55 protein-coding genes (2 of these 55 only partly in view) are annotated in these 56,339 nt (G+C 58.7%); 33 read left to right on the top strand and 22 right to left on the bottom strand.

What is annotated here, in order from left to right; all coding sequences use genetic code 11:
* Positions 1-1,266, bottom strand: partial view of a dihydrolipoyl dehydrogenase gene (locus ACN0XM_RS12565; protein WP_417567284.1) — the 5' portion only. Its footprint begins 177 nt before the window's first position; 1,266 of the gene's 1,443 nt are visible here — the first part of the coding sequence; it begins with the start codon at positions 1,264-1,266; its stop codon lies off the left edge, out of view.
* Positions 1,267-1,438: 172 nt separating this feature from the next.
* Here ACN0XM_RS12565 and ACN0XM_RS12560 point away from each other — a divergent pair, with 172 nt between their 5' ends.
* Positions 1,439-2,110, top strand: a complete 672-nt coding sequence (locus tag ACN0XM_RS12560; RefSeq protein ID WP_417567283.1) for a LysE family translocator — start codon at positions 1,439-1,441, stop codon at positions 2,108-2,110.
* On the opposite strand, the gene ACN0XM_RS12555 is transcribed toward ACN0XM_RS12560, so the two are convergent.
* Positions 2,055-3,107 (bottom strand): 3-deoxy-7-phosphoheptulonate synthase, encoded by a 1,053-nt coding sequence (locus tag ACN0XM_RS12555; RefSeq protein WP_417567282.1) that lies wholly within the window; start codon positions 3,105-3,107, stop codon positions 2,055-2,057. The genes ACN0XM_RS12560 and ACN0XM_RS12555 overlap by 56 nt on opposite strands.
* 357 nt (positions 3,108-3,464) lie before the next feature.
* On the opposite strand from ACN0XM_RS12555, the gene ACN0XM_RS12550 reads away from it, so the two are divergent.
* Entirely contained in the window at positions 3,465-4,253 is a 789-nt protein-coding gene (locus ACN0XM_RS12550; protein WP_417567281.1) for a secretin N-terminal domain-containing protein, read from the top strand.
* Between the two features lie 2 nt (positions 4,254-4,255).
* Here the strand turns inward: ACN0XM_RS12550 and ACN0XM_RS12545 are convergent, their stop codons facing one another.
* The gene (locus ACN0XM_RS12545) at positions 4,256-4,762 is read right to left on the bottom strand and encodes a DnaJ domain-containing protein (protein WP_417567280.1); all 507 of its coding nucleotides are present in this window, start codon (positions 4,760-4,762) and stop codon (positions 4,256-4,258) included.
* Positions 4,763-5,095: 333 nt separating this feature from the next.
* Here ACN0XM_RS12545 and ACN0XM_RS12540 point away from each other — a divergent pair, with 333 nt between their 5' ends.
* Both ACN0XM_RS12540 and ACN0XM_RS12535 read left to right on the top strand, forming a co-directional pair.
* Positions 5,096-6,196, top strand: coding sequence for an efflux RND transporter periplasmic adaptor subunit (locus ACN0XM_RS12540; RefSeq protein ID WP_417567279.1), 1,101 nt, complete (start codon positions 5,096-5,098; stop codon positions 6,194-6,196).
* A complete protein-coding gene (locus ACN0XM_RS12535; protein WP_417567278.1) occupies positions 6,196-9,279 on the top strand; it encodes an efflux RND transporter permease subunit in 3,084 nt (1,027 codons plus the stop codon). Before ACN0XM_RS12540 ends, ACN0XM_RS12535 begins: the two co-directional genes overlap by 1 nt.
* Positions 9,280-9,343: 64 nt before the next feature.
* Here the strand turns inward: ACN0XM_RS12535 and ACN0XM_RS12530 are convergent, their stop codons facing one another.
* Positions 9,344-10,309, bottom strand: coding sequence for a helix-turn-helix domain-containing protein (locus ACN0XM_RS12530; protein ID WP_417567277.1), 966 nt, complete (start codon positions 10,307-10,309; stop codon positions 9,344-9,346).
* A gap of 92 nt (positions 10,310-10,401) precedes the next feature.
* Complete coding sequence (locus tag ACN0XM_RS12525; protein WP_417567276.1) at positions 10,402-12,090, bottom strand: putative bifunctional diguanylate cyclase/phosphodiesterase; 1,689 nt, start codon at positions 12,088-12,090, stop codon at positions 10,402-10,404.
* 237 nt (positions 12,091-12,327) lie between these two features.
* Here ACN0XM_RS12525 and ACN0XM_RS12520 point away from each other — a divergent pair, with 237 nt between their 5' ends.
* The 5 genes from ACN0XM_RS12520 to ACN0XM_RS12500 all read left to right on the top strand — a co-directional run bounded on the left by ACN0XM_RS12520 (position 12,328) and on the right by ACN0XM_RS12500 (position 17,959).
* Positions 12,328-13,959, top strand: coding sequence for a PAS domain-containing methyl-accepting chemotaxis protein (locus ACN0XM_RS12520; RefSeq protein WP_417567275.1), 1,632 nt, complete (start codon positions 12,328-12,330; stop codon positions 13,957-13,959).
* 51 nt (positions 13,960-14,010) lie between these two features.
* Complete coding sequence (locus tag ACN0XM_RS12515; RefSeq protein WP_417567274.1) at positions 14,011-14,325, top strand: DUF3301 domain-containing protein; 315 nt, start codon at positions 14,011-14,013, stop codon at positions 14,323-14,325.
* Positions 14,326-14,454: 129 nt separating this feature from the next.
* Positions 14,455-15,381: an esterase/lipase family protein gene (locus ACN0XM_RS12510; protein ID WP_417567273.1), complete on the top strand. Its 927-nt coding sequence runs from the start codon at positions 14,455-14,457 to the stop codon at positions 15,379-15,381.
* A 7-nt stretch (positions 15,382-15,388) separates the two neighbouring features.
* The gene (locus ACN0XM_RS12505) at positions 15,389-16,486 is read left to right on the top strand and encodes a lipase secretion chaperone (RefSeq protein WP_417567272.1); all 1,098 of its coding nucleotides are present in this window, start codon (positions 15,389-15,391) and stop codon (positions 16,484-16,486) included.
* 78 nt (positions 16,487-16,564) lie between these two features.
* The gene (locus ACN0XM_RS12500) at positions 16,565-17,959 is read left to right on the top strand and encodes a sensor histidine kinase (protein ID WP_417567271.1); all 1,395 of its coding nucleotides are present in this window, start codon (positions 16,565-16,567) and stop codon (positions 17,957-17,959) included.
* Here the strand turns inward: ACN0XM_RS12500 and ACN0XM_RS12495 are convergent.
* Complete coding sequence (locus ACN0XM_RS12495) at positions 17,892-18,551, bottom strand: response regulator transcription factor (RefSeq protein WP_417567270.1); 660 nt, start codon at positions 18,549-18,551, stop codon at positions 17,892-17,894. The two genes, ACN0XM_RS12500 and ACN0XM_RS12495, sit on opposite strands and share 68 nt — an antisense overlap.
* A 211-nt stretch (positions 18,552-18,762) precedes the next feature.
* On the opposite strand from ACN0XM_RS12495, the gene ACN0XM_RS12490 reads away from it, so the two are divergent.
* The 3 genes from ACN0XM_RS12490 to ACN0XM_RS12480 all read left to right on the top strand — a co-directional run bounded on the left by ACN0XM_RS12490 (position 18,763) and on the right by ACN0XM_RS12480 (position 22,414).
* The gene (locus ACN0XM_RS12490) at positions 18,763-20,085 is read left to right on the top strand and encodes a substrate-binding domain-containing protein (RefSeq protein ID WP_417567269.1); all 1,323 of its coding nucleotides are present in this window, start codon (positions 18,763-18,765) and stop codon (positions 20,083-20,085) included.
* A 152-nt stretch (positions 20,086-20,237) separates the two neighbouring features.
* Positions 20,238-21,533, top strand: coding sequence for a pyridoxal phosphate-dependent aminotransferase (locus ACN0XM_RS12485; protein WP_417567268.1), 1,296 nt, complete (start codon positions 20,238-20,240; stop codon positions 21,531-21,533).
* Positions 21,534-21,589: 56 nt separating this feature from the next.
* On the top strand, positions 21,590-22,414 hold the full coding sequence (locus tag ACN0XM_RS12480) for an inositol monophosphatase family protein (protein WP_417567267.1): 825 nt from the start codon (positions 21,590-21,592) through the stop codon (positions 22,412-22,414).
* Positions 22,415-22,429: 15 nt separating this feature from the next.
* Here the strand turns inward: ACN0XM_RS12480 and slmA are convergent, their stop codons facing one another.
* The 9 genes from slmA to ACN0XM_RS12435 all read right to left on the bottom strand — a co-directional run bounded on the left by slmA (position 22,430) and on the right by ACN0XM_RS12435 (position 30,995).
* Entirely contained in the window at positions 22,430-23,029 is a 600-nt protein-coding gene (slmA, locus tag ACN0XM_RS12475; protein WP_417567266.1) for a nucleoid occlusion factor SlmA, read from the bottom strand.
* Positions 23,030-23,119: 90 nt separating this feature from the next.
* Entirely contained in the window at positions 23,120-23,929 is an 810-nt protein-coding gene (locus ACN0XM_RS12470) for a thiazole synthase (RefSeq protein WP_417567265.1), read from the bottom strand.
* Between the two features lie 80 nt (positions 23,930-24,009).
* Positions 24,010-24,210, bottom strand: a complete 201-nt coding sequence (gene thiS, locus ACN0XM_RS12465) for a sulfur carrier protein ThiS (protein ID WP_417567264.1) — start codon at positions 24,208-24,210, stop codon at positions 24,010-24,012.
* A 27-nt stretch (positions 24,211-24,237) separates the two neighbouring features.
* On the bottom strand, positions 24,238-24,564 hold the full coding sequence (locus ACN0XM_RS12460; protein WP_417567416.1) for a DUF423 domain-containing protein: 327 nt from the start codon (positions 24,562-24,564) through the stop codon (positions 24,238-24,240).
* A 76-nt stretch (positions 24,565-24,640) separates the two neighbouring features.
* Positions 24,641-25,441, bottom strand: coding sequence for a symmetrical bis(5'-nucleosyl)-tetraphosphatase (locus tag ACN0XM_RS12455; protein WP_417567263.1), 801 nt, complete (start codon positions 25,439-25,441; stop codon positions 24,641-24,643).
* Positions 25,434-26,264, bottom strand: coding sequence for a 16S rRNA (adenine(1518)-N(6)/adenine(1519)-N(6))-dimethyltransferase RsmA (gene rsmA, locus ACN0XM_RS12450; protein ID WP_417567262.1), 831 nt, complete (start codon positions 26,262-26,264; stop codon positions 25,434-25,436). The genes ACN0XM_RS12455 and rsmA overlap by 8 nt, the downstream gene beginning before the upstream one ends.
* Positions 26,261-27,271, bottom strand: a complete 1,011-nt coding sequence (pdxA, locus tag ACN0XM_RS12445; RefSeq protein ID WP_417567261.1) for a 4-hydroxythreonine-4-phosphate dehydrogenase PdxA — start codon at positions 27,269-27,271, stop codon at positions 26,261-26,263. Before pdxA ends, rsmA begins: the two co-directional genes overlap by 4 nt.
* On the bottom strand, positions 27,271-28,611 hold the full coding sequence (locus ACN0XM_RS12440; RefSeq protein WP_417567260.1) for a peptidylprolyl isomerase: 1,341 nt from the start codon (positions 28,609-28,611) through the stop codon (positions 27,271-27,273). Before ACN0XM_RS12440 ends, pdxA begins: the two co-directional genes overlap by 1 nt.
* A 62-nt stretch (positions 28,612-28,673) precedes the next feature.
* Entirely contained in the window at positions 28,674-30,995 is a 2,322-nt protein-coding gene (locus ACN0XM_RS12435; RefSeq protein WP_417567415.1) for an LPS-assembly protein LptD, read from the bottom strand.
* A 246-nt stretch (positions 30,996-31,241) separates the two neighbouring features.
* Between ACN0XM_RS12435 and ACN0XM_RS12430 the strand changes: the two genes are divergently transcribed.
* Genes ACN0XM_RS12430 through ACN0XM_RS12420 form a run of 3 tightly spaced genes read left to right on the top strand, consistent with a single transcriptional unit; the run spans position 31,242 to position 33,740 of the window.
* Complete coding sequence (locus ACN0XM_RS12430) at positions 31,242-32,300, top strand: aminoglycoside phosphotransferase family protein (protein WP_417567259.1); 1,059 nt, start codon at positions 31,242-31,244, stop codon at positions 32,298-32,300.
* Complete coding sequence (gene murU, locus ACN0XM_RS12425; RefSeq protein WP_417567258.1) at positions 32,297-32,995, top strand: N-acetylmuramate alpha-1-phosphate uridylyltransferase MurU; 699 nt, start codon at positions 32,297-32,299, stop codon at positions 32,993-32,995. The genes ACN0XM_RS12430 and murU overlap by 4 nt, the downstream gene beginning before the upstream one ends.
* Positions 32,982-33,740: a DnaJ domain-containing protein gene (locus tag ACN0XM_RS12420; RefSeq protein ID WP_417567257.1), complete on the top strand. Its 759-nt coding sequence runs from the start codon at positions 32,982-32,984 to the stop codon at positions 33,738-33,740. The genes murU and ACN0XM_RS12420 overlap by 14 nt, the downstream gene beginning before the upstream one ends.
* 8 nt (positions 33,741-33,748) lie before the next feature.
* On the opposite strand, the gene ACN0XM_RS12415 is transcribed toward ACN0XM_RS12420, so the two are convergent.
* Positions 33,749-34,645, bottom strand: a complete 897-nt coding sequence (locus ACN0XM_RS12415) for a DUF3530 family protein (RefSeq protein WP_417567256.1) — start codon at positions 34,643-34,645, stop codon at positions 33,749-33,751.
* Positions 34,646-34,809: 164 nt separating this feature from the next.
* On the opposite strand from ACN0XM_RS12415, the gene rpe reads away from it, so the two are divergent.
* The 6 genes from rpe to trpC all read left to right on the top strand — a co-directional run bounded on the left by rpe (position 34,810) and on the right by trpC (position 40,524).
* Entirely contained in the window at positions 34,810-35,496 is a 687-nt protein-coding gene (gene rpe, locus ACN0XM_RS12410) for a ribulose-phosphate 3-epimerase (protein WP_417567255.1), read from the top strand.
* Positions 35,493-36,182, top strand: coding sequence for a phosphoglycolate phosphatase (locus ACN0XM_RS12405; protein ID WP_417567254.1), 690 nt, complete (start codon positions 35,493-35,495; stop codon positions 36,180-36,182). Before rpe ends, ACN0XM_RS12405 begins: the two co-directional genes overlap by 4 nt.
* Positions 36,183-36,414: 232 nt before the next feature.
* Positions 36,415-37,902, top strand: a complete 1,488-nt coding sequence (gene trpE, locus ACN0XM_RS12400) for an anthranilate synthase component I (protein WP_417567253.1) — start codon at positions 36,415-36,417, stop codon at positions 37,900-37,902.
* Between the two features lie 16 nt (positions 37,903-37,918).
* Positions 37,919-38,500 (top strand): aminodeoxychorismate/anthranilate synthase component II, encoded by a 582-nt coding sequence (locus ACN0XM_RS12395; protein WP_417567252.1) that lies wholly within the window; start codon positions 37,919-37,921, stop codon positions 38,498-38,500.
* An 11-nt stretch (positions 38,501-38,511) separates the two neighbouring features.
* Positions 38,512-39,540 (top strand): anthranilate phosphoribosyltransferase, encoded by a 1,029-nt coding sequence (gene trpD / locus ACN0XM_RS12390; protein WP_417567251.1) that lies wholly within the window; start codon positions 38,512-38,514, stop codon positions 39,538-39,540.
* A gap of 162 nt (positions 39,541-39,702) precedes the next feature.
* Entirely contained in the window at positions 39,703-40,524 is an 822-nt protein-coding gene (gene trpC, locus ACN0XM_RS12385; RefSeq protein ID WP_417567250.1) for an indole-3-glycerol phosphate synthase TrpC, read from the top strand.
* Between the two features lie 229 nt (positions 40,525-40,753).
* Here the strand turns inward: trpC and ACN0XM_RS12380 are convergent, their stop codons facing one another.
* The 4 genes from ACN0XM_RS12380 to ACN0XM_RS12365 all read right to left on the bottom strand — a co-directional run bounded on the left by ACN0XM_RS12380 (position 40,754) and on the right by ACN0XM_RS12365 (position 43,951).
* On the bottom strand, positions 40,754-41,368 hold the full coding sequence (locus ACN0XM_RS12380; protein WP_417567249.1) for a DUF4202 domain-containing protein: 615 nt from the start codon (positions 41,366-41,368) through the stop codon (positions 40,754-40,756).
* A gap of 35 nt (positions 41,369-41,403) precedes the next feature.
* A complete protein-coding gene (locus ACN0XM_RS12375) occupies positions 41,404-42,021 on the bottom strand; it encodes a glutathione S-transferase family protein (RefSeq protein WP_417567248.1) in 618 nt (205 codons plus the stop codon).
* A gap of 93 nt (positions 42,022-42,114) precedes the next feature.
* Positions 42,115-42,849: an alpha/beta fold hydrolase gene (locus ACN0XM_RS12370; protein WP_417567247.1), complete on the bottom strand. Its 735-nt coding sequence runs from the start codon at positions 42,847-42,849 to the stop codon at positions 42,115-42,117.
* Between the two features lies 1 nt (position 42,850).
* The gene (locus tag ACN0XM_RS12365; protein WP_417567246.1) at positions 42,851-43,951 is read right to left on the bottom strand and encodes a M14 family zinc carboxypeptidase; all 1,101 of its coding nucleotides are present in this window, start codon (positions 43,949-43,951) and stop codon (positions 42,851-42,853) included.
* A gap of 288 nt (positions 43,952-44,239) precedes the next feature.
* On the opposite strand from ACN0XM_RS12365, the gene ACN0XM_RS12360 reads away from it, so the two are divergent.
* The 4 genes from ACN0XM_RS12360 (at position 44,240) to ACN0XM_RS12345 (ending at position 48,333) form a co-directional block, all read left to right on the top strand.
* Positions 44,240-45,208 carry an ABC transporter substrate-binding protein gene (locus ACN0XM_RS12360; RefSeq protein ID WP_417567245.1) on the top strand — a complete coding sequence of 323 codons (969 nt, stop codon included), beginning with the start codon at positions 44,240-44,242 and terminating at the stop codon, positions 45,206-45,208.
* Positions 45,209-45,306: 98 nt separating this feature from the next.
* On the top strand, positions 45,307-46,341 hold the full coding sequence (locus ACN0XM_RS12355) for an ABC transporter permease (RefSeq protein ID WP_417567244.1): 1,035 nt from the start codon (positions 45,307-45,309) through the stop codon (positions 46,339-46,341).
* Between the two features lie 10 nt (positions 46,342-46,351).
* Positions 46,352-47,410 (top strand): quaternary amine ABC transporter ATP-binding protein, encoded by a 1,059-nt coding sequence (locus ACN0XM_RS12350; protein ID WP_417567243.1) that lies wholly within the window; start codon positions 46,352-46,354, stop codon positions 47,408-47,410.
* An 83-nt stretch (positions 47,411-47,493) separates the two neighbouring features.
* Complete coding sequence (locus tag ACN0XM_RS12345; protein WP_417567242.1) at positions 47,494-48,333, top strand: substrate-binding periplasmic protein; 840 nt, start codon at positions 47,494-47,496, stop codon at positions 48,331-48,333.
* On the opposite strand, the gene ACN0XM_RS12340 is transcribed toward ACN0XM_RS12345, so the two are convergent.
* The gene (locus ACN0XM_RS12340; RefSeq protein ID WP_417567241.1) at positions 48,309-49,283 is read right to left on the bottom strand and encodes an META domain-containing protein; all 975 of its coding nucleotides are present in this window, start codon (positions 49,281-49,283) and stop codon (positions 48,309-48,311) included. The two genes, ACN0XM_RS12345 and ACN0XM_RS12340, sit on opposite strands and share 25 nt — an antisense overlap.
* 144 nt (positions 49,284-49,427) lie before the next feature.
* On the opposite strand from ACN0XM_RS12340, the gene ACN0XM_RS12335 reads away from it, so the two are divergent.
* The 6 genes from ACN0XM_RS12335 (at position 49,428) to modC (ending at position 54,693) form a co-directional block, all read left to right on the top strand.
* Positions 49,428-50,174: a glutathione S-transferase family protein gene (locus ACN0XM_RS12335; RefSeq protein ID WP_417567240.1), complete on the top strand. Its 747-nt coding sequence runs from the start codon at positions 49,428-49,430 to the stop codon at positions 50,172-50,174.
* Positions 50,175-50,285: 111 nt separating this feature from the next.
* Positions 50,286-51,272, top strand: coding sequence for a sterol desaturase family protein (locus tag ACN0XM_RS12330; RefSeq protein WP_417567239.1), 987 nt, complete (start codon positions 50,286-50,288; stop codon positions 51,270-51,272).
* On the top strand, positions 51,238-52,170 hold the full coding sequence (locus tag ACN0XM_RS12325) for a lysophospholipase (RefSeq protein ID WP_417567238.1): 933 nt from the start codon (positions 51,238-51,240) through the stop codon (positions 52,168-52,170). Before ACN0XM_RS12330 ends, ACN0XM_RS12325 begins: the two co-directional genes overlap by 35 nt.
* Complete coding sequence (gene modA, locus ACN0XM_RS12320; protein WP_417567237.1) at positions 52,104-52,913, top strand: molybdate ABC transporter substrate-binding protein; 810 nt, start codon at positions 52,104-52,106, stop codon at positions 52,911-52,913. The genes ACN0XM_RS12325 and modA overlap by 67 nt, the downstream gene beginning before the upstream one ends.
* 32 nt (positions 52,914-52,945) lie before the next feature.
* Entirely contained in the window at positions 52,946-53,623 is a 678-nt protein-coding gene (modB, locus tag ACN0XM_RS12315; RefSeq protein ID WP_417567236.1) for a molybdate ABC transporter permease subunit, read from the top strand.
* Positions 53,620-54,693: a molybdenum ABC transporter ATP-binding protein gene (gene modC / locus ACN0XM_RS12310; protein WP_417567235.1), complete on the top strand. Its 1,074-nt coding sequence runs from the start codon at positions 53,620-53,622 to the stop codon at positions 54,691-54,693. Before modB ends, modC begins: the two co-directional genes overlap by 4 nt.
* Positions 54,694-54,723: 30 nt before the next feature.
* On the opposite strand, the gene crp is transcribed toward modC, so the two are convergent.
* The gene (gene crp / locus ACN0XM_RS12305; protein WP_007153756.1) at positions 54,724-55,365 is read right to left on the bottom strand and encodes a cAMP-activated global transcriptional regulator CRP; all 642 of its coding nucleotides are present in this window, start codon (positions 55,363-55,365) and stop codon (positions 54,724-54,726) included.
* A gap of 264 nt (positions 55,366-55,629) precedes the next feature.
* On the opposite strand from crp, the gene ACN0XM_RS12300 reads away from it, so the two are divergent.
* Positions 55,630-56,052, top strand: a complete 423-nt coding sequence (locus tag ACN0XM_RS12300) for an OsmC family protein (RefSeq protein ID WP_417567234.1) — start codon at positions 55,630-55,632, stop codon at positions 56,050-56,052.
* 272 nt (positions 56,053-56,324) lie between these two features.
* A protein-coding gene (speD, locus tag ACN0XM_RS12295) for an adenosylmethionine decarboxylase (protein WP_417567233.1) crosses the window boundary here: on the top strand, positions 56,325-56,339 show its 5' portion. 780 nt of this gene lie beyond the right edge of the window; the window shows 15 of its 795 coding nt (coding positions 1-15); it begins with the start codon at positions 56,325-56,327; its stop codon lies off the right edge, out of view.

Raw genomic sequence — 56,339 nt, 5'->3', positions numbered from 1 at the left:
AGCGATGTGCTCCGCCGCCGGCCCGAACATTTCCGCACCCATAAACAGGCCACTACCGTGCTCGCCATACACTCTCAGCAGACCGCGGTTCTTACCGATAACGCGGCTCCGACCCTGGTCCTCGAAAGACACCTCACCGACTGCAAAGCAACCGTGGCAACGCTCGTCCACCTGGTTAATGGTTAGCCCAACCGTGGCAATCTGAGGATCGGTAAAAACCACTGCCAGCGGCGTCCGGCGCAAACCCGTCCGCACCTCCGGCCAGGACGCCGCGTTTTCACCGGCAATCCTTCCTTCATCGGCCGCCTCGTGCAGCAATGGCAGGCTGTTGTTGGCATCACCGGCAATGAATATGTGGCTCTGGCCACAGCGCAGGGTATGGGGATCAAAAAGTGGCATACCCTTCTCGTCCAGCTCGATGTCGGCATTCTGGATATCCAGCCCGTCAACATTGGGCCGGCGTCCGGTCGCCGCCAGCAGGTAATCGAAGACCTCGGTCTTTTCGGCGCCCTTATCATCCACAAAGGTAATGGCAACACCGTCACCAACCCGCGCCACTTTTCTCACGTCCGCGTCCGGGTCCAGCGGGAACTCCTCATTAAAGGTTTTCAGGGCATAGTCTCGGATAGAGTCGTCCTGGATCGGACCAACAGCGCCACCCACCCCGAACATGCGCACCCGGACTCCGAGTCTGCTCAGGGCCTGCCCCAGCTCCAAACCGATAACGCCGGGGCCGAATACCACGACCGAGTCAGGAAGATCCTGCCACTCGAAAATATCGTCATTCACCACCAGCCGATCCTTGGCTTCTTTCAGGAACCCGGGGATGTTGGGCCGGGAGCCGGTCGCGACGATGATCCGCTGGGCGTCAACCTCCACGTCGTTGCCTACCACCAGGCGGTTCGGACCAATAAACCGGGCCTGGCCCATCAGGCGTTGCGCTTCGGGGAATTTCTCCACCGTACGAATCACGGAATCCACGAACCGATCCCGCTCAGCCCGCACGCGTTGCATCACCCGTTTACCGTCAATCGTGAGGGCTCCTGCCGAGACCCCGAAAAGCTCGCCAAGCCGCATCTGATCGGCATTGTCGGCGGCCGCGATCAGCAACTTGCTGGGCATGCACCCGACGCGGGCGCAGGTGGTTCCGTAGTGGTCGGCTTCAATCAGTACTACCTTGTCAGTAACCTTGCGGACACGCTGGTAGGCCACCATGCCAGCAGTTCCAGCACCGATAATGGCAACGTCTACTTCTCGTTTGTTCATAAAACGGTCTCCTGACGGGCATTCCCGAGGCCCGGGAACCAAGGAAGGTTCGGTCGGATGTGACCTCAGTATAGAAGCTGCGGCAAGTTTCATCCGCACCGTGAAACAAACACGGATTGAGCCTATGCTGTCAGACTTTTCAAACCGCGGCGAACGGATCGGAGATGGAAACATGCAGACTTACTGGCCGGAATTTCTGACGGTAGCGCTGGTTCACCTATTGGCTGTCGCAAGCCCCGGACCCGATTTTGCCGTGATGCTCAGACAGGCCCTTTGCCAGAACCGAAGAAATGCCCTCCTCACCGCCACCGGAATCGGCGCAGGCATTCTCGTGCATGTCTGCTACTCGCTACTGGGCATCGGCCTGCTGATTCAGCAATCCGTCCTTCTGTTCAGTATTCTTAAGGTGATGGGTGCGTTGTATCTAACCTGGATTGCGATCCAGTGCCTGCGGGCCCGGGCTGGCGGCATTCATGTGAAGGCTACGCCGCAGCGGAGACAATCCGGTCTCGCTGCCCTTCGACTGGGGTTCCTGACCAACGCCCTCAATCCCAAGGCAACCCTGTTCTTTGTTTCTCTGTTTTCCGTGGTTATCAGCCCCGCTACACCCATCGCCCTGCAAGCCGGCTATGGTGTGTACATGGCCCTGGCAACAGGGCTCTGGTTCGCCATGGTTGCCGTTTTCTTCACTCTTCCGCAGGTGCGCAAAGGCTTCAACCGCTTCGGCCACTGGCTAGACCGGTTAATGGGCGGCGTACTGCTTGTGCTTGCAGGCCAGCTGCTGTTGTCTACAGTGAGCGGATCAGAGCCTCTGTCTGTGTCCATCCCAGGCACGGATCGGTAATCGAGCAGCCGTAACGCAGGTCCTCGCCATCGTCCTGACGGCCCGGTTCCAGAAAACTCTCCAGCATTAGCCCGCGAATATGCCGGTTGCCCGCGTGGCGCTGGACCATCACTTCCCGGGCAATATCCAGCTGGCGCTCTGCCTGCTTGCAAGCATTGTCATGGCTGCAATCCACCATCACCGCGGTGGACAGGCCTGCCTCTGCCAGCGTATTGACCGCCCGGTCAATACTGTCGGCGTCGTAATTGGTCACGCCCCGTCCACCCCGCAGAACCAGATGGGTATCGGGATTGCCACGGGTGGTGATCATCACCGGCAAACCAGTTTCAGAAACCCCCAGGTGGTGGTGAGAGTGGCTGGCCGACTTCATGGCATTGGTCGCAACGGCAATACCACCATCGGTTCCGTTCTTGAAGCCGGTCGGCATCGGCAGCCCGCTGACCAGCTCCCGATGGACCTGTGACTCAGTGGTGCGAGCCCCAATGGCAGTCCAGCTGACCAGATCGCCCAAGTAGTCCATGGTGAACGGGCTCAGCGCTTCCGTGGCCAGGGGTAGCCCCATGGCAGCGAGATTGAGAAGCAGGCGACGGGAACGGCACAGCCCCTCATTCAGATCTCCGGCTCCGGTACGCTCGGGATCGTACAGCAGCCCCTTCCAGCCAACGGTTGTCCGGGGCTTCTCCAGGTATGCCCGCATGACAATCAGGAACCGGTCGGTGACAGCATCGGCCAAAGTTTTCAGCTTCTCTCCGTATTCCAGGGCCGCGACCTCATCATGGATGGAACAGGGGCCCATCACAATCAGGGTTCTGTCGTCGGTGCCCTTCAGAATCCGACGGATCGCCTGCCTCTGCTCTCTCACCTGTCGGATGACAAAGTCACTCGCCGGCAGCTCCTGTTTCAGCTCCGCCGGCGTCGGCAGAATAACTTCCTGGCGATGCAGAGCCACAGACTCCGCTGTCTGGTCGGTCAGTTCGGTGTTCAAGGGCATGTTCATGTCAGTGTTCCCGTTTCCCTGCGTCAGAATCAAAAAAGCCCCGGCTGGGCTACCAGTCGGGGCTTTTCGAGTCCGGTGGCAGCCTGGGTTTTCTGCCGGGCTGCCTTCCTCGTTATTCGTTCGATGAAGATCCTATGGGCGGCCCCGGCTCTGGCTAAAATAAAAGCCATAACCAAACCACCAAAAAAACACAGCCGCAACTGCCGCCGCCGGCTTGGCGCCGAAAGCTTGCAGAACATTCAATTGACAGGTCGCGTGTGTCGTCTTCATGATTTCCAATATATACCGCCGGTTTTCAACTTGGCAACCCGTGCGCCGGAGTTTTTTCCGTTCCGACAGCAAGGCTGGGAGCAATCAATGACCGTAACTTCTCGACGATACCCGCTTTTACTTGTGCTGGCAGTGCTCATCGGCCTGCTCTCAAGCCAGGCTGTTGCACAGTCGGAGAGCCGAGCCTATCAGCTCAACAACCGGCCCGGCGAGGATGTGGCCGCACAGATTCGCCAGCTCTACCAGGATTCACCCGTCACTGTCACCACTCAGGGGTCCCAACTTGTGGTTCGCGGTGAGCCAGGGTTACTGGATGAAATCGGAATGCTCGTTGAGACTCTTGACGTCGCCCCGGTGCAGCTCCGGATAACGGTTCGTTCCAGAACAGACATAGGGGGCAAGCGGTCGGGCACCGGCATTTCTGCCTCCGGGAACCAGGTAGAACTTTCAGCACAGCGGCGCGTGACCAGTACCGGCAGCACCCAGGAGAGAACGCTGGTTATGCAGGATGGCCAGTCCGCCCACATCACCTCAGGCCAGATCCGCACGATTCCGGTTGCCGTTCGGGGTGGCCGAAATCCGGCCGCCTTCCTTGAGCAGGTTGAAACCCGAAGCGGGTTTCTGGTCAGCCCGCAGGTCATTTCTGATCAGGCGGTTGAGCTGAGCATCGTGTCTTTCGAGGAGGATCCGGCAAGCCTGGACGGTTTCGAAACCGAAGCGGTAGTCACCATTCGACGGGTAGAGCCAGGTCAGTGGGTGTCACTGGGCAGCACAGCCACCAGCTCGACGCAGGAGCGCAGCGGAATTGTCTATGAGGTTAACAGCAGCCGATCGGATAACCGGAGTTTTGAAGTCAGGGTCGACCTTCTGCCCTGACCTCAGCCGTTGCGTTTGCCCAGCAGAACCTGCTTCGCTTCGTTGAGCTTGGCCGCCAGATAATCGTTGCCGCCCCGGTCAGGGTGAAGCTTTTGCATCAGTCGGCGATGGGCCATCACAATTTCCTCGTCAGGACAGCCGGCCTTCACGCCGAGGACGTCGCAGGCTTCGCGCATCGACATCTGACCACTCAGGCCGCTGCCCGGATCAGACTGCCGGTTTGCCTGCCCATTGCCTGCTTCCTGCTCCTTGCCTGCAAACATCCGGTTCATGGCCGGGGCGTATTTCAGTAACCCCGGCAGCTTTCGTAACAGCGGAAGAACGGCAGCCACTGCGGCTGTCAGCACATGGATACGCCCTGTCAGAACCATAAAGACCAGAAGAGCGCCACCAACCACCAGGACAACTTTCCAGGTCGTCGCCTTTTTCTTTTCGGCAGACAAGGCGCCCCACTGTTTCAGGAGTACAAACACGGCCGCTGCCAATGCGATTCCCAGAATCCACTGCATGACTGATCCTTACCTTAAGTACGGTCGTAATTCTGTCACCGTCTAGTGCCACTTTACCAGTGTCTCTGCGTCGAAAACCCGCGGGGGCGGAAACTGCTATGACTTTCGTCAAAACCGGCCAGTCTGGAAACTAGCTAGAAATACTTACAACCCGGTGACAATGGCGACCTCAATTTTGTAGGATGCTATGCTTTGCCAAACATGAATGATTCCCGTATTCAATCAGTCTGTCGCCGCGCAATGGATCGGCAAGGGAACGCAGATCGCCAGCTTCCCTTTTTTTAACGATAATTGTATCGCCCAGACCGGACACAGATTTCCAGGACCTGAACTATGCGCATTGCTTCCCGCTTTCTGATCGTCATCATTTTCCTCGGCGTGGTGCTTGGAGGCATCTTCGGCTACAAGTTCTACCAGTTCGGCCAGATGCAAGAGCAGATGTCCCAGCCCCAACCACCTGCAAAAATTTCTGCAACCGAGGCTCAGACTGAAAGCTGGACGCCGGCCATCAAGGCTGTTGGCAGTGTGGAGGCCGTGAATGGCATTGAGGTTGCAAACGAAGTACCGGGCGTCATTGAGGAGATCAATTTCGAATCTGGAGACACCGTTGAACAGGGCAACGTACTCGTTCGTCTGAACGCAGAAATCGATGAAGCAGCCCTGCGCACTCGTCGGGCCGAAGCCCAGCTGGCGGAACAGGAATTCAAGCGGATAGCCGACCTGCTTCCGAAGCGCGCGGTATCCCAGTCCCAGTACGACGAAGCCAAGGCCAACTTTGATGCGGCCCGGGCACGAGTAAACGAGGCCGAAGCACAGCTGAGCAAGAAAGTAATCCGCGCGCCGTTCGATGGCACCCTGGGTATCCGGATGGTGGACCAGGGTGAGTACATTGCCACCGGCACTCCGATTGTTGAAATCAATATGCTTGATCCAATCTACGTGGATTACACGCTGTCTGAGAAAAACCTGCCGAACGTGAAACCGGGTTACCCGGTAGTCGCCACAGTAGCCGCCGTGCCCGAGCAGAATTTTGAGGGTATGGTCAGCGCCATTAATACCTCGGTCAATCCAGAGACCCGGACGGTTCGCATTCGCGCGACTCTTGCAAATCCCGAGAACCTGCTGCGCCCAGGCATGTTTGCAACGCTTCTGACACGACAGCCAGAAGATAATGAAGTCGTTACTGTTCCACGGACCGCGATTTCCTATAACACTTACGGCGACTTTGTGTTTGTTGTCGAGGAAAACGATGAAGGTGACCTGGTGGTGAATCGCCGCACTGTCACTACTGGTGAAACCCGCAATACCCGTGTAGCCGTGCTGTCTGGCCTGGAAGCCGGCGAGACCGTGGTCGCCAAGGGTCTTCTACGCCTGCGCGCCGGACAAAAGGTTGCCATTCAGGGCGAAGACCAGAAGCAGGAGGCGTCTGAGTAATGCGCTTCACTGATATCTTTATTCACCGCCCAGTACTGGCGACGGTGGTCAGCCTGCTGATCCTGCTTCTTGGCGCACGGGCAGCCATGGAAATGGAAATCCGGCAGTATCCGGAACTCGAGAGCACCACTGTAACGGTGACTACCGCGTATCCGGGTGCCAGTTCAGACCTGATCAAGGGTTTTATCACCACGCCCCTTCAACAGGCGATTGCTGAAGCCAGTGGTATCGACTACCTGACCTCCACCAGCTCCCAGGGCTCCTCCACCATTGAAGCCAAGATGGTGCTGAACTACGACGCCAACGCGGCCCTCGCAGAAATTCAGGCCAAAGTAGCCAGTCAGCGCAACGTGCTGCCGGCCGAGGCCCAAGACCCGGTGATCACCTCCACCACCGGCGATTCAACGGCGCTGATGTACATTGCATTCTACAGCACGGAGCTGGCGGTTCCCCAGATCACCGATTACCTGACCCGGGTTGTCCAGCCCCGACTCCAGGCACTCTCCGGGGTGGGCAAGGCACAGCTGCTGGGCCGGAAGTTTGCCCTGCGAGTCTGGCTGGATCCGGAACGCCTGGCCGCAGTAGACATGACACCGCAGGAGGTCGTGGCAAAGCTGCGCGCCAACAACTACCAGGCCGCCGTGGGTAACACCAAGGGCACCTACACCGAAATCAGCATGACCAGCGACACCGATGTGGCGGATCCAGATCAGTTCCGGAGTCTGGTCGTCAAGCAGGCGAATGGCACCCAGATCCGCCTGCAGGACATCGCCCGTGTTGAGCTCGGCTCCGAAACCTATAATCAACTGGCTCTCTACAAGGGTCAGCCGGCCACCTATGTCGCCATTGAACTGGCCCCTGGAGCCAACCCGCTGACAGTGGCGGGCCTGGTAAAAGACGAGCTGCCGGATATCGAAAGCCAGTTACCGTCCGGTCTTGATGTTCGCCTGGCTTACGATGCGTCGGACTTCATTGAAGATTCGATCAACGAGGTTATCCAGACCCTGCTGGAAGCCATGATTATCGTTCTCGTGGTGGTGTTCTTGTGCCTCGGTTCGGTGCGCGCGTCCATCGTTCCGTCCGTTGCCGTGCCCCTGTCACTGATTGGTGGCGCCTTTATCATGCTGCTGTTCGGTTTCTCGCTGAATCTGCTGACCCTGCTGTCCATGGTGCTTGCCATCGGCCTGGTGGTGGATGACGCCATCATCATGGTTGAAAACGTGCACCGGCACATCGAGCAGGGCGAGTCTCGCTTCGATGCGGCTATAAACGGTGCGCGGGAAATGGCGGTACCAATCATCGCCATGACAACGACGCTGGTCGCAGTCTACGCGCCCATCGGCTTTATGGGAGGGCTGGTTGGCTCACTCTTCACCGAATTCGCCTTCACCCTGGCCGGCACAGTTGTTATTTCGGGCATTGTCGCCCTGACACTTTCTCCGATGCTGTCCGGCATGGTGCTGAAACCCCATGGCAACCCAGGGAAGTTCGAAAACCTGGTAGAGCGCACCTTCAACGGGATTGCGTCCGGCTATAAATCGGCCCTTAGTTCACTGATGCAGACCAAGTCTGTGGTGATCTTCTTTGCCCTGGTGGTGCTCGGTTCCATTTACTTCATGGTGATGATGAGCCAAAGCGAATTGGCGCCTACCGAAGATCAAGGAATTCTGTTCTACCAGGGTTTGGGGCCTCAGACGTCCACCCTTGATTACCTGACGGAGCACGGTGATGAGATTCAGGAACGTATGTCCACGGTTCCAGGGTATAACGAAGATTTCATGATCATTGGCATTACCGGCCCCAACGCGGTCTTTGGTGGCTTCAAGATGGCCCCCTGGAGCGAGCGCGAAATCAGCCAGTTTGAAGCACAGCCCCTGCTGGATGCTGAACTCAAGAATGTTACAGGCCTACAGACAGCCGTATTCCCTCGCCCGTCCCTACCCGGGTCCGGGGGCGGGCTGCCATTCCAGTTCGTGATTACTACCGGAAGCAGCTATGAGCAACTCGACCAGGTGTCCGATGAACTCTTGGGCAAGGCCATGGGCAGCGGTAACTTCATGTTCCTCCAGAAATCCATCAACTTCGACCGCCCGATTACCCGCATCAAGGTCGATCGGGACCGGGTTGCGGATCTGGGCCTGTCAATGCAGGACGTGGGCCAGAGCCTGTCGAGCATGCTGGGTGGCGGTTACATCAACCGATTCAGCATGGAAGGACGCTCGTATCAGGTAATCCCCCAGGTTGACCAGCAGTTCCGTCTGGACGCCCAGGCCCTCAATGAGTACTACATCCGGACCGACAGCGGAGAACTCGTGCCACTGGGGAGCGTCGTGACCTTCAGCCAGGACGTGGAGCCGTCGAACCGGACCCAGTTTAACCAGCAAAATTCCCTGACACTCCAGGGTGTGGTGATGCCTGGCGTTGCCGCGGGCACCGCCATGGACTTCATGGAAAAGACGGCGGAAGAGGTGTTCCCGCAAGGCTTCAGCTACGACTACACTGGGCAAAGCCGCCAGCTGGCGACTCAGGGCAGCGCCCTGATGGTGACGTTTTTCCTGTCACTGCTGGTCATTTATCTGGTGTTGGCGGCGCAATTCGAAAGCTGGCGGGATCCGTTCATCATTCTGGTCTCAGTACCCATGTCGGTGGCGGGTGCCATGGCGTTCATTGTGCTCGGCTTCACCACCATGAACATCTACACCCAGGTAGGACTGATCACGCTGATCGGGGTGGTTTCCAAGAACGGCATACTGATTGTGGAGTTCGCCAACCAGCTACAGAAGGCGCGTGGACTTAACAAGGTGGATGCCGTGATCGAAGCAGCGGCGATCCGGCTGCGCCCGATCATCATGACCTCCCTGGCGCTGATCTTTGCCATGGTGCCACTGCTGATTGCTGTTGGCCCCGGAGCGGAAAGCCGCTTTGCTATCGGTCTGACCATCAGCGCGGGACTGGGCATCGGCACCCTGTTCACGATCTTTGTGTTGCCGGCGTTCTATATCCTCCTGGGCCGCGATCATCACGGTTCAGCTGCCGACGCCTACTCGGACAAGGATGTTGGCAAGTCGGCAACGGCTCACTGAACCTGGTAACCGAAAAAGCCCGGCCACCGTTCAGTGAGCCGGGCTTTTTATTGCGCTGCCGGATTCAGGTAAGGAACAAATCCTCAACAAGAGCGGGTTCCCGGTGTTGCAGCTTTCTACGCCACTGCACCGTTTCACTGGGCAGCTCCCCGAAGTGGTCCCGGTAAAGGGCCGCAAACCGGCCAAGGTGGGAAAATCCCGCATCGGCGGCATACCGGGATATGTGTGGCACATCGCACTGGCAATCCACCAGCTGATGACGAACCCTCATCAGCCGGTTGCGCTGGTAAAGCCGATAGGGGGTCATGCCGGTTTCCCGCTTCATCAAGTAGTAAAGATTTCGCTCACTGACACCGGAATGACTTGCCAGCGCCTGCAGATCAAAGTCCCAGTCTGGCTCTTGCCGGATTTTCTCGATCGCCCGGAGCAGTCGTCGGTCAAGCTCCGGACACTGGCACAGTGACCGCCCCTCGTTTCCGACGACCTTCGCCAGTTGACCGAAAAGTTGATGGGTCATATCCCTGGCGTGGGCATCGTTCCGAAAAAAGAACGAGCGATGCAGATAACAGGTGATCAGATTCTCACAGGCAGCGAGATTCCCCGGCCTGTCATCGCTGGCAAGCTTGCCCAGCATGCCAGCAGCCGGCCTGAGAATCATGACCTGGCTGTTTTCGGACAATCGCAGACGGAACCGGCCTGAAGGGCGGGCAAGCAGCAGGCGTGGCAGGGGCTTCCAGGCACCGTTTTGGAGGGAGATCTCTGGGTTTCCGGCTCGTGATAACAGAAGAACCGGGTCGGTGGACCGGTTGCCCGTGATATCCATGCCCTGACTGGCATAGACACAAACCACGTTGCCGCCATCGGATCCAAGGGCCGACAAGGCGCCGACCGGACCGCCGCTCTGGTGTAACCGGCATTCCAACTCGTCACAACCGGAAATCTCGCGTATAGCGGCGAGCCACTCAACCAGGGACGCCCGGTTGACCCGAAGATAAGCGTCGAGCTCGAGATCTGGCACTGTGTTTCGCATAAGGTCCGCGGGCTGGTGACTGGACCCACACCTTTAAGACAACGACGCCATTTCCCATAGCCAAATGTTGCAAATTGCCCTGAAACCGGTTTTTATCTTCCCGATTCTTGATGTTGGTCAATTAGCGCACCATTTAACGCCTGCCAGGGCGCCGGTCGGGCCATCAGGTACCCCTGGCCCCGGTGACACCTCAGCTCACACAGTTTTCTGTACTGGTCTTCGTTTTCGATGCCCTCTGCCACTACCTCCAGATCCAGCGCTTCGGCAATCCCCAGAATCGCCGAGACGATCCGCGAATCCCGCGCCTTACCACCCAGGCGCCGGATAAACTGCCGGTCAATCTTGAGCACCTGTACTGGCAATGTGTGCAGGTACGCCAGCGACGAATAGCCGGTCCCGAAGTCATCAATCGCGACAATCACCCCCTGGTCACCAAACTCCCGCAACCGGTTCAGGCACTGCTGGGACAGGTTCATAAGGTGGGTTTCGGTGATCTCGATTTCAGGCAGCCAGCCAATCCGGCGAATCCGTTCAAAAAGCGAACCCAGCAAGCTTTCAAGACGGGAGTCGGTAATCTGGCGCGCCGAGATATTGATGGCCAGGCAAAGTCCGGCGGGTAATGCCCCGGGTGAATCCGGCAGGTCCGCGAGAACACAGCGCACCAGATGCTCCGTCAGCCCGTGGATATGGCCCCGCTGTTCGGCGATGGCAACGAAATCAGCAGGCGAAACGGATCCGAACTCCGGGTGGTTCCAGCGCATCAGCGCCTCCAGCCCGGCAATCCGACCAGTGGCAAGCTGATACTGCGGCTGGTAAACCACGCTGAACTCTTCCGGCGCGGTCTTCAGTGAGACAATCAGGGCTTCCGACAAGCGCTGCTCGTGCCGGCCCTGTTCCGTGTCCACCGCACTGTAAATGCGATAACAGGCCCGGCCCGCCAGCTTTGCGGCGTACATGGCCCGGTCTGCATTCTGCAGCAGTTCCCCGCCGGTTTTGCCATGGTCCGGATACACGACGGCACCTACCGAAGCCGATAGAAAATACTCACGATGATCAACCACCACGGGGGCCTGAAAGATCTGGGCCATGCGCTGGCAGACACCGTCCAGATCGTCGTCGCACTGCAACTCGATGATAGCCGCAAATTCATCTCCCGAGAGCCTTGCCACCACATCTCCCCGCCGCAACACGCTCTGGATACACCTGGCCGCCTGCTGCAGCACCCCGTCGCCACAGTCGTGGCCATGCAGGTCATTGACCGACTTGAAGAAATCAAGATCCACGTAGAGCACTGCGAAACGCCGCCCTTCCTTCTCCCGCTGGGATACGCGGGCCTTGAGGAACTCCTGGAACAGCGAACGGTTGGGCAGCTCGGTGAGTGGATCATAATAGGCCAGTGAAGCCAGTTGCTCGTCGCTGGAGGCAACATCGCCAACATCCATGAAAACTCCGGCGTATAAGCGTCGGTTGTCATGCTCTACGGGGTATATCGATAGCCACTGCGGATAGGTCTCACCGTTTTTGCGCCGGTTCCATATCAGCCCCTCCCAGCGGCCGTGACGCTCAAGACTCTCCCACATGGCCTGATAGAACTCCGGAGAATGCAAACCGGAACTCAGTACCGAAGGTGCCTGCCCGAGAACTTCATCCGCCCGGTAGCCAGTCACGGTACCAAACATCCGGTTAACGTAGGCAATCTTCGGCTCTGTCGTCGCCAGCATAATCGCCCTGGGATGACTCTCAACCAGGGCTCTGAAATCCTGTTGTTGTAATGCCTGCATGCCCTGCTCACTCCTTTTCAGCAGTCTCGAAACTGGTACGGCCAACTCCAACCATCAGCATAGGGAGTATCTGTCGCCAACCTAGCCATATACTGCAAAAACGGCAAAGCTACGACGAAAGCCCAAGAAATGGTGAGAAAATGTTCAATTATTGCAATAACCGGATATCGGATGGGCGGGATGCCGTCGATAGTAAGCTGACAATCAGAAAAACAGCTGTCATGGCAAGGAAACATCATGCGCGTCAACGAACCCGTCACCAAAAAAGAACGGCTTTACCCGGAAAACTATCACCTGATCACGACCACCGATCTACGTGGAAAGATCACGGCTGCTAACGAAGAGTTTGCCGAGGTGGCAGGTTATTCGATCGATGAACTGGTGGGGCAGCCGCACAACTTTATACGTCACCCGGACATGCCACCGGGTGCCTTCGAGAACCTCTGGCAGACCATCAAAGGCGGCGAATCCTGGCGCGGCATCGTCAAGAACAGGTGTAAGAACGGTGACCACTACTGGGTTGATGCCTTTGTAACTCCGATCCGCAAGGACGGCCAAATCGTCGAATTCCAATCAGTCCGCACGCGCCCTCAGCCTGATCAGATTGCCCGGGCTGAAAAACTCTACAAAACCTGGAACCAGGGCAAGGTGCCCCGGCGGTATCTCGCAGTCAGCCCGTCCCTGACGCTGAAACTTGGCTGCCTTTATGGATTTCTGGCTTCCGCCATTCTCGTATTCGGCCTGACAGAGCTGAGCCTTTCCCACATGCTGGTTCTTCAGGGTCTCGTATTCTCGGTCTTCGCGGTACTTTTCTGGCTTACCCTACCCATGATGCGAAGCGCCAGGGCCGCCTGCTGCGAGGCCCACCCGGCCATGCCATGGATCTACACTGGTCGGCGTGACGAAGGCGCCTGGATAGAGTTCGACCGGCAGAAGCGGGATGCGGTCCTGCGCGCTGTCTCGGCCCGTATGCACGCCAATATCGGAACGCTCCATGGCCGGAAACAGCGCACGGTTGAATGGGTTTCCAACTCGGTGGCCAGCATCCGCAGCCAACAGAATGACATCAAGGACATTACCCGGGCCTTCGAGGAGTTGGCCGAGAGCGTCCGGCGGGTCAGTGAACTGACCGCCCGCACCCACGAGGCAACGGACGCCGCCCGCCAGTCCGCGGGCCAGTGCCGTGACCAGATGACCACCATGAACCAGTCGCTCTCAGAAATGAGGAGCCAGCTGTCTGTTGCCAACGAGCGGATGCAGAAGCTTTCCGAAAAAAGCGATGCCATCGGCATGGTCCTTGACGTGATATCGGACATTGCGGAACAGACCAACCTGCTGGCACTGAATGCCGCGATTGAAGCGGCGCGGGCCGGCGAATCCGGCCGTGGGTTTGCGGTGGTCGCAGACGAAGTCCGGGGCCTTGCGTTGCGAACCCACGAATCAACCCGAAAGATCGACGAGATGATCGGCGCCCTTCAGACCGAAACCCGGGAGGTGGTCGATGTGATCACCGGCGGTGCCCGGAGCTGCGAACAAACAGCCGCCATTGCCGGTGAAGTCAGCTCGACACTGGAAGCGACCTTGCGCGATGTTGATGTCATAACCTCCTGCACTCACGAGGTTGCCGGAGCGACCGAGCAGCAGGCCGCCCTGAGCGTTCAGGTCGAACGCCAGGCGGAAAGTCTTCTAGAACTGGGCAACCGGTCGGTGCAAAGCAGTGAAAGCGCCCGGGAAGAGTCAGAACACCTGGGCACCAACGTCGACCAGGCCCAACTGCTGACCAGCCACTTCCTGCAGATGCTGTGCGAGCGACTGCTGCCGGCTCAGACACCAAAGGACAGGCAACGATTCCCCGAGCCGTTGCAATAAGGTAGGCTGGCGATTAACCCTCCGAATGACTATGGGAAGATCGCCGAAACCGTGACTCTTGGAACCCTGTTCTGGCTGTTTGTTGCCGGATTCGCTGTCTGGTACTGGTGGCGCGCCAAAGCCATCAAGGACTCTGTGCTTCAGGCCGCCCACCGCTATTGCAAAACCATGGATGTCATGCTGCTGGATGACGCCGTTTTCCTTCGCGGCCTCTGGTTCAAGCGCGATGATCAGGGTCGGATCCGGGTATGGCGCCGATTCCTGTTTGATTTTACCTCTACCGGCGAAGAGCGTTATACCGGCCGGATCATCATGCTGGGCCAGCGCATCCAGCACATGGATCTGGAACCCCACCGGTTTTCCTGAATACGTATTCGTCCCGGCCTCACCCAAATGGGCGATTCCTGCCTGAGCTGTTCGAACGAATAATCGACAACGCATCGACGACCGTCGGCTGCATAACGCAGCCGTCAACAAAAACAACAGGAGTCAACCATGCGTATCCGATTCACCACAGCTATCCTGCTGGGGCTGGCCATGCTGTCCGCCTCGTTTCTCAGCCACGCCAGCTACACCCAGACCCGCCACCCCATTGTGCTGGTCCATGGGGTTACCGGTTTTAACACCATCGGCGGGCTGGTCAACTACTTCCACACCATTCCATGGAATCTCGAACGCAGCGGTGCCAGGGTTTATACCGCCAGCGTTTCATTCGTCAACAGCAGTGAGCAAAGGGGCCAGCAGCTGGCCAACTATGTAAACAGCCTGGGCCATGCCAAGGTCAACCTGATGGCCCACAGCCAGGGCGCCCCCACGTCCCGGGTAGCCGCCGCACTCATTCCCCAAAAAATTGCTTCCATCACCTCCATTGATGGCGTCAACAAAGGCTCAAGAGTAGCTGATGTGGTTCGCGGCATTCTTCCTCCCGGCAGCTATGTGGAAGGCGGGGCAGATGCTATCGCCAACGCCCTCGGTGACCTGATCAACGCCCTGTCTGGCGCCAACAATCCGCAGGACGGACTCGCCGCTCTGGAAACCCTGACAACACCTGGAACCATCAGCCTGAACGATGCTCTGGGCTGGAAAGGGGTTAACCGCAATGCCTGTGCAGGTACCAGTGAAGACGTGTGGATTAATGGTAATCGCATCAAGTTTTTCTCCTGGACCGGCCGCGGCGTCTGGACCAATGTCTTTGACATCACCGACCCTTTCCTGGGCATTACCGCCCTGGCTTTCGGCAGTGAGCCGAACGACGGGCTGGTCGGCGTCTGCTCGACCATGATGGGAAATGTGATCGGCACCCACTACGACATGAACCATGTGGATGCCATCAACCACCTGTTGGGCGCACGCTCCCTGTGGACCAACCCGGTTACGCTCTACCGCACCCAGGCTAACCGTCTGAAAAACCGCGGGCTGTGAGGTCATCATGAAACAGACACCCATCGGTCACCGTCGATGGCTGTTTCCCGTCGCCCTGTCGGCCATTCTGGCTGGCAGCGGCCTCTGGTTTGGCGTGGCTGATGGGCCACTGCCAACAGCCGACGCTCCCGCTTCAGTCGCAGGGACAAAAAGCCCTCTGCCATCTCCGCCAAAGAATCCGTCCAGCGCCGGAACGCCACCGGTGGAAGCCGACGCCCGGCCAGATATAGGCACAACCCCGGCGTCACTTGGGCCGAACCCTTTTGCACAATCTCTGGAGGGGACCGACATTGATGGCGCTCTGAAGGCAAACGAAGACGGCCAGCTGGTCATCAATCTGCAGGTCCGCGATTTCTTCGACTATTTCCTCAGTACCGTCGGTGAGGTTTCGCCGGAAACAGCGATCCGCCAGATTGAGCAGATGGCCCGGTCGCATTTGCCAGAGCCCGCTTCCGGGCAGGCACTGGCGCTGCTTGACCAGTACCTGGCTTACAAACAGGCCTCCCTGGCCGTGATGCAAACGAGCCTGGACCCTGCGCGGCGGGGAGATCCCGACTATCAGGTGGCAGCGCTGGGCGATGCCCTTGCGCAATTAAAGGCACTCCGGCAATCCACCTTTGACTCCAACGTTCACCAGGCCTTTTTCGGGCTTGAAGAGGCGTACAGCGAATACACCCTTGCCACGCTGGCCATTCAGCAGCGGAACGACCTGAGCGAGCAAGGCAAGCAGGCGCTGGTTGAGTGGCACCGGAACCAGCTACCGAAGGCTCTGAAAACAACAGAGCAACGCCTTCATGCCAGCACCCGTCAACAGCAGGCACGAGTTAGCGCCATCAACTCCGCCAGTTCACCAGACATTGCCGGGCAACAGCTGAGAGAATTGGGTCTGGACCCGGACGGCGCGGAGAGTGTGGTGAACTACCTCAAGCACCGTGAACGCTTTGATGAACGCTTCAAAACGTTTCAGGAGACGCTCAGCCGGGAGAGCTCATCCGGACTCGCCACGCAGGATCTCGCGACCCAGAGGGAAGAGCTGCTGCAGCAGTACTTTCCCGATCAGCAGGACCGAACCTGGGCAAGATTGAAGCTGCTCGATAAAACCTGACCAGAATGTGCTCAGGCTCGCGAAAGCACGATCCTGAGCCCGCTACAATCCGGGGACTGGCCGCCATTGGACACGGTGATGAATACCGAGCAGATCAAGCACCAACAAACAACCGGCTTCCCAAGACTTCGCTTTGCACCCGACCTTGAACAGAGCTATCAGAAAACCCGTGCATCGCTGACCCGACAGCGGGCGCGGGTCGCGTCCATCGCGGGCCTGATCCTGTTTCTGATCTACGCCGCCATCGATCTGCTGACCTTGCCCGCTGAGCTGGCCCAGGTCACCGTGGCCATCCGGCTGACCATCACCAGCCCCGTTATCACCGTAGTGGCCTGGCTGGCTTTTCGCTCTGCGCCTTCAGACAGAGTCTTTGAGCAGCTCTATACTCTGGCTTATTTTCTCGGTGGCCTCAGCGTAGTTGCGATCATCGGCGTCGCCCGGCATATGGCGTTTCCGCTGCCCTACGAGGGCATGATCCTGATGCTGATGTTCGGCTACTTTGCCATGGGTCTGCCGTTCCTTAGCGCCTCGACGGTCTCACTGGTTCTGGTTTTCAGCTATTTCATGACTGAGTTGTGGAGTGGCATGCCAAGCCCCTTGATCATGAGCAACCTGTTTTTCCTGATGACAGCCAACGTCATCGGCATGGTGGGTGCCTGGACCAGTGAGTACCGCCACCGGGCCCATTTTCTTGACCGACAATTGCTGAACCTGATGCATCAGGCGGCCCGGGACGAGAGCCGGCGCAAAACCGAACTCATTACCGCCGCCAGTCATGATCTGCGCCAACCTCTGAACGTGATCGATATAACGCTGGAAAGTCTGTCGCCGGGTAACGGTGGGGCCAGTCTACAGCCGGTAACCAACCGGTTGAAGGACATGACCCGGCATCTTCGCCGTCTGCTCGGTACCGTGTTCGACAGCGCCAGGCTGAATGAAGGCATGGTTCAGGCAGACATTCAGGCGACTCTGCTGGCCCCGGTTTTCCGGGACCTGAGAGACCTCATGGCCGACTCACTGGGCAGCCAGAACGTGGAACTTCTGATCGACCAGGGTTCCGGCAAGCTGCAGGTTCTGGCGGATCCCAGCCTGCTGTTCCGGGTGCTGCAGAATCTGGTGTTCAATGCCGTGGAACACAGCGGTGGCACGACCGTTCGGGTTTCCGCCGAACACCAGGGCCGGCAGGTCTGTGTGCGGGTCCTGGATAACGGCGCAGGCCTGCCATCGGAGCTCAGGGAGACCCTGTTTTCGCCTTATGTAAGGGGCCGGGGCCAGACCGACTGCCCCGGCCTGGGGCTCGGCCTGACCATCGTCCAGGAATTCACGGCGCTGATGCAGGGCACTTGCGGCGTCGACACGGAAACCGGCCGGGGCTCCGCCTTCTGGATACGACTACCTGCAGCCGCTACAGCCAGCCCCGAGCCCGGGCAAGGTTTACGCATTCCGTCCGGTTATGAACACCAAGCTGGGTGAAAATCGCCTTGAGATGGGTTTTTACCGTGTGCTCGGTCAGATTCAGACTCTGGCAGATTCGCTTGTTGGGAAAGCCCTGGGCCAGCAACAGCAGAACATCCAGCTGTCTGGGCGTAAATGGCAGGTCCTGCGTCAGTGGCACGAGGCCACCGGGGAAATAGCCATCCCCCCGGGTAACCGCCCGGACCATACTCACCAGTGCGGAACGGCCCGCCGACTTTGCCAGGAACCCGCTTGCCCCGGCCGCCCGAGCGGCCCGCACCGTATTGTCATCTTCACTGCTGGAAATAATCACCACGGGCGGAGCCTCCCGGTAACGCGCCAGCCTTGGCAAAAGCGCAAGGCCGGTTTCGCCGTGAAGCGCGATGTCCAGCAGAACCAGCCCAAAGTCATCCTGATGGGCCAGCAGGTCGGCGGCGGACTCCACGGTCCGGACTGTGGTGACCGAAGCGGCCAGCCCCTCCTGCTGCATCAGCCCCGCGAGGCCCTGAGCGAACAGAGCGTGGTCATCGACCAAGAGCACCTTCGCCAGGGGCAACGGACGTTCGGAACGAACCGGGGGCAGCCCCGGCTCTGATGTGACGGCATTCATGGTTATGCCTCTCCCCGCTCTGTTTATTTTTGTTACCGCGGACACGCCACTATAGGACACAAGGTCCCGTTACTCCGCGGTCTACTTAACATTTTTTAACGCGGTTGCCGATATTCGCAGTCTCATATGCAACGACTGAAACACAAACGTCATATTTCTGAAGCATTCTTCTAACCTTTCAACCATTTGACTTGAAAAGGTTTTTCATAAAATGCTCCGACCCATATGGAAGATTGCCACAGTATCCGTATTTTTCATCGCTGCCATCCTTACGCTCCATGCACAGGCATATGAACTCGAGATCCATGGTTCCAATACCGTGGGTGCGACTCTCGCCCCCATGCTGGTTACCGGTTACCTGAAAGAACAAAGCGGAGGCACAGTAACCGCGAAAGGCACCGGGCGGGAAAACGAACAGGCCCTTTCAACCCGGGTGAACAATCGGCAAACTAAGGTGCTGGTTGCCGCCCATGGTTCGAGTACCGGTTTCAAAGCGCTGGCGGCGGGCCAGGCAGATATCTGGGCTTCATCCCGCCCGGTCAAACCGGCCGAAGCGGAGCTGTTTCGCGCCCGGGCAGACCTGACAGCCCTGGAAAGCGAACACGTCATCGCCATCGATGGCCTGGCAATTCTGGTTCATCCGTCCAACCCGGTCAGCCAGATGAGCATTGACACCCTGGGCCAGATCTTCGCCGGGCAGATCCGGAACTGGTCTGAGCTCGGCGGCCGGAACCTGCCCATCCGACTCTACGCCAGAGACGACCGATCCGGCACCTGGGACACCTTTAAGTCTCTGGTTCTGGGCAAGCGATACGTGCTGGACGGGAACGCCAAGCGCTACGAATCCAACGACCAACTGTCTGATGACGTAAGCGGGGACCCCTCAGGTATTGGTTTTTCCGGCCTGGCTTCAGTTCGCAGCAGCAAAGCACTGGCGATTTCCGAAGGCAACGCACCGGCACTCAGGCCTAACCAGCTAACTGTGGCGAGCGAAGACTACCCACTGTCCAGGCGCCTGTTCATGTACACATCAGGCGATGAGATACCGCCCCTGGCAACCGGGCTTATTGAGTTCTCGATTGGCCAGAAAGGCCAGGCCCTGGTCGCGGAGTCAGGATTTATCTCCCAGAACCCTATCGCTGTAAAACCGGAACTGGAAGGTTCGGCGCCGGATAGCTTTCATCGCTTGACCGAAAACTATCTGCGCCTGACCGTCAATTTTCGGTTTTCAGAAGGCCGGACCAAACTCGACAACAAGGCCCGCAGGGATCTGCAGCGAGTGCAGCGGTATCTGGAGGAACAGAACCGGTCCCCCCAGGACCTTTTGCTGATTGGTTTTGCCGACACCCAAAGCCACGAGCTCCGGGCTCAGATGATCTCCGAACTCCGCGCCCTGTCGGTCCGAAAGGCCTTGCAGGAGGCGGGCGTCCAGGACGTTGCATACACAGGCTACGGGCAATATATGCCGGTTGGGGGCAGCGGCAGCCCCCGCAACGGACGGGTAGAGGTCTGGATCAAATCGCGTCCGCAATGATTGGCGCAGCTGGCGAACGGGCATGCGACCAAAGTTTACCCCTGAACTGCGGCAATCACCTATCCGCTACCCCATCACAGATATGTTTGGTTTTCCTATACTGAGGGCGTCATTCTCAACCAACAGCCACTTCCAACCAACAGACAGGGACAATGGACATCCAAAACGACCACCGTTTCGCGATCAACCTGAATGTACGAGGCATCCAGCCCTCCGCTACCCTTCGCATCAACGAGCTGAGCAACCAGCTCAAATCCGAAGGCAAGGACATCATCAAACTCGGGCTGGGCCAGTCACCTTTCCCGGTTCCCGATCGCGTGGTGGAGGCGCTCAGGGAGCATGCCCACGAAAAAGACTACCTGCCGGTCAAGGGCCTGAAGGGCCTGCGGGAAGCTATTGCCGGTTACATCAACCGCAATGAGCGCATGCGCTGCACCTGGGAAGACGTGCTGATCGGCCCGGGTTCGAAGGAACTGCTGTTTATATTGCAACTGGCTTATTACGGCGACCTGCTGATCCCGCGCCCAAGCTGGGTCTCCTATGCTCCGCAGGCGCGGATTATCGGCCGCTCGGTACACTGGTTGCCCACCCACGCCGAGAATAACTGGCAGCTCACTGCTGAGGAGCTGGACATCGTCTGCCGCGATGACCCGTCACGGCCGCGGATTCTGATCCTGAACTACCCGTCTAACCCGACCGGTTGCACCTACACCGATGACCAACTGCTGGCCATTGCCAACGTGGCCCGCAAGTACCGGCTCATTCTGCTGTCGGACGAAATTTATGGGGAAGTGAATTTCGAGGGCAAGCACAAGTCCATCGCCCGCTACTATCCCGAAGGCACCATCATCAGTACCGGCCTGAGCAAGTGGGCCGGCGCCGGTGGCTGGCGCCTGGGCACCTTTATTTTTCCACGGGAGCTGCGGCCGCTGCAGGACGCCATGGCGATCATCGCCAGCGAAACCTATACGGCCACCAGCGCACCCATTCAGCACGCGGCCATTACCGCCTTCAACGGCGGCGACGATATAGAGGAATACCTTAAACAGTCGCGCCGGGTTCTGAAAGTGGTGGGCGAATATATGCATCGGCGACTGAGCGAGATCGGGGCAGTCGTCCAGAAGCCTGAAGGTGCATTCTACCTGTTCCCGGACTTCTCCGGCTTCCGGGACCAGCTGGCGAAGAAGGACATCAAGACCAGTCAGGCGTTCTGCCAGGCCCTCCTGGAAAACACCGGCGTGGCCATCCTGCCGGCCAGCGACTTCGGATTCGTACCGGACCACCTGGCGGCGCGTCTGGCCTTTGTGGATTTTGAAGGGGCCGAATCCCTGCGTCTGGCGGGCGGCGACTACGCGGACCAGGAACTGGGCGATGACTTCGTCAAACAGGCCTGCCCGCGGCTAGTGAAAGCCATGGACAGGATGGAGCAGTGGCTGAACAGCCTCTGATTCTGCCGTGTTAGACTGGCGCCCTCATTCTCTTACGGGATATCAACGAGGGCGTCATGTCTGATTCTGCTTCTCTGCTCGAGTTTACCGACTTTGCCGAAAACCTGGCTCGCGAAGCCGGCGAACTGATACGCCGCGAGCGGGACGGCAATGCCCTGCGTACCGACTACAAGCACCAGACCGAACTGGTGACCCACGCCGATGTCATGGCCGACGAATTCATCACCGGCGCCATCCGTAAGCGCTTCCCGGGCCACCGAATCCTTTCCGAAGAAACCATGCCGGACCTCAGCCAGGCCGAGGAACTGGACACTCCCTTGTGGATCGTCGACCCCATAGACGGCACTGTGAATTACGCCTACGGCCATCCCCAGGTTGCGGTTTCCATTGCCTTTGCTGAAAAAGGGCGAGTGCAGGCAGGGGTCGTGCATGCCCCCTTCCCGGGAGAAACGTTCCGGGCAACCCGTTCAGAAGGCGCCACCCTTAATGGCCGCCCAATCCGCCATAGTGGCGCCACGGTTCCCAGGGATTCGCTGTTCGCCACCGGTTTCCCGTATACCAAGGACGGCCTTGAGCCTCTGATCAAACGTCTGGATGCCATGATTCACCAATGCCGGGACTTGCGCCGGATTGGCTCAGCGGCTCTCGACATCTGTTGGGTAGCCTGCGGCCGCCTGGACATTTACTACGAGAATGTCAGCCCCTGGGACTTCGCCGCCGCCCGCCTGATCGCCCTGGAAGCCGGCGCCACAGCTGGCCACTTCAGCGAGGTGCCGGAAGGCTACCCCGCCGACCTCTGGGGCCGGGATATCCTGATCTCGGCGCCGGCTATCTGGAAGCCGGTTCGCGAGATTCTTCGTTTGGCTTCGGGGTATGATTAGGATCGGCTTGTTGGACTACGGCTGCGCCCAGCCCCAAACACCCTCAGCAACCAGCCCCCAACACTCGTCAAAGTCAGTGGAAGGTAAGCGCGAAAACGACGACCGGATGAATCGCTGAATCCGGCCCTCAACGAACACCAGGACATAATCCGCGCCCCGGGCGGCGCTCGTTCTTGGGCGTAGACCCTGGCGGATTTCGCCTTCCTTGAGGGTCTGACGCACCTGGGTTTCCAGGCGCTCGAAGAATTGGGAAGCCCGTTTGCGCAGGGTGTCGTTTTCGCCCATCAATGCATCACCAGTCAGCACGCAGCACAGGCCCGGATTACGTTCGGCGAACACCAACACCAGGTGCACAAGTTGCTGCAGACGGACCCGCACATCCTCCTGTTCCTGCAGGATCACCTGGCAGCGGGAAAACACGGCGTCTTCGGCAAACTCGATAAGTGCCTCGAACATTTTCCGCTTGCTGGGAAAATGACGGTACAAGGCCGCCTCGGTGACACCCACGGATTTGGCGAGGCCGGCGGTGGTGATACGGGCTCCCGGGTCGGTCTCCAGGAGTTCCACAAGGGCATGGAGAATCGCCTCACGGCGACTGGGCTTCTGGTTAGTCATGGCAGGACAGCAGCGCTCTGATTTATCGTTGTCGGGGCCGGTCGTTCGGTGCCGACCCTCGGTTATCGTTTGTTGGGATTGTGCCCGAGATCAGAAGAAGGTGCCATCAATGGGCGACGATGCGCTGGCGTAGAGTTTCTTGGGCATACGGCCCGCCAGATATGCTTCACGACCTGCCTCGATGGCCAGGCGCATAGCGTTGGCCATCTTGATAGGGTCTTTGGCCTGGGCAATAGCAGTGTTCATCAGTACGCCATCGCAGCCCAGTTCCATGGCAATGGTGGCGTCTGACGCGGTGCCCACGCCAGCATCAACAAGCACCGGTACATTGGCGTTTTCAACAATCAGACGGATGTTGTACCGGTTCTGGATGCCAAGCCCGGAACCAATCGGCGCGCCCAGCGGCATGATGGCCACGCAGCCCATGTCTTCGAGGCGCTTGGCCAGCAATGGATCATCGGAGCAGTAGACCATCACCTTGAAGCCGTCTTTGATCAGCTCCTCGGCAGCCACCAGCGTTTCGGTCATGTTCGGGTAGAGCGTCTTTTCCTCACCCAGCACTTCCAGTTTGACCAGGTCGTGACCATCGAGGAGTTCGCGGGCCAGTTTGCAGGTGCGCACGGCATCTTTGGCGGTATAGCAGCCGGCCGTGTTCGGCAGGATGGTGTAGTGACTTGGAGAAATCACATCCAATAGATTCGGCTCATCCGGGTTCTGGCCCAGATTGGTACGCCGTACCGCAACCGTTACTATTTCCGCGCCACTGGTCTCGATGGCGTGGCCGGCCTCCATCATGTCGCGATACTTGCCGGTACCAACCAGCAACCGCGACTGGTAAACACGGCCGGCGATTTCGAGGGGCTTGTCTTCGGGAAGCTGGAGTTCGGGTTCGTCTGTCATAGTGTTCCTGTTTTTTTTTGAGTTCGGGAGGGTGAAAACCGTCGGTACCGATGGGGCAATCAGCAGCGGGCGCGGTTTTGTCAGCCGCCGCCAATGGCGTGGACGACTTCAACCCGGTCGCCATCACTCAGGGTAAATTCCGGGTGCTGGCTCCGGGGCACGATGTCTTCATTCACCTCGACAGCCAGCCGTTTGCCCGCGAGGGCCAATTGTTCGATCAGTGTCGCAATGGTCGCGCCAGCCGGCAGCTCCATCGCGTTACCATTCACTTCAACCTGCATGAGCGTCTTGAACCTCTATTATACTCGTCACTTGTTCCGGCTTATGCCAGCCGCTATCAACAGTGCCCAGCCGACCATAAAACACACCCCGCCGAGCGGCGTAATCGGACCAATCCAGCGGATTTCGGTCAAGGCCAACAGATAAAGACTGCCGCTGAAGAACAGGATACCAGCCAGATAAAACCCGGCAGCCCAACCCAGAAGCTTCCGGGACAGGCCCAGCACGGATAGAACTGCCACCAGAACCAACGCAATGGAGTGATACATCTGATAGGTGACGGCGGTCTGGAAAACTTCAAGGCCCCGCTCACTGACCAGGCTGCGCAGGCCATGGGCGCCAAACGCGCCGGCCATCACCCCCAGAAGCGCCAGGAGGCCACCGGCGACGAGGGGCACTCTCGAAACGCGCCCGATGCGGTTTTGTACGGATTCAGCAGTCACAGTGGATCTTTTCCCCCGAATCCAGGTTCATCATGGTCAATACACCGCCCCAGACGCAGCCAGTATCCAGGCCAATAAACCGGTCAACGCCGGTGTTGCCTTCCAGAGCCGCCCAGTGCCCGAATACCACGCGAGTGTCGTCGTTACGAGGGAAGCGAAACCAAGGGGCAAAGCCTTCCGGGGCATCACCCGCCGACTCCTTGGTGGTCAATTCCAGGGTGCCATCTTCGGCGATAAACCGCATACGGGTGAAGTAATTGGTAATAGCCCGCCAGCGGTCCATCCCCGTCAGATGGTCATCCCAGCACTCCGGCTGATTGCCGTACATGTGAGTGAAGTATTCTTCGGCAGCGCTGCCGCGGATCACCTCTTCCACCTCACGGGCATAACCCATGGCCTGGCCCACAGACCAGATGTGAGGCAGACCAGCGTGAACCATTACAAGATTGCGGGCCGAATCGTGAATACAAAGAGCCTGTTGGCGGAGCCAGTCCACCAGCCGGTCGTGGTCCGGCGCTTCCAGAATATCGGTCAGGGTATCTTTATGGCGGGCTTCGTGGCCACCCAGAGCAACCGCCAGTAGATGCAGGTCGTGATTGCCGAGCACCACCAACGCGGAGCTACCCAGGCTTTCGATGTACCTCAGGGTTTCCAGCGAGGAAGGGCCCCGATTAATCAGGTCCCCCGCGACCCACAGGCGATCCCGTGAGGGTGAGAACTCCACTTTGGCCAGGATATCCCTGAGACGGTCGTAACAGCCCTGAATATCGCCAATGGCGTAGTCAGTCATCACTTACCTCGTTTGCAGGATTAGCCGAACCCTTTTCATCCACCAACAGGTCTGCAATGGCCACATATTCGGCCAGGCTCAGGTTCTCAGGGCGTAACCCGTCATTGATTCCCAGGCTCTGAAGCTGTGCCACCGAAACCATACCGCCAAGGGCCTTGCGCAGGGTTTTCCGGCGGGCGTTGAAGGCAGTCCGCACCACGGCCTGCAGGGTCGTCAGATCCCTTGCCGGGTGCGGCAGGGTCTGATGAGGCACAAGGCGCACAATGGCCGAGTCCACTTTCGGTGCCGGCCGGAAAGCGCCGGGGCCAACCTCAAACAACGGCTGCACCTTGCAGAAATACTGGGTCATGATACCCAGGCGCCCGTAATTATTGTCCCCCGGTACCGCCGCCATTCGTTGCACCACCTCTTTCTGCAGCATGAAGTGCATATCCTGCACGACACCCGCCTGGCCGAGCAGGTGAAAGATCAAGGGCGTAGAAATATTGTACGGCAGGTTACCGATAATCCGCAGGGGCCGATCAACCACCAACTGGCTGAAATCGAATTTGAGCGCGTCAGCCTCGTGGATCCGGAGTTCCGGATAGTTGAAGAACTTGGTGCGTAGTACCGGAATCAGGTCCCGGTCAAGTTCCACCACCTGGAGCCTCGGGTTTACCGCCAGAATTTCCTCGGTCAGTGCACCAAGGCCTGGGCCAATTTCCACAATGGCATCATCAGGCTTGGGGTTAATCGCGCGAATGATCCGCTCAATCACCCCTGGATCGTGCAGGAAATTCTGACCAAACCGTTTTCTGGCCTGGTGGCCGGCTTTGTTACTCACGAAGGTTTCTCTTGATTGGCGGATTTAGAACAGCGAGCCATGTGCTCACCCACCTTGATAGCGGTACGCAAACTGCCGGAATCCGCCCGGCCGGTGCCGGCCAGATCCAGGGCCGTCCCATGGTCTACAGACGTGCGGACAATCGGCAGGCCGAGCGTGATGTTCACCGCGCGACCAAAACCCTGGAATTTCAGCACCGGCAACCCCTGATCATGGTACATCGCCAGAACCGCATCGGCCTGATCAAGCCAGTGCGGTGTAAACAGGGTATCGGCCGGCAATGGCCCGGTCAGTGAAATCCCCTCAGCCCTGAGCCTTTTCAGGGTTGGCTCGATCGTTTCGATTTCCTCGCGACCAAGATGACCACCCTCGCCTGCATGGGGATTCAGGCCCGCTACCAGAATTCGCGGCTGTTCGATCCCGAAGAATCGCCTCAGGTCGGCATCGAGAATCCGGGTCACCTGAGACAAGCGCTCTGGCGTGATGGCGGCCGAAACGTCCTTGAGCGGTAAGTGGGTCGTTACCAGCGCCACACGTAGCTGCTCGGTGGCGAGCATCATCACCACCCGCTCGACCCCGCACAGCTCCTGCAGAAATTCAGTGTGGCCGCTGAACGGAATACCGGCGTCGTTGATCACCCCTTTGTGAACCGGCGCCGTAACCATGCCATCAAAATCCCCGCTCTGGCAGCCGCTTCCGGCAATTTCCAGGGTTCTGAGGACATAGGCGCTGCTGGCAGGGTCGAGCTTACCTGCCTCGTTGCTGGCACAGCCCTCCACGTGCAGCACGGACAAATGGCCCGCCTGCATCCGGGGCGAATCCCCCGGGCGCCAGGGGTGCAGCGCAACCGTCAAACCCAGTTGTTGCGCCCGGGCTTCCAGCAATGGCTGGCTTGCAATCACCACAACTCCGGCGGTCCGGGACGCCAGTGCAAGCTGAAGACAAAGCTCCGGACCAATGCCCGCAGGCTCGCCTGCTGTCAGTGCCAGAACCAGAGGTTTACCCATCAGGAAACCGGCTCGTCTTCTGCGGGATCATCCTTGGCGTACTCGCCCTTGAACTCGACAAAGGCCTCGTCGCGAATCTCCCGGAGCCAGTTCTGCAATTCGGTCTCGAACTTGCGGCGGTAGATTGCCTGGCGCGCCTCAGACTCTCGCACCTCACCACTAATGTCCTTCTGACGGCGCTCCTGAACCTGCAAAATGTGCCAGCCGAACTGGGACCGGAATGGCCCCCTGAGCTCACCGACATCAGCCTCAAGCATCGCCTGCTCAAACGCCGGCACCATCTGGCCCGGGCTGACCCAGCCCAGATTGCCGCCGTCGGAGCCGGATACCGGATCGTCAGAATACTCTTTGGCCAAGGCGCTGAAACTGGCACCGTTCCGAAGCTGTTGGTAAAGGTCGCGGATTTTGGCTTCCGCCTCGCTATCGGCAACTGCTTCGGACGGCCGAACCAGGATATGACGAACACGATGCTGTTGAATGACCTGCTGCTGCTCGCCGCCGCGCTTGTCCATCACCATCACCAGGTGAAAGCCACTGTTGTTTTCCAGCACCGGCGATGACTCGCCCACCGCCAGATCCGGCACCACCGGGGCGACCAGCGAGGGCAGCTGCCCCTCGGCCCGCCAGCCCATGTCGCCCCCCTCAAGGGCATTGCTGGCATCGGACTCTGCCACTGCAACTTCACGGAAATCACGCCCTTGGGCGATCTCGCTGCGCAGTCGCTCGGCCTTTTCCCGGGCCGCGTCCACTGCGTCTTCGTCGGAAGGATCATCAACACTGATAAAAATATAGGCCAGCCGGTATTCCGCACCGTTATTTCCAAGGGCTTGCTGGCTCTCGAGGTAATTTTCAACCTCCCGATCGGTCACCCGGACCCGGTTACCTACCTGCCGCTGCTGCACCCGGCTGGTCAGCATTTCCTTGCGGATCTGCTCCCGGGCCTGGTTATAGGTCACCCCTTCCGCTTCCAGTTGCGCTTCAAAATCAGCCAGGGTCATGCCATTGCGCTCGGCAATGTTGGCCATGGTCTCGTTCAGTTCGTTATCGCTGATGCGCATGCCGGCCCGGTCCGCCATCTGCATCTGGATCGATTCGGTGATCAGCTGGTCAAGTACCCGTTCTTCCAGCACCGGTCTCGGTGGCAGCCCTGTGCCCTGGGCTCTGAGCCGGCTGGCGATGGTGTTAATCCGGGCCTCCAGTTCGGTCTGCAGAATGACATCCTCATCCACGATGGCCACCACCTGATCCAGCAGTTTTCGCTCTGCCTGAACGGTCAGCGGCGCCAGCACGGCAAGAATAACCAGTAACGCTTGAACACCATGGCGAAGAGTCGCCTTCATAATCACCTCTGCAAATGGAATGTGAGCCTGCACGCCAGTACGGGGTTTAGTCCAGTTCCCGGTCAGGGAGTTCCGTATCGGCGACGCTCCCTTTCATCAAATCCGTAAATCGCCTCGGAAATCCGCGACGAGGCACCACCACTGCCACCGAGGCCCTTAAGCTGAACCTGGAACAGAATGCGGCCCTCAAGCTGCTGGTCGTCGGTCAGGTAGTTCTGGTGGACCACCTGAACACTCCAGCAGCAGTTGTTGTATTCCAGGCCAGCCAGAGAGCCTACCGTACGATCAAGATCCGAGTCGTAGACCCAGCGGCCGATGAGACTAACACGATCCGACACCGGGAAAACGGCTGCAATGTCCGATTGTTCCAGTTCATCCCGGCTGTAGGTATGGCCCAGACTGGCCAGGTAACGATAGTCGCTGGAGTGGAATGTCAGCTGACTTCGACCCTCTTCAGTATCACCGGTATCCGGGTCCCACAGACCGGAAGACCGGATTTCCAGAGTATCCAGCGGATTGAGCACCACTTCCCCCGCCAGCGGCGAGCGACTCCGGGTACCGCCACCATCGCCGAACAGAGTGACCTCACGATCCTCGAAATACTGCACCTGGCCAATACTGAACCGGGCACGCTCGGCACCTGTGAGCAAGTCATTGAAACGGCTGGTCAGGGCGACGGTCAACTGGTTGGTATCGCCAACGCGGTCGCCACCGGTGAAACGGTCAGGTCGGAATAGCTGATCAAAGCGGAAGGTTTGAAGGGCCGTATCAAAGTCAGGAATGTCATTCTGGTCGGCCTCGGCATCGGCCCAGGCATAATAAAGCCTTGGCTCCAGGGACTGGTTGTAGGGCACATCGAACAGACTCCCCTGGCGGTCGAAATATAAGCCATTGTCCCATTCGGCAACCGGCACAGTACGATCAAAGGAACCCTCGCCAAGATCGTAGTCTTCAAGCTCGTAACGGGTGTAATCAACGCTGAACGCAGGCCGGCTGAAGCCCCACAGGGCTCTCATGGGCAAAGCCAGCTCCGGCCTCGCCCGAAAACGCTGGCCATTGGCCCGGTCCAGGCCGGCCAGGCCTTCATTTTCCCGATAGAAAACGGTGTACTGACTGTCCAGGTTGGTCTCGAACACGCCCGCTTCCGCCTGGCCCGCATAGATCACGTTTGGCAGCTGGGCGTAGGGTTTGTTCTGGTTGGCAATACGCTGGCTGATGGTCTGGTAATCGTTCAGATAGGCGTCGAAATATTGCTGGGCACTGCGATAGGTAACGCCGCCTTTGCGTTGGAGGGGCGTTGCCTGATTGATGGCCAGACTGCGGTTCAGATCGCTGAGATAATCATCGTCACTGACCGCGGAAAAATCCCCGTAACCGGACCAGCCACTGCCAAAGTTCGCCCGTGTTGTCGCATCCAGGGCCCAGCGCTCCCCCGACTCACCGGGATTAACATCCGCGTATTCCGAGTCATTATTAATATACCCCAGTTGCAGGTCAGTCTCGCCAAGGGAGCTCAGATAACGACCCTCCACCTCGCTGAACAGGCCGCGGCCGTGAATGTACTGGGGGGTGAGCGTGGCGTCATAATGTGGTGCCAGGTTCAAATAATACGGCACTGCGAGAAAGCCGCCACTGCCGGCACTGGACGAGCCGAACTGGGGGTACAGAAAACCGGATTTCCGGCGGTCATCAATGGGGAAACTGGCCCATGGCCAATAGAAAACCGGCACATCCAGTACCTCGAGACGAACGTGCCTGGCAGTGCCAAAGCCCTCCGCCCGGTCCAGTTTGATATCCGAAGCAACGATGGCCCAGTCATTCTGCCCCGGGCCACAGGTAGTCAGTAACCCGTCCTCAATCACGACCTGTTGCTCGCTGAGTCGCGACAGGCTGCTGGCCCGGCCACGCATTTCCGGGCCATGCAGCAAGAAGGTGGCGGTGTTGACGTCGAGGCGTCCGGTCTCAACGCTGTAATTGGCGCTGTCACCGGTCAGCAGGAAACCGTTGCCTCGGCTCACCAGAGGCCCCTGAACCGACACCGCCCCCTCGGCCTGACTGTACCGTGCTTGCGAACCCGTCACCTGGAACTGGCCCTGGCGAATACGGACATCGCCCTGAAGGAAGAGCTCCTGATCGATCTCATAGCGGGCGTTGAGGCCGCTGGCTTCCAGCGGCCGTTCCGCGTCAGCGCCACCGTCGAATGCACTGCCTACACCTTCTCCACCGCCAGACGGCAGGTAGCCGCCCTCACAGAATACGGGCACTGCCAACCGGGCCTCTTCCGGCAATTCAGCCCTGGGCCGCCAGTCAATCTCCGCCGCCGAGGGCGCTGTTTCGGCATGGCCCGCGGCACAGCCTAACCCCAGCGTGCCAGCCAACAGCAATTGGCCATACCGGCGCTGCCACCGGATTTTCGGCGTCTGCAGTGGGCGTTCGGGACATGGCACGGTGGCAGGATCCTGTTCCGGGTGAATGGGCGTGCGGGCAAAGTTGAACGCCGCCTAGTTTACACGTGGCTTCCGGGGTTGTTAACGGAAACTCCGCTGCAAAACCGTTTTACCCTCTTTATAATCGTCTGCTAACTTTCGCAGTCAGCGACAACATAATCGAAAAGGATCGCAACCCGTATCATGGACACCCGCCTGCAGTTGCTGACCGACTGGGTCAGACAGTTTTCCGGCTTTGAGCGATGCAAGGCCGAACCGGTCTCCGGCGACGCCAGTTTTCGTCGCTATTTCCGGGTCTGGCAGCGTTTGGGCGAGAATGAGCCCAGGCCCTTTGTCGTGATGGATGCACCGCCAGAACACGAAGATTGTGTGCCCTTTGTCGCTATCGCCCGGCACTGGCACCGGCAAGGCGTGGCGGTGCCAGACATTATCCAGGCGGATCTGAAACAGGGCTTTCTGCTGCTGGAGGATTTTGGCGATCAACTGATGCTTGCGCAACTGACCGATGACTCTGCGGACCAGCTTTACCGGAATGCACTGGATGAACTGACCCTGATTGCCCGGCAGACCTCACCCGCCGACTACCCGCTACCTTCCTACGACACCACCCTGCTTGAACGGGAAATGGCGCTGTTCCCGGACTGGTTGCTGGAACAGCAGTTGGGCATGAATCTCGAAAACAGCGAAAGAGCCTTACTGGACACCACCTTTTCCATGCTCCGAGAAAGTGCACTGGCCCAGCCGGAAGTCACCGTTCACCGGGATTATCATTCCCGAAACCTGCTGGTACGACCAGGCGAGGCACGTCCCGGCGTCATCGATTTTCAGGACGCGGTGACCGGGCCGGTAACCTACGATGTAGTCTCACTGCTCAAGGATTGCTATATCCTGTGGCCGGAAGATCGCATCTGCGACTGGCTGGAGGTATTTCGCCAAAGCAGCTATGAAGCGAAACTGCACCGGGCTGACCGGGAAACCTTCCGCCAGTGGTTTGAACTGATGGGCATGCAGCGCCATCTGAAGGCATCCGGAATATTCGCACGGCTGTCGATCCGGGACGGCAAGCACAGCTACCTGAATGACATTCCCCGCACGGTTCAGTACCTGATTGTTGCCAGCAGCCGGCAGCCAGCCCTGCGTCATTTTCACGAATGGCTCAGCGACCGTGTAATGCCTCTTATTGAGGCCAGCATAGGCCCGGCCCCGAAGCAGGCACAGAACCAGGAGCACTCACTGAAGTGAAAGCCATGATTCTCGCCGCTGGCAAAGGCGAACGCATGCGGCCGCTGACCCTGGCCACCCCCAAACCCCTGCTTTGTGCCGGAGGCAAACCGCTGATCGTTCACCATCTTGAACACCTGCGCCGGGCGGGATTCAGCGACGTGATCATTAACCACGCCTGGCTGGGCGACCAGATTGAACAAACCCTGGGCAATGGCGAGCGCTTTGGCCTGTCCCTGCGTTACTCCCGGGAGGGTGACCCCCTTGAAACCGCCGGAGGCATAGTCCGCGCCCTTCCCCTGATCACCGAGGGCGAGTCCGACTGGTTTCTGGTGATCAATGGCGATATCTGGAGCGACTTCGAACTGGCCAGACTCAAACCACCGGAACAGTCAGACGCCTTGCTGGTGGTTACCGAAAACCCACCACACCACCCCGAGGGCGACTTTTGCCTGACGCCAGAGGGTGCCTTGACCGAGTCCGGCTCTGAGAGACTGACCTTCACCGGCATCAGCCTGCTGCACCGCCGCCTGTTTGAGGGTCTCACGGATCAGGCCGGCAAACTGGGACCGGTTCTGCGCAAAGCTATGGGCCAGGGCCGCGTGCAGGGCCTATACCATCCGGGCCGATGGGTGGATGTGGGAACTCCGGAACGACTGAGAACGCTGGACCGCCAACTTCACAGCGTGGAACCCGGAACCCATGGCAGCCAGTAACAAACACCCCCCATTGCCGGCCCGAATGGAAGCCGAATTTTCCAGCCTGATGCGGGAACTCTCGGCCTGCGGCCATCAGGCCCCGGCCCTGATTGAACGGGCCCAACTTCCCCGCTGGAGCCGACGGTCGCTATTCTTTTTCCTGGGCTACATTGCCAGGGCGGAAGGCCGGGTCACGGAAGCCGACGTCGGCAACGCGGAATCCCTCATCAAGGCCATGAAGCTGTCAGCTCGACAGCGCCGGCGCGCAATCGGCTGGTTTCAGCAGGGCAAGACCGCCGAGAAACTGCCCTTTATCCGAGGTCTCGCCCTGAGGTTGTCCCGACGTCTCTGGCCGGCGCCGGCCCTGAAAATTGCCATCTGCCTGTGTCACGCCAGCCAGCTCATCGGCCGCCCCGGCAAACCCCGGCGTTACCGCTGCGAGGACGCCATAGACCAGATCGGGCTACCCGTGAGCGTCAGCGACGACATCTTTAGCAGCTACGCCAGCAAGGTCTGGGCTCGTTACACAGAGAGCATTTCCAAACCAAACAGTTACCAGCAGGCCTGCGAGCTGTTGGGCGTCACCCGCCGGGATTCACTGGAAGTCATCAAACGGGCCTACCGGAAAAAAGTGTCCGAGTGCCATCCGGACAAGCTGGCGCAGCAGCAGGTCAGTTCCAGCGACAAAAGTCTGGCCAAGGAACGGCTGCTGAATTACCAGCAAGCCTGGGAGCTGATAAAGCGTCACCACGCCACCGACTGAGCATTAATTCAGCGGGATTCCAGCCAGGCCGCAACGCGGCTGGCGACAGCATCCCCAACCACCGCCGACGGAGGGCTGAACCAGGGGATCGGTTGCCGCTGGTAGCCCTCAACCCCGGCCCTACGCAGTTTCTCACCGGCAGTCCAACCGGGCTCACCCCCGCCTGAGCCTGCCGGATGAAGGTCCAGCAACGAGGCGCCAAGCGACGTGAGACGATCCGGCAAGTCCACGCGGTCAACCGGGTAAAATCGCGGCGCGACCCAGACCAGAGCCGAGGCGCTCGCTCCGTCCAGAGTTCGGTCGGTCACATGGATGCTCGCCCCACCGACACCCAAAAGCGCCGGCGCCTCGTAGCCCCGTTCGATCAACTCGGCCAGTCCTGCCTCCAGGACCTGGCTGATCCGGTTGCGGTAGCGAGCCTCCAGATCATCCGCATTTTCCGATTCCATAACGTCAATCATCACCGACTCGGTGGCCGCCTCGTCATTCCCGCCCGACCCCGGGGTGCCCACAACGGGTCGCGCCAGCCTTCTTTGCAGGGCAGGAGACGGGGCTTCCAGGCCAAGCGTCAACGCCGCCCAGCCCCTCGCGGCCAATGCCCTCGCCACCGCTCCGGCCAATCCGGATGCGGCAGTTTCACCTTCGTCAGCCAGAACCACCAAGGCGCCCCGGGCCGGCAGCCTGGTCTCGGGGTAAAACAGCCCCAACGCGCGCTCGCCCTCTTCAAGCTCCAGCCAGACCGCAGCGTCAGAAAACGTCTGACTCAACCCTCGCTCACCGGTACCCGTCCAGACCAGGGAGCGATTCACAGGTTCCGCGCCCGACACCGGTGACTCTGGGGCCTGCTCCGCCGATTGTTCATCCTGGGCAATCGCCGGCAGCGCCACAGCGACCAACACAGCCACCCCAAAAAGCCACCGGACTGGTTGTCCACAAACCTCGATTCTACGCACAGTTCCTGACCCTTTGACTGCGAAAAACACGTCTGAGCTGTTAGACTAGCACTCGCTTTGACTTTGCGGCAGGGGCCGCTGACCACGCCATTATTCATTGTTGTGAGAGAGCCGTCATGAACCCTTACCTGATTGCCCCATCCATCCTGTCCGCCGATTTTGCCCGCCTTGGCGAGGAAGTCGACAATGTCCTGGCCGCCGGCGCCGATATCGTGCACTTTGATGTAATGGACAATCACTACGTCCCCAACCTGACCATTGGTCCCATGGTGTGTGAGGCGCTGCGCAAACACGGGGTGACGGCTCCCATTGATGTCCACCTGATGGTCTCGCCGGTGGACGACCTGATTCGCATGTTCATAGATGCCGGCGCCAGCTACATCACCTTCCATCCGGAAGCGTCCAACCATATCGATCGTTCTTTGCAATTGATCCGTGAGGGTGGCTGCCGGGCCGGCCTGGTGTTCAATCCGGCCACACCGTTACATTACATGGATCATGTCATGGACAAGCTGGACATGGTTCTGCTGATGTCCGTGAACCCCGGCTTCGGGGGACAGAAGTTCATTCCCGGCACCCTGGACAAGCTGCGGGAAGCCCGTAGGCGCATTGATGCCAGTAACTACAACATTCGCCTGGAAATCGACGGTGGCGTCAAAACCGACAACATCCGTGAAATCGCCGAGGCCGGCGCGGACACATTCGTGGCCGGCTCTGCCATCTTCAACACCGATGACTACAAGGCCACCATTGACGCTATGCGCGAAGAGCTGGAGCAGGCCCATAAGGTCATCAGCCAATGAGCCTGGCGGGATTGTTCAGTACCCGCTGGCCGGGCGTTGCCCTGTTCGACCTCGACGGCACTCTGGTGGACAGTGCACCGGATCTGGCGGCGGCCGTCGATCAGATGCTGGAGCACCTGGGCCGTTCCCCTGCCGGCATTGACCGGGTAAGGCAATGGGTCGGCAACGGTGCGAGTGTTCTGGTGCGCCGGGCCCTTGCCGGTCAGGTGGATTGGGAGCCGGCAAGGTCGAAAGACGACGCGCTGTTCAAGGATGCCCTGGCGATTTTTTACCACGCCTACGGCACCCTCAATGGCCGGCATTCGGTGGTCTACGCCGGCGTCGAAGCCTGCCTGACCCACCTGAAAGACCAGGGCTGTCGGCTGGGCGTGGTGACCAATAAACCGGAGCAGTTTGTAGCGCCCCTGCTGGAACAGATGGGCCTTGATCACTGGTTCGACCTGAGCGTGAGCGGTGACACCCTGCCGGTAAAAAAACCGGACCCGGCTCCCCTGCTGCACGCCATGGAGGCTTTGGGTGGAACCCGCGGTACTACGGTGATGGTGGGCGATTCCGCAACGGACGTAAACGCGGCATTGGCGGCCGGCATACCCTGCGTGGCAGTGCGCTATGGTTACAACTATGGGCCTGCGGTCGATTCGCTCGGCGCCGACGCAGTTGTTGATTCACTGGCCGAGCTTTTGTAATCTCACAAGGAACTAACATTGAGCACTTCTTTACGGGAGATTCCTGCCGTGCAGGGACTGAATCTGACTGCAGCGCGAGGCATCCTGACAACCCGCGCAACACGATGGTGGCGATGGCGCACCGGCTGAGGAAGCACGGAGGCTGACTGGCGCCTGCCCGTTGAGCCCGCAGCACCTGATGGAAGCGCAGGCTTCTGTCCACAATGCAGATCAGAATTCAGGAAACCGTACCATGACACCCGAGCAATTCGCTGAGCTCGCCAACGCCGGCTTCAACCGCATCCCTGTGTACCGCGAGGTTCTGGCCGACCTCGACACACCTCTGAGCACCTACCTCAAGCTGGCCAGCGGGCCTTATTCCTACCTGTTTGAATCCGTTCAGGGCGGCGAAAAATGGGGCCGTTACTCTATTATCGGTTTACCCAGCCATGAAGTGCTGAAGGTCTTTGATCATCGGGTAGAGATCAGCCGCGGCGGCGAGATCGTGGAAACAGAAGAGGTGGACGACCCACTGGCCTTTGTGGAGGCCTACCAGAAACGCTTCCATGCGCCGGACCTGGACGAGCTGCCCCGTTTTAACGGCGGCCTGGTAGGTTACTTCGGTTACGACACCGTACGCTACATTGAGAAGCGCCTGCGGAAGAGCTGCCCGCCCGATCACATCGGCACGCCGGACATTCTGCTGATGGTGTCGAACGAGATCGTGGTGTTTGACAACCTGCGCGGAAAGTTACACCTGATTGTCCATGCCGATCCGGCGGTTGAAGGGGCGTTTTCTCAGGCTCAGGCTCGCATTGATGAGCTGGAAAACCGACTGCACCGGCAAACCGCCGATGCCCCCCGCACCCCCAACCACCTGCGCGGCAAAACCGTGGACGAGAGCGATTTCATCTCCGGCTTCAGCCAGGACAAATTCGAAGCCGCCGTGGACAAGATCAAGGGCTACGTGCTCGACGGTGACGTAATGCAAACCGTCATCTCACAGCGCATGTCGATTCCGTTTGAGGCGCCTCCCCTGAATCTGTACCGGTCCCTTCGGGTGTTGAATCCGTCGCCCTACATGTACTTTCTGGACCTGGAAGATTTCCACATTGTCGGCTCTTCCCCGGAAATTCTGGCCCGGGTGGAAGACGAGGAAGTCACCGTGCGGCCCATCGCCGGTACCCGCAAGCGCGGCGCCACCGATGCCGAGGACAAGGCCCTGGAATCGGAACTGCTGGCCGACCCGAAAGAAATCGCCGAGCATCTGATGCTGATTGACCTGGGCCGAAACGATGCCGGCCGGGTGTCAGAAACCGGAACCGTAAAGCTCACTGACAAGATGATCGTGGAGCGTTACTCCCACGTGATGCACATTGTCTCCAATGTCACCGGTCGGCTGAAAGAGAACACCAGTTGCCTGGACGTCCTGCGGGCCACCCTGCCAGCCGGTACTCTCAGTGGCGCTCCGAAAATCCGCGCGATGGAAATTATCGACGAGCTGGAGCCGGTCAAACGTGGCGTTTACGGCGGGGCCGTGGGTTACCTGTCATTCAACGGCAACATGGATACGGCCATTGCCATCCGCACCGCGGTGATCAAGGACAACACCTTGCATATCCAGGCCGGTGCCGGCGTGGTGGCCGACTCCGTGCCCCGCCTCGAGTGGAAAGAAACCATGAACAAAGGCCGTGCGATTTTCCGCGCGGTGGCCATGACCTACAACGATTTCGACCACTAAGGCGGAGGAACAGATTATGTTACTGATGATCGATAACTACGATTCCTTCACTTACAACGTGGTGCAGTATCTGGCGGAACTGGGCGCAGACGTGCAGGTGTACCGGAACGATGAAATCAGCGTTGCACAGATTGAAGCCCTGAACCCCGAGCGCCTGGTAATCTCCCCCGGCCCCTGCACCCCGAACGAGGCCGGCATTTCCATGGAGACCATCCGGCACTTTGCCGGCAAGCTGCCGATCCTGGGCATCTGCCTCGGCCACCAGGCTATCGGCCAGGTGTATGGCGGCAACATTATCCGCGCCGGGCGGGTGATGCATGGCAAAGTGTCACCCGTGTTCCACAAGGACACCGGCGTTTTCCGGGGCCTGAGCAATCCTCTGCAGGCTACCCGCTACCATAGCCTGGTGATCGACAAGACTACCCTGCCCGACTGTCTGGAAGTGACCGCCTGGACCCGCAACGATGACGGCTCCATTGAGGAGATCATGGGGGTTCGCCACAAGACGTTGCCCATCGAGGGCGTGCAGTTCCATCCAGAGTCTATTATGACCGAACAGGGCCACGAGCTGCTGCGCAACTTTCTGAGAACCCAATAAGAGGCCGACACATGGACATGAAAGAAGCACTCAACCGCATTGCCTCCAACCTGGATCTGTCCCGGGAGGAAATGAAGGACGTGATGCGCATCGTCATGAACGGCGAGGCCACCGACGCCCAGATCGGCGCGTTTCTCATGGGGTTGCGTCTGAAAAGCGAAACCATCGATGAAATCACCGCCGCGACTGAGGTGATGCGTGAGCTGGCCACCACGGTCACCGTTAATGCCGAGCCCCTGGTAGACATCGTTGGCACAGGGGGCGATGGCGCCAATCTGTTTAACGTATCCTCCGCAGCATCCTTCGTGGTGGCAGCCGCCGGCGGCTTCGTGGCCAAACATGGCAACCGGGCCGTATCCTCGAAAAGTGGCAGCGCAGACCTGCTGGAAAGAGTGGGCATCAACCTGAACATGAAACCCGAAGAAGTGGCCCGCTGCGTAGAGGAAATTGGCGTCGGCTTCATGTTCGCCCCCGCCCATCACGGCGCCATGAAACACGCGATTGGCCCCCGGAAGGAACTGGGCTGTCGTACGATCTTCAACATCCTTGGGCCGATGACCAATCCGGCTGGTGTTAAACGCCAACTCGTGGGCGTGTTCAATCGGGAACTCTGCCGGCCGATGGCGGAGGTTCTTCATCGCCTGGGCGCGGAGCACATCATGGTGGTGTGTTCAAAAGATGGCCTGGACGAAATCAGCCTGGCCAGTGCCACCCATGTGGCGGAACTGAAGAATGGCGAAATTACCGAATACGACATCACCCCGGAAGACCTTGGCATCAAGAGCCAATCACTGGTTGGCCTGACTGTGGAGACGGCCGACGAGTCCTTCAGTCTGATTAAGGCTGCCTTTGGCCGTGGTCACGATGAGATGGCCGAGAAGGCCCGGGACCTGATTGCCCTGAACGCCGGCGCGGCCATCTACGTCGCCGGTCTGGCAGGCACAGCCAAAGAAGGTGTGGATATGGCACTGGACGCCATGGGATCCGGCCTGGCGGCGGGCAAGATGTCCGAGTTGGCTGACTTTTCTCAGTGTTTTTGATCCTGGCCTGCTGAGATTGCAGCCGGACGAGCTGGTGGGGCGTCCCTTCCGAAACACGCCCGTGAATACATCCCTGTAGAGCTTGGCTGCAGCCATCCATGGCTGCAGACAGTTTCGGAAGGGACACCCCACCAGCTCTCGCATACTTTTTACGGGCCTGATATGACTGACAGACATTTGGATAAGACACCTACGATTCTTCGGAAGATCGTTGATCGGAAGTGGGAAGAAATCGACGAGCGCAAGACCAAGGTCAGCATCGACGACGTAAAGGCCATGGCGGGAGACCAGCCGACGGCGAGAGGCTTCGCGAATGCCTTGCGTACACGGATTGAAGCCGGAACGCCCGCCGTCATCGCCGAAATCAAGAAGGCCTCGCCCAGCAAGGGCATTCTCCGTGACCCGTTTGAACCGGAAGCCATTGCCGTAAGCTACGAAAAAGGCGGCGCCGCCTGTCTGTCCGTGCTCACCGACAAAGACTTCTTCCAGGGCCACGAGGACTACCTGGTCGCCGCCCGCAATGCCTGCAGTCTGCCAGTGATCCGCAAGGATTTCATGGTCGCGCCCTACCAGGTCTATGAAAGCCGGGCCATCGGCGCTGACTGCATCCTGCTGATCGCCGCCTGTCTGACCAAAGACCAGATGCAAGAGCTGGAAGGTATTGCCCATGAGATCGGGCTGGATGTGTTGGTGGAAGTGCACGACGGTGACGAGCTGGACGATGCTCTGACCCTGAAAACACCCCTGGTGGGCATCAACAACCGCAACCTGCATACCTTCGACGTGTCTCTGGACACCACGTTCGATCTGCACGAGCGGATTTCTGCAGATCGCCTCACCATCACCGAAAGCGGCATCATGACCAGAAATGATGTGGGCGCCATGACCAGCCGGGGCATTTACGGGTTCCTGGTGGGGGAATCTTTCATGCGAGCGGAAGAACCGGGGCAGAAACTTCGGGAGCTGTTCTTTCCTGAGGACTAACTCCTCCAGATGGGGTGAGTCGGCGGGCAAGGTTTGCCAAAATCGTGCTGAGCCATGGGTAAAGCACAAAGGGCTTTACGGGCAAGCCATGGACGGCTTGCCATGGACCTTTAGCGCGACGCTGGAGCAATAAGCGCTAAAGGGCGGAGCCGAGCGCACACGGACGTATTCACAGCGTATTTTGGTCAGCCATACTCGTCGGTCCGTGCACCAATCTCTGCACTAAGAATCAATCCTCAGGCTCAGCCAAAGCCTCCTGCAGCAACGCCAATAAATGCGCCGGCATGCCTTCCGCCAGCCTGAGCGCCGCCCCATGCCCCCGATGCGACATTTTGCCCCAGGTCCGGCGCACGATACGCAGCCACTTCTCCCAGTCGTAATCCGCTTTTTCCTCGTAGAAATCCGCGAAATAACGCTCAAGGAACACCATGCAGGCAACATCCTCCAGAAGCTGGGTGTCCTCATCCTGCCGGAGTTCCCGCTTGGTCAGAATCGTTTCCACCCGCTCGCATTCCTCCGCAGGGTAGCCGCAGCCTGCCATAATCTCCGCCGCTCGACGCCCATGCATCCGGCCACAGGCCTGGCGCCATTGATAGTAAGCTTTGCGACCCTCGGGATAATCCTTGCGCGGCATCGTCCAGCGCTCGATGTGCTGGGCCCGACAGGCGATCTGCAGGCGCTCAGACGGTTCCGCCTCCAGTTCGAACAACCAGCGGGTCATATGCAGGCTATAGGCATACTCCTTGGGAAGCAGCTCATCGTCCATCTGTTCCTGGTTCGGATCGGCCAGATTGGCTGCATCGATGGCTTCCAGTGCGCAGTGCAGGCGCGGGGACTGTTGCATAGGGCATGTTACCTGTGGAAAAAGAAGACCCGGATTCACGCCTGAGCTGAGGGGCGCGCCTTGATCCGGTCATACCAGGCCTGGAGGTTGGTCTGCTCCGGCTGGATACGAATGCTCACCACCCGGGCAAAGGCGATGGCAGTGAAAGCGTTGATGTCCGCGGCAGTGAACCGGTCGCAGCAGATGTATTCCTTGCCTTCCAGATGCTTGTCCAGGAAGTGCATGAATTTCTCGACACTCTTGCCACATTCCTCACCCCATTCCTTGATCGGATTCATCCGGTCCTTGAAGTACCCGGTGGTGTGCTGGAAGCACATACCTGCCGGCATAAACAAGGACATCTCAATCCAGCGCAGCCACTGCTCAAGCTGCGCTTTTTCCAGCGGCGTGTCACCCAGCAGTCTCGGAGTGTCCGGGAAGCTCTCTTCGAAGTAGCGGCAGATCGCCATGGTTTCGGCGATGCAGGTACCGTCGTCCAATTCCATCACCGGCACCTTTTTCATGGGGTTGCGGGCAACATACTCGGGAGTCAGGTTTTCACCCTTTTGCAGGTCGATCTGGATGAATTCTGCTTTGTCGAGAAGGCCCTTTTCGGCCATGAACATGCGCACGCGGCGGGGGTTGGGGGCAGTTTTGGTCTCGAAGATTTTCATTGTTATGGGCTCCGTTCCTGATGATGTCTGGCGGTGTAAGAGGTTAAAACCGAAAGACTGACTGCAAAGAAGAGTTGCGTCAAGCAACCAATGCTATCGGGGCAACCAGTTGCGGATCTGCTGGATGATCCACTCAGGCTCATCCAGGGGCAGGTCATGGCCGGCATCAGGATGCAGTTTCAATGTCCACTGCCAGCGCTCTTCCAGGGCCGCACTGCAACGCCAGTGAACAACGCGATCACCACCGCTGGCCAGCAACAAGGCGTCCGGCAGGGGGCGTTTCTGCCCTGGCATGTAACGCGCAGCCGCCGCCAGCTGGCTCATGGCATTGCGGATGCTGACCGGGCGCTGGCGCTGAATGCTGTACCACTGTTTCGCCAGGGACAACGGAACCTCACGATTGCAGGTAAGCCGGAGGATATCCCGTTCACGGTCAAACAGTTCCTTGCGGCCCAAAAGCCTTAGAACCCGGGGCCAGGCCCCTGGGCGCATCCGTTGCCACGTCGGGCTGAAGCCAGAACTGGTGTTGATGAGGATCAGATTCTGAATTTCACCTTTGGGCACGTTCTGGGCCCAGTCCAGAGCAACCATACCCCCCATGGAGAGCGCCAGGAGACTGAATGGCTTGGGAATATGGCTTACCTGCTCACACACTTTTTCACGGATACCCGCCACGGAGGCCGGACTGGCATCCCGATAGTGCACGCCCGTGCCAGGCAGGTCGACGGTGTGAAAGTGGTGGTCCGGGAACGTGTCCCGCAGGCGGGCCGGAAAGTCTCCCCAATGCCCTCGTTCCCGTGTCAGGCCCCGCAAAAGGATCCAGTGCATGTTAGTGAGAATCCCGGTACCAGTGCATAATGGCGGCTTCTCTCAGCATGGACTCCTCTTCCCGGGCCGGCAACCAGTTTTCATGGCTGGCGGCGGCATTGACCAGGAAGTCCATCCAGCTCAGATGAGTACGCAGCACCCTTTTCTGCCTGTGGGGTACCATCGGGTTAAACAACCCCTGAAGCCGGAGCAACTGGCGCGGGCGTTTGCGGATCCAGCGCCAGGAGCCCATTTCCAGTGTCAGCGGCAAGAACACGCCGGCATTCTCACGATTAACCTGTTTGTAGAAGTAATCCCACAAATCACCATGGGTCAGATAGTGCCGGGACTGGGGCTCAAACCGGTAATCGTGGTTCGGGTAGGCCTGCTCCCAGATCAACTTCAGAGCCATTACCGAGGCAATGCGGCGCATCGGCCGCCTCCGGTAGGCATAGGGAAACCAGATTTGATCGTTCATACCAAAACCGGAATGGCAGTCCAGCGCCACACTGAACGGGCGACCGGGCAGCAGCTCACGAATCACCGTTTCCAGGGCCCGGTTCTCGGGCTCCATGCCCTGTTCCGGGTCACCGGTGTACCAGGGCAGCCGGGGCGAAAACTGCTGGCCGCCGAGCAGAAAGGCGCTCCGGTCCTGGGCGGTAATCGGCGCGTTGCGCATCAGGTCCACGCCATTGGGATTGCTGCGCTGATTCAGGTACATGCCCCCCGGATTGAGAATGGGCAGCAACGTGATCCGCACTTTCTGCAGCAGGCCGGCGAGATGCTCATCCCAGGTGACCCGGGCCAGCAGAGACTGTAGCCAGGCCATCACCACCTGGCTGCCGATCCGCTCAAGTCCGTGCACGCCTCCGACCAGAAGCACCGCCGGTACATCGGAACGCGTCGAGCCGATGTCCGCCCGGTAGATGGGCAGGGACAGATCGTTCATGGTTACCCGATCGACCACTTGGCTGGTAACCAGTGCCGGCGCCTCGGCCAGCAGCCGCTCAAGCCCTACCAGTTCCGGGAGAAATGTCCGCAACAGCCGGCGCTGCCGGCCATCCCGACGGGTCTGTTCATTGGCGATACAGGTGTGGGGTGTCAGGTCGCGCAATTCTGTCATGACAGTCTCCGGGTTCAGGGTCTGCGGAGTCTAACTATTGATTGCTACAACTTGTTGACGGTCAGGCACGGGAAAAATATGTCTCCACAAAAGACGCATTTCGAATCGACCCTTGTAACTAAGCTGAGGATCGTTATCCTTGTAGTTACGTATTAACCGAGACTCAAAGTTTGTTCTGTCACAGTTGCGACCTGAACATTGCCAACTACCCGGTCCCTGAGATCTGCGGCCAGCTAGTGTCTGAACCACTCCCCGAATACCACACACCCTGAAATAGGAGAAGCGACTATGCGAAAGCTTACGTCTGCTGCAATGCTTTGCGCACTCTCAATACCCGCCACGGCCATGGCCGAATGCGGCGAGGTATCCATCACCGAGATGAGCTGGGCTTCCAATACGGTCGTTAGTAACGTGGCCACCTTCATCATGGAGCAGGGTTACGGCTGCGATGTCACCATTGTTCCTTCTGACACTGTGCCGGCGGTGACCTCGGTTGCCGAAAACGGTGAACCGGACATTATCACCGAACTCTGGCTGAACTCCGCAGGCGAGGCTTATCTGCGTCTGGAAGAGCAAGGCAAGGTCGAGCGTTTGAGCCGGGTACTGGATCCGGGTGGCGTTGAAGGCTGGTGGATTCCCACCTACCTGGCGGAAAAACACCCGGAACTCACCACCATCGAAGGCGTAATGGCCAATCCGGAACTCGTAGGCGGCACTTTTAATAACTGTCCGGACGGATGGGGTTGCCGCGTTGTCAGTGACAACCTGATTCGTGCCCTGGATCTCGAAGAGGCCGGTATCGAAGTATTTAACCATGGCTCTGGTGAAACCATGGCGTCTTCCATGGCCTCGGCCGTGCAGAAGAAAGAGCCCTGGTTCGGCTACTATTGGGGCCCCACCGTACCCCTCGGCAAGTACGACATGACCCGGGTTGAACTCGGTGAATACAAGCCGGAAGTGCACACCAAAAATCAGACCGCCAACATCGATAATCCTGGCGTTTCCGAGTTCCCCGCCGCTACCGTGCTGACCTCGGTCACCACGAGTTTCAAAGAGCGTGAGCCGGAAGTCGCCGAGATGCTCAGCAAGCTCACGTTCAAAACCGACACCATGAGCGCAGTGCTGGCATGGATGGACGAAAATAATGCGTCGGGCGAGGAAGCCGCTGTCTATTTCCTCAGCAACAACAGCGACGAATGGTCAACCTGGCTGAACGATTCGGCCAAAGAACGGCTGGCTAAAATTCTCAACAACTGATCGACCTGCCCCGCCCGGGACCTCAAGCCAATTGAGTCCCGGGCAGTTTCCCGAAAACCGATCTGATTTCAGACGCGCGCAGGAGAGACTGACCGCCCATGGCAACCTACGATTCCCTGTTTTCATCACTGGGCCTTGAGAAATGGTGTTCTGAAGGCACGAGCGACAGCCCCATGTCGATGGCTGATTTGCTCAACAAAACCAAGGGAGAGAGCGCCGAACCGGCCACTATCTGGGAACTTCCGTTCCCGTCCATGGACGCACTGAATGAATCCTGTGCCGCTTTCCCCCAGTCCCGGGAACTGACCAAGGGGCTGGAACAAGGGTTTCTGGCAATAAAGGACAGTCTCAGCCTGGTGCTTGACCCCCTCACCCAGCCTCTGAGCTGGGCACTAGACGGGGCACTTTACGGGATGCTCACCACGCCCTGGTGGATCGTGATCCCCGTGTTGCTGGCGGTTGTTTATGTGGTTACCAAATCCTGGAAACTGATGCTTTTTGTCGGAGGCAGCATCGTACTTCTGGCGTTCATTGATCATTACAGCTACGCCATGCAGACCCTGGCGATCATTCTTGTCTGCGCTTTTATCTGTGTGCTGTTCGGGGTGCCAATTGGCATTTCCATGGCCCGCAGCGACAAGCTTCAGCGACTGATCATCCCGATTCTGGACATGCTGCAGACGCTGCCTCCATTCGTCTATCTGATCCCGCTGATCTTCCTGTTCAGCGTTACCGAATCGAAGCTTTACGGCATCGCCATCATTCTCTACGCCATTGTTCCGGTCATCCGGCTGACCAATCTGGGTATACGCCTGGTCGACAAAGACGTCATCGAGGCCGCCGATGCCTTCGGCATGACGCCGCGGCAAAAGCTCTACAAGGTCCAGATTCCGCTGGCACTGCCCAACATCATGGCCGGCGTAAACCAGACCATCATGATGAGTCTTGCCATGGTTGTTATCGCATCCCTGGTGTCCGCACCCGGGCTTGGGGTACTGGTTCTCAGGGGCATACGTAATCTGGAACTGGGTGTTGGTCTGGTGTCCGGCCTGGGCATTGTGATCCTCGCGGTCATTCTCGACCGGGTTACCAAGGCATCACTGGCACGCATCAACGTCTCCCAGAAGCAGTGAGGAAAGACCCATGGCAAAAGACATCAAGATTTCGATAAGAAACCTGTTCAAGATCTTCGGCCCGACTCCGGATGTGGCGCTTGAACATGTTCGCCAGGGCATGAACAAGGCCGATCTGCTGGAGCAGCAGAAACACGTTCTTGGCCTGCGGGATATCAATGTCGATATGCACGATGGCGAAATCACCGTGATCATGGGGCTCTCGGGTTCCGGGAAATCGACCCTGATCCGGCACCTGAACCGCCTGATTGATCCAACCGCCGGCGAAATCCGGGTCGACGGTGAGGACATCATGAACTTCAGCGAAGAACAGCTTCGTCAGCTCCGACGGGAGCGCATGTCCATGGTATTCCAGAAATTCGCCCTGCTCCCCCACAAAACCGTGCTGGAAAATGCGGGCATGGCCAAGAACATCCGCGGCTACACCATAGGCGACTTCGAAGCCGATGCCCGGAAGTGGCTGGCCCGGGTTGGCCTTGAAGGCAATGAATACCAGTATCCGCACCAGTTGTCCGGCGGCATGCAACAGCGCGTCGGGATTGCCCGGGCGCTGGTTTCCGACGCACCGATCATGCTGATGGACGAAGCTTTTTCGGCGCTGGACCCATTGATTCGCTCAGACATGCAGGACTTGTTGCTGGCCCTGCAGGAAGAGCTGAAGAAAACCATCGTGTTCATCACCCACGACCTGGATGAGGCCCTCAAACTGGCCGACCACCTGGTGATTCTCAAAGAGGGTGAAATCGTCCAGCAAGGTGATCCCCAGGAGATTCTGATCAACCCGGGCGATCCGTACATTGTCGATTTCATCAGTGATATTAACCGGGCACGGGTTCTCCGGGTACGTTCGGTGATGAGCCCGCCAGACGCCGGTGAAAGCATTTATTCGGGTGATATCTCCGAGAAGGACAATCTGGAGTCAGTACTCTTGAAATCCGGCGGTGACATGTCCCTGAATTACCGGGTCATGCGGGACCAGGAGCATGTGGGCACCCTGCACATGAAAGACCTTGCCCTTGCATTGGTGCCGACGGAAGCTTCAGACGACCGGAGCAAAAGCGCAGCCTGAACACCGCGGCAAGGTTACAAAACGGCTGCCAGAGTCTATGATTCAGGGGAAGCCGACCCCTTCGGCAAACTGGTTTTCCGACCATGTCAAGAACCCTGGCTCTGTGCCTTGTTTTCATTCTGGTCGCCTGCTCACAGCCAGAGGACTCACTAACAGTGGCTCCGGAAGTGGCTGCAAAGGCGACCGAAATTTCCCAGGCAACTCCTGCAACGGAGCCTCGCCGGAAGATAGTTATTGGCGCCGATCCGTGGTGTCCCCACAACTGTGAAGCCGGCTCAGACCGTGAGGGTTACATGGTTGATATTGCCAGGGAAGCCTTTGGGATGGCCGGAATCGATGTTGAATACGTCAATATGAGTTGGGCCCGGGCGATTCAGCAGGCGCGTGATGGGTACATCGATGGCATTGTCGGGGCCCTGCCCGGCGATGCCCCGGATTTCGTCTTCCCGGAGGAGGCTACCGGCCACACGACGACCGTGCTGTATACCCATCCAGATAACGTCTGGAATTTCAACGGCATAGAATCGCTCAGCAATCTGACCTTGCTGGCCATCAACGGCTATTCCTACTCACCCGAGCTCGATGCCTACATTGCGAAACACCAGAATGATCCTGAAAAGGTGTGGATTCTGTCCGGACCTGCCCCCCTCAGCCGGGCAATCGAATTACTGGATAAACACCGCTCGGACGTTTTCCCGGAAGACCGCGATGTCATGGAGTGGGCACTGAAGCAGCAGGGCAACCGCATCGCCCTGCGGATAACGGATGTAATACACCAATCCGCGATCTACATCGCGTTCTCTCCGGAGAGGCAGGGCTCAGAAGAGCTCAGCGACCTTCTCTCACAGGGGACACGAGCCCTGAAGAGTTCCGGGCGGATAGAGCAGATTATGGCCCGCTACGGACTTACCTGGTTGGACTGAAATGCCCGGATCGTATCGTCCTCCGGAGTAGACAGCAGTAACTCCCCCTGTCCCCCGATTTTCGCTGAGACCACTCGCCCCAGCAGGTTCAGAAAACGGTCCTCTTGTTGCATCAGTGCTGGTGCGCACACCATCCGGGTTGCTGCCATCGGGCCGAAGGTGATCCCTTCACTGCCAAGCTTGTAGCTGCCTGTGTAGCGGTTACACGATGACCGGCCGGCAATTCGGTTGCCCTCAAGAAATTCAATGGTGATTCGCGAACGATCAATAATTCCGCCGCCGGCGAGATCTTCAACAACCCATTCCGCCCCCCTGAACAGCCGCTGCGGATCGCCACCACAGCCGTTGAACTCCTCGCCTTTGACGGTGAGGCGCACCTGCGCGGGATACTGGGCGCCCGACATACTGTCCTCACACAGTTGCCGAGCAACGGTCAGGGTAATTGGCCAGTCATCCAGATTGGCAACAAAGATCCGGCCGTGCTGGTTGGCAGTCTGCAGTTCCACCGGAATGCGTCGGGTGCCCTCCTCTTCGTAGGGCCTCGTCAGCAGGAGCTCCTGGCCTTCGATCGTCGCATGCCAGAACGGCTCGTTGCCTCTGGCCTCGAAGGGCATCTCCAGACCACCCGGCTGCAAACATTCGGGATAGGTCTGTCCCTGCATGGTCAGGGTTGCTCTCTCTCCCTTGCTCCAAAACCGGGTCGTTTCATCTCCGGGAGCGACATACAGAGCACCAGAGGCACTCTCTGCCGGCTCCAGCAAAATGCGGCGATCAAGATAATCCACGCCGATCAGATTGCTGTCTTCAACACTGGATACCACAATCTCAAGCTGCCCGCAGGAGTACACCCCGGAAACGCGCTTACTGGCTTTGGGCAGGAAGGAGCAGGCAGTGGTGGCAAGTCCGGCAGAGATGACGACGGACAGCATCAATACTCGTCGTGAGCACATGGTCAGTTCCCTTGAAGACATGAATACGTTCGAACATTTTAAAACCCAACAGCGACAATGGCCAATACCAGTGAATATCGAGGCAGCGCTTCTTATACGGAGCGACCGACATTATGCTAGAGGGCCGTATTCAGGAGACAAACCATGGCGCTTAAACTTTACCAATTTGCCATTTCCCATTACTGCGAGAAAATTCGCTGGGCCCTTGATTTCAAAGAGCTCAGCTATGAGACCGCTAACCTGCTGCCGGGCCAGCATGTAAAAACCATCAGAAAACTGACGGGCAACGCGTCGTCAGTTCCTGTGCTTGCCCACGATGGGCACATAATTCAGGGCTCGGCCCGGATCCTGGATTATCTGGACGAGACGTTTCCCGAGAAGCCACTTACCCCGGATAATGCAGATTTCAGGGAACAGGCGCTGGCCTGGGAGCAGCGGCTTGACGAAGAAGCAGGGCCTGCCATTCGCTGTTATTCCTACCACCATTTCCTCCAGCGTCCCAAAATAGTAGTGCCCATGCTGGCCGCCGGCACACCATTCTATAACCGGATACTGCTCCGTCTGGCCTTCAGCCGGGTTGATGAGGTCATGCGGAAATGGATGAAGATCAACGAGAAAACCGCCGAGAAATCCCGACAGGCCATGGAGGGTCTGCTCACCGAATTGGCCGGCATATACAGCAAACAACCGTTCCTGGTCGGGGACCATTTTTCCCGGGCCGATCTGACGGCCGCAGCGCTGTTTGCTCCCCTCTTCCAGCCCCCGGAGTACCCCGTGCCCTGGCCCAAACCGGAACGTATTCCCAAAGACATCAATACTTGGCTGAAACAGTGGCAACCGCAACTCCAGGCTCTGGAGAAAGTTTACGTCGACAACCGCATGGCAAACTGACACCTGACCACTGGCGGAAATCGCCAGCCAAACTGGCGTGAACCGACATTCCCTCTGGCCGGTTCCGTGCCACAATACTGCCGGTAGAACAAAAATACCGGCGGGAATCTTATGGCTTTGACCGACATGATGCTGGCCATGCTCGAAAACAGCGGCGTGCTCGCCCTCTGGCAGGCAGCCTCTCCGTGGTTGGCACTGGACGAACGGCAGTTGATCTTTATGATGGCCACACCCGTGTTCGTGGCCGTTGCCCTATGGGAATACCTGAAGATACGGCACAACCCACGTCTAATGGACACCCGCGAAGCGATACGCAACTTTGCACTTGGAGCCGGCTACCAGGTTACCGAGCTTCTGTTTGCCGGCCTCGTTGCATTTCCGGTCTATGCCCTGTGTTACCACTACCGCATTCTCGATCTTGAGCTGAACTGGCTCACCGCCTTCCTGGTTTTCCTGGGTGTGGATTTCTGCTTCTACTGGATGCACCGGGCCAGTCACCGAATGCGTTGGTTCTGGGCAGCCCATGTGGTGCACCACTCCTCCGAGCGGATGAATTTTTCCACCGCCATGCGCCAGAATGCCACCAACATTTTCAATGGCATGTGGATCTTTTACCTGCCTCTGGCTCTGCTCGGCTTCAATCCGGTCTGGATCGGGGTGGCTTACGCTTTCTCGCTGGTGTACCAGTTCTTTATCCACACCACCCTGGTAGGACGGCTGCCTGGCTGGGTTGAGACCGTATTCAACACTCCGAGTCACCATCGCGTCCATCACGGCCGGAACCCCGGCTATATCGACAGGAATTATGGCGGCACTCTGATTGTCTGGGACCGCCTGTTCGGCTCGTTTGTGGACGCGGACGCCAAGGAGCCCCCGGAGTATGGTATTACCCGACCGGTGCATTCCACCAACCTGATTGTGCTCTGGACTCACGAATACGTGGACCTGTTCCGCGACATGGCACAGCCAGGCAGACTATGGTCTCGCCTCAAACATTTATGGAAACCGCCGGAGTGGCAACGCCCGGTAATGGACAAGAATAACAAGGACCCGGGCAACCGCCATGAACAAACTCCCCCTGAAGCTGGACGCACCTGACGGCCACACCGTTTCCGGCAGCCTGTTTTCCCCTGGCCACACCCGGGCGGTTTTGGTTGTTTCCCACGGCATGGCAGAACACGCTGGCCGATATACCGATTTCGCCGAGTGGCTGTGCCATCACGGCATAGCCGTTGTTACCTTTGATCACCGCGGTCATGGCCCAACCTGTGCACCTGATCAGCTGGGTCATTACAGCGATCGGAATGGCTGGCACAAAGTCGTCGAAGACCTGCACCAGGTAATCCGATATGCCCGAAACCAATACCCTGCCAGACCCCTTATCCTGTTCGGCCATAGCATGGGCTCATTCATTGCCCAGAGTTGCGTCCAGCGCCATGGCGAATCCGTGGACACTCTGATCCTCAGCGCCACCAACCGCATTCACCGCCCCGAGCTTCTGGCCTCAAGGTTTCTGATCGGCCTGATCAGGCTGTTTCGCGGCCGGTCCCACCGCAGTGCGACCATTACCAGGATGACCTTCGGCAAATTCAACAGACACTTCCGCCCCAACCGCACCCGTTGCGACTGGCTGAGCCGCGACACGGCACAGGTGGATAAATACCTGGCGGACCCGCTCTGCGGGTTCGAATGCACAACGGGGCTGTGGCATGATTTCGTTGAGGGTATGCTGTCTATCAATCCGGCGCTGTGGCGCAAAGACCTGCCGGTTCACCTGTTCGCGGGTACCGAGGATCCGGTGGGGGAAATGGGCCAAGGCATCCGGTCGCACTTCCGGGCCATTCGCGAAGCGGGGATTGAAACGGTGACACTCAGGCTTTTCGAGGGTGGCCGTCATGAAATGCTCAATGAAACCAACTCAGAGGACGTATGGCAGTATATATTGCAGTGCATGGCGGGCAGCATCCGCTACTCAGAGGCCTCTGTGCCGGCCTGATCACTCTCTCGCTGACACTGGTCTCCGCCTGTAGTCAGGCGGCTATGGTCACGGCTGCGGTGGCGGCCAACTTTACGGCCACCATGGAGAAACTGATTCCCCGGTTTGAGCAAAAGACCGGCCACACCGTCCGGGCCAGCTATGGCTCAACCGGCAAGCTCTATGCTCAGATTCGTCATGGCGCCCCCTTCGAGGTTTTCCTTGCGGCCGACCAGGCCCGACCTGAGCGGCTGGAACGAGAAGGCGACGGCGTTGCAGACACGCGCTTCACCTACGCCAGGGGTCGACTGGTGCTCTGGAGCCGGGAAGGCAATCTGCTCTCTGACCCGAAATCGTTTCTGGCCTCGGCTTCCGGTCCCAGGATCGCCATCGGCAATCCCAAGACCGCCCCATACGGCATGGCGGCAATGGAAGTGTTCGATCACCTGAATTTGTCGGAAACCGTCCGGCCTCGGCTGGTCAGCGGCGACTCCATTGCCCAGACCTTTCAGTTCGTGGCAACCGGCAATGCCGGGGCCGGTTTCGTGGCACTGGCTCAGGTCCGGGCCTGGAACCAGACCGGAGGATCAGCCTGGCTGGTGCCTGAATCCCTGCACAGCCCGATTAACCAGCAGGCCCAGCTACTCACTCGTGGTAAAAGCAACGCAGGAGCGGTCGCCTTTCTTGCGTTCCTCAAAAGCAAAGAGGCCCGGGCAATTATTGAAAAAGACGGCTACGATACGGAACCAGTGCCGACAGACTGAGTCGGCCACCTGATTCACCGAGCGGAGTACCCATGAGCCCGGAATGGCAGGCCGTCTGGCTGACCCTGAAACTTGCTGGTATCACCACGGCCCTGTTGCTGGTGATCGGAACTCCCATTGCCTGGTGGCTTGCCCGAAGCCGGCATTGGGCGCGCCAGCCGATCTCAGCGCTTGTAGCCCTGCCGCTGGTTTTGCCGCCGACGGTGCTTGGTTTTTATCTGCTGATACTACTGGGCCCTGACGGCGCCATTGGTCAGTTGACGGAGCGCCTGGGGATTGGCCTGCTCCCATTTACCTTTGAAGGTCTGGTCGTGGCTTCTGTCATCTACTCGCTGCCATTTACCGTGCAACCATTACAGAATGCCTTCCTGACCATCAACGACAATCTGCTGGAGGCGGCTGCCACTCTGCGAGCTTCACCCCGGGATCGGTTTTTCTCGGTGGTTATCCCCCTGGCCCGGCCCGGCTTTCTTACGGCGGCGGTTCTTACCTTTGCTCACACCATTGGTGAATTTGGTGTCGTGCTGATGATCGGCGGCAGTATCCCGGGTGAGACCAAAGTGCTTTCGGTGGCCATTTTCGACCATGTCGAGGCCCTGGAATACACCCAGGCTCACTGGCTCTCCGCCGGCATGCTGTTATTTTCCTTCGTGGTACTAGTCAGCCTTTACTCCCTGAATAACCGGCTGCAACCCGGGGTGGTAAGATGAGCCAGATCCAGGCCAGCTTCCAGTGCCGTTTCGAAAACTTCGAGTTGTCTGTGGATATTACTCTGCCGGGTAAAGGAGTCACTGCCCTGTTTGGACATTCCGGCTGCGGCAAAACGACCCTGTTGCGTTGCATTGCCGGGCTTCAGACCTCAGACGGTTACCTGAACGTCGCCGGCGAATGCTGGCAGGACAGCTCGGGGTTCCGGCCCACGCACCAGCGTCCACTGGCCTATGTATTCCAGGAAACCAGCCTGTTTCCCCACCTTTCTGTGCGTGGCAACCTGAACTATGGCTACCGGCGTATTTCTCGGACTGAGCGCCGGATCAGCTTTGATCAGGCGGTTGACTGGCTGGGGCTCACGCGTCTGCTGAATCGAATGCCGGCCAAACTCTCCGGTGGTGAACGCCAGCGAGTTGCCATTGCCCGCGCCCTGCTAACCAGTCCCCGGTTGCTACTGATGGATGAACCCCTGTCGGCACTGGACCAATCCAGCAAGCAGGAGATCATGCCTTATCTCGAGAATCTGCGGGAGAGCCTCGCCATTCCGGTGATCTATGTATCCCATTCCGCAGCGGAAGTGGCACGTCTTGCCGATCATATCGTAATGATGGATAACGGCCGGGTGGTCGCCGAAGGGCCGCTTCAGGAAACCCTGGCACGAACAGACCAGCCATTCGGCCTTGAAGAGGATGCCGGGGTCATTCTCAACGCAACCATCGAGCAGGTTGAGCCTGAGTGGCATTTATGCCGGGCGAGATTTGAGGGTGGCGAGTTATGGCTGCGTTTGCATGACGGATTCGTTCCCGGCAAACCGGTCAGAGTCAGGGTGCTGGCGCGGGACATCAGTATCGCACTGGCGTCGCATCCGGACCAGAGCATTCAGAATCTGGCCCCGGCAGTCATTGACGAAATTGCCCGGGAGGTAACACCGGGCACATCGATGGTTCGACTTTTGGCCGGAAGGACGCCTTTTCTGGCCCGCCTGACAACCCGGTCACTGCATCAGTTAAATCTGGAGGCCGGCAGGAAGGTCTGGATGCAGATCAAATCCGTGGCGATTGTCGACTGAATCACCACGAGATGCGGTCCGCTGTCTGCCTTAGCGGGTGCCGTACACCACCATGGTCTTGCCCTTGACCCGGACCAGCCCCTGATCTTCCAGAGTCTTCAGGACCCTTCCGACCATTTCCCGGGAACAGCCGACAATGCGGCCGATTTCCTGGCGGGTAATCTTGATCTGCATGCCATCCGGATGGGTCATGGCATCCGGCTCTTTGCACAGGTCGAGGAGAGTGCGGGCCACACGACCGGTGACATCCAGGAACGCCAGATCACCCACCTTGCGAGTCGTCTGGCGCAGCCGGGAGGCCATCTGTTCACCAATGAAATACAGCACCCGGGGATCCTGCTGGGCAATCTCCCGAAACTTGGTGTAGCTGATCTCGGCGACTTCGCATTCGGTCTTGGCCTTCACCCAGGCGCTGCGGGAGTCCATGTTGTCGAACAACCCCATCTCACCGAAGAAATCACCGGCGTTCAGATAGGCCATGATCATCTCGCGACCGTCGTCATCCTCAATGATGACGGTTACCGAGCCTTTGACGATGTAAAACAGGGAGTCGCTCTTGTCCCCGGCGTAAATGATCGTACTCTTGGCGGGATAGCGCCGACGATGGCACTGCGACAGGAAATAATCCAGATGCTTGGTTTTCTGCTCAACCGGCTTGACGATAGTGGCCATAATGCGAGTCGTGCCTCCTCAAATACTGGCGGGTTCCATTGTTTGTTATTCACCCGGCTTTCCGTGCGGGTTCGTTCTTTTTTCCTACAAAACTGCGCAACTTATAACAAGAAGGCCTGTTGCGGGCAACCGGAAAGAGTATACAACATGTATCCGGGCCCAGCTGCTCCCTCTCGCGGGTTATGCTAGCATCCGGGCTCATATTATCGATATCAGGGCTGCGCGTAACACCGGCCAACAGCCATCACAACGGAGAGACACCCCATGAAAGCGACCGTCGACTGGACCGGCAACGCCAGTTTCAAAGTCACCAGTGGCAGTGGCCACAGTGTTCAGCTCGATGGCCCTCCCGATCATGGTGGCCAGAATCTGGGGCCACGCCCAATGGAAATGCTGCTGATGGGGCTGGGTGGCTGCTCTTCTTTTGACGTCATGAGCATTCTGAACAAAAGCCGGCAGGACGTGACGGCCTGCCATGCCGAGCTCGAAGCGGACCGGGCCGATGCGGTTCCCTCCGTCTTCACCCGGATTCACCTCCACTTCGTGGTAACCGGTAACCGATTGAAGGAAAACCTGGTCAAGCGGGCGGTCAGCCTCTCGGCCGAAAAGTATTGCTCAGCGTCTATCATGCTTGAAAAGGCCGGCGTTGAAATCACTCATAGTTATGAAATTCGCGAGGCAGATTAGCAAGACCGGTAGCCCGGCAAACACCAGCCGCTGAGATCCGGCCCAGAACCCTCCTGGGGCCATTTTCTGCGGGCCGGGTGCGGGGGGAGCCGCCGATGCTAAAATGTCATTGCAAATACTATTCAACGCCACTTGCGGTGTGCATAATACGCACCCTCTCCGCCGGTCTGCGCAAAAGGTGAACAACCCGGTCAGTAGTCGGTGGCGGCCTCGGTAGAGCGCATAACAGTAGCTCTGCAGTCATTCATCTCCACGATCCGGAGGGGCTGAGCATGGAATCAAAACTC

The sequence above is a fragment of the Marinobacter sp. genome (assembly GCF_048269445.1).
Lineage (GTDB): Bacteria > Pseudomonadota > Gammaproteobacteria > Pseudomonadales > Oleiphilaceae > Marinobacter.
The sequence above is the reverse complement of the archived record's forward strand: the minus strand, read 5'-3'. Positions and strand labels throughout refer to the sequence as shown.

Coding starts and splice junctions, on each gene's coding strand:
- ACN0XM_RS12510 (WP_417567273.1), top strand. CDS start 14,455: ATGCGTATCCGATTCACCACAGCTATCCTGCTGGGGCTGGCCATGCTG.
- ACN0XM_RS12550 (WP_417567281.1), top strand. CDS start 3,465: ATGACCGTAACTTCTCGACGATACCCGCTTTTACTTGTGCTGGCAGTG.
- ACN0XM_RS12380 (WP_417567249.1), bottom strand. CDS start 41,368: ATGCAACAGTCCCCGCGCCTGCACTGCGCACTGGAAGCCATCGATGCA.
- crp (WP_007153756.1), bottom strand. CDS start 55,365: ATGGCCACTATCGTCAAGCCGGTTGAGCAGAAAACCAAGCATCTGGAT.
- ACN0XM_RS12300 (WP_417567234.1), top strand. CDS start 55,630: ATGAAAGCGACCGTCGACTGGACCGGCAACGCCAGTTTCAAAGTCACC.
- slmA (WP_417567266.1), bottom strand. CDS start 23,029: ATGACTAACCAGAAGCCCAGTCGCCGTGAGGCGATTCTCCATGCCCTT.
- ACN0XM_RS12520 (WP_417567275.1), top strand. CDS start 12,328: ATGCGCGTCAACGAACCCGTCACCAAAAAAGAACGGCTTTACCCGGAA.
- ACN0XM_RS12525 (WP_417567276.1), bottom strand. CDS start 12,090: ATGCAGGCATTACAACAACAGGATTTCAGAGCCCTGGTTGAGAGTCAT.
- ACN0XM_RS12420 (WP_417567257.1), top strand. CDS start 32,982: ATGGCAGCCAGTAACAAACACCCCCCATTGCCGGCCCGAATGGAAGCC.
- ACN0XM_RS12365 (WP_417567246.1), bottom strand. CDS start 43,951: ATGACAGAATTGCGCGACCTGACACCCCACACCTGTATCGCCAATGAA.
- modB (WP_417567236.1), top strand. CDS start 52,946: ATGAGCCCGGAATGGCAGGCCGTCTGGCTGACCCTGAAACTTGCTGGT.
- ACN0XM_RS12355 (WP_417567244.1), top strand. CDS start 45,307: ATGGCAACCTACGATTCCCTGTTTTCATCACTGGGCCTTGAGAAATGG.
- ACN0XM_RS12545 (WP_417567280.1), bottom strand. CDS start 4,762: ATGCAGTGGATTCTGGGAATCGCATTGGCAGCGGCCGTGTTTGTACTC.
- ACN0XM_RS12395 (WP_417567252.1), top strand. CDS start 37,919: ATGTTACTGATGATCGATAACTACGATTCCTTCACTTACAACGTGGTG.
- ACN0XM_RS12330 (WP_417567239.1), top strand. CDS start 50,286: ATGGCTTTGACCGACATGATGCTGGCCATGCTCGAAAACAGCGGCGTG.
- ACN0XM_RS12325 (WP_417567238.1), top strand. CDS start 51,238: ATGAACAAACTCCCCCTGAAGCTGGACGCACCTGACGGCCACACCGTT.
- ACN0XM_RS12340 (WP_417567241.1), bottom strand. CDS start 49,283: ATGTGCTCACGACGAGTATTGATGCTGTCCGTCGTCATCTCTGCCGGA.
- ACN0XM_RS12530 (WP_417567277.1), bottom strand. CDS start 10,309: ATGCGAAACACAGTGCCAGATCTCGAGCTCGACGCTTATCTTCGGGTC.
- ACN0XM_RS12535 (WP_417567278.1), top strand. CDS start 6,196: ATGCGCTTCACTGATATCTTTATTCACCGCCCAGTACTGGCGACGGTG.
- ACN0XM_RS12375 (WP_417567248.1), bottom strand. CDS start 42,021: ATGAAAATCTTCGAGACCAAAACTGCCCCCAACCCCCGCCGCGTGCGC.
- ACN0XM_RS12370 (WP_417567247.1), bottom strand. CDS start 42,849: ATGCACTGGATCCTTTTGCGGGGCCTGACACGGGAACGAGGGCATTGG.
- ACN0XM_RS12470 (WP_417567265.1), bottom strand. CDS start 23,929: ATGACAGACGAACCCGAACTCCAGCTTCCCGAAGACAAGCCCCTCGAA.
- ACN0XM_RS12350 (WP_417567243.1), top strand. CDS start 46,352: ATGGCAAAAGACATCAAGATTTCGATAAGAAACCTGTTCAAGATCTTC.
- pdxA (WP_417567261.1), bottom strand. CDS start 27,271: ATGGGTAAACCTCTGGTTCTGGCACTGACAGCAGGCGAGCCTGCGGGC.
- ACN0XM_RS12440 (WP_417567260.1), bottom strand. CDS start 28,611: ATGAAGGCGACTCTTCGCCATGGTGTTCAAGCGTTACTGGTTATTCTT.
- thiS (WP_417567264.1), bottom strand. CDS start 24,210: ATGCAGGTTGAAGTGAATGGTAACGCGATGGAGCTGCCGGCTGGCGCG.
- ACN0XM_RS12500 (WP_417567271.1), top strand. CDS start 16,565: ATGAATACCGAGCAGATCAAGCACCAACAAACAACCGGCTTCCCAAGA.
- ACN0XM_RS12485 (WP_417567268.1), top strand. CDS start 20,238: ATGGACATCCAAAACGACCACCGTTTCGCGATCAACCTGAATGTACGA.
- ACN0XM_RS12460 (WP_417567416.1), bottom strand. CDS start 24,564: ATGGCCGGCGCGTTTGGCGCCCATGGCCTGCGCAGCCTGGTCAGTGAG.
- ACN0XM_RS12560 (WP_417567283.1), top strand. CDS start 1,439: ATGCAGACTTACTGGCCGGAATTTCTGACGGTAGCGCTGGTTCACCTA.
- ACN0XM_RS12540 (WP_417567279.1), top strand. CDS start 5,096: ATGCGCATTGCTTCCCGCTTTCTGATCGTCATCATTTTCCTCGGCGTG.
- ACN0XM_RS12360 (WP_417567245.1), top strand. CDS start 44,240: ATGCGAAAGCTTACGTCTGCTGCAATGCTTTGCGCACTCTCAATACCC.
- ACN0XM_RS12430 (WP_417567259.1), top strand. CDS start 31,242: ATGGACACCCGCCTGCAGTTGCTGACCGACTGGGTCAGACAGTTTTCC.
- ACN0XM_RS12335 (WP_417567240.1), top strand. CDS start 49,428: ATGGCGCTTAAACTTTACCAATTTGCCATTTCCCATTACTGCGAGAAA.
- ACN0XM_RS12555 (WP_417567282.1), bottom strand. CDS start 3,107: ATGAACATGCCCTTGAACACCGAACTGACCGACCAGACAGCGGAGTCT.
- ACN0XM_RS12345 (WP_417567242.1), top strand. CDS start 47,494: ATGTCAAGAACCCTGGCTCTGTGCCTTGTTTTCATTCTGGTCGCCTGC.
- rpe (WP_417567255.1), top strand. CDS start 34,810: ATGAACCCTTACCTGATTGCCCCATCCATCCTGTCCGCCGATTTTGCC.
- trpD (WP_417567251.1), top strand. CDS start 38,512: ATGGACATGAAAGAAGCACTCAACCGCATTGCCTCCAACCTGGATCTG.
- ACN0XM_RS12495 (WP_417567270.1), bottom strand. CDS start 18,551: ATGAATGCCGTCACATCAGAGCCGGGGCTGCCCCCGGTTCGTTCCGAA.
- trpC (WP_417567250.1), top strand. CDS start 39,703: ATGACTGACAGACATTTGGATAAGACACCTACGATTCTTCGGAAGATC.
- ACN0XM_RS12455 (WP_417567263.1), bottom strand. CDS start 25,441: ATGACTGACTACGCCATTGGCGATATTCAGGGCTGTTACGACCGTCTC.
- modA (WP_417567237.1), top strand. CDS start 52,104: ATGGCAGTATATATTGCAGTGCATGGCGGGCAGCATCCGCTACTCAGA.
- ACN0XM_RS12480 (WP_417567267.1), top strand. CDS start 21,590: ATGTCTGATTCTGCTTCTCTGCTCGAGTTTACCGACTTTGCCGAAAAC.
- modC (WP_417567235.1), top strand. CDS start 53,620: ATGAGCCAGATCCAGGCCAGCTTCCAGTGCCGTTTCGAAAACTTCGAG.
- ACN0XM_RS12505 (WP_417567272.1), top strand. CDS start 15,389: ATGAAACAGACACCCATCGGTCACCGTCGATGGCTGTTTCCCGTCGCC.
- trpE (WP_417567253.1), top strand. CDS start 36,415: ATGACACCCGAGCAATTCGCTGAGCTCGCCAACGCCGGCTTCAACCGC.
- ACN0XM_RS12490 (WP_417567269.1), top strand. CDS start 18,763: ATGCTCCGACCCATATGGAAGATTGCCACAGTATCCGTATTTTTCATC.
- ACN0XM_RS12405 (WP_417567254.1), top strand. CDS start 35,493: ATGAGCCTGGCGGGATTGTTCAGTACCCGCTGGCCGGGCGTTGCCCTG.